The 54515-nt window shown below is 66.4% G+C and carries 58 protein-coding genes, 2 tRNA genes and 1 riboswitch (2 of these 61 only partly in view); of the genes, 31 read left to right on the top strand and 29 right to left on the bottom strand.

Going from position 1 to position 54515, the window contains the following annotated elements; all coding sequences use genetic code 11:
- A protein-coding gene (locus BA899_RS08845) for a pitrilysin family protein (protein WP_235012732.1) crosses the window boundary here: on the bottom strand, positions 1-1254 show its 5' portion. 84 nt of this gene lie to the left of the window's left edge; the window shows 1254 of its 1338 coding nt (coding positions 1-1254); the start codon lies at positions 1252-1254; its stop codon lies off the left edge, out of view.
- 91 nt (positions 1255-1345) lie between these two features.
- Here BA899_RS08845 and ftsY point away from each other — a divergent pair, with 91 nt between their 5' ends.
- From ftsY to rpoH, 4 genes are all read left to right on the top strand, one after another.
- On the top strand, positions 1346-2353 hold the full coding sequence (gene ftsY / locus BA899_RS08840; protein ID WP_148121551.1) for a signal recognition particle-docking protein FtsY: 1008 nt from the start codon (positions 1346-1348) through the stop codon (positions 2351-2353).
- Complete coding sequence (ftsE, locus tag BA899_RS08835; protein WP_069133900.1) at positions 2350-3000, top strand: cell division ATP-binding protein FtsE; 651 nt, start codon at positions 2350-2352, stop codon at positions 2998-3000. Before ftsY ends, ftsE begins: the two co-directional genes overlap by 4 nt.
- A gap of 11 nt (positions 3001-3011) precedes the next feature.
- Positions 3012-3926 (top strand): permease-like cell division protein FtsX, encoded by a 915-nt coding sequence (ftsX, locus tag BA899_RS08830; RefSeq protein ID WP_235012733.1) that lies wholly within the window; start codon positions 3012-3014, stop codon positions 3924-3926.
- 76 nt (positions 3927-4002) lie between these two features.
- Positions 4003-4890: an RNA polymerase sigma factor RpoH gene (gene rpoH, locus BA899_RS08825; RefSeq protein WP_069133898.1), complete on the top strand. Its 888-nt coding sequence runs from the start codon at positions 4003-4005 to the stop codon at positions 4888-4890.
- 9 nt (positions 4891-4899) lie between these two features.
- Here rpoH and radC read toward each other — a convergent pair whose 3' ends face one another.
- Positions 4900-5574: a DNA repair protein RadC gene (gene radC, locus BA899_RS08820; RefSeq protein WP_069133897.1), complete on the bottom strand. Its 675-nt coding sequence runs from the start codon at positions 5572-5574 to the stop codon at positions 4900-4902.
- An 83-nt stretch (positions 5575-5657) separates the two neighbouring features.
- On the opposite strand from radC, the gene coaBC reads away from it, so the two are divergent.
- From coaBC to BA899_RS08790, 6 genes are all read left to right on the top strand, one after another.
- The gene (coaBC, locus tag BA899_RS08815; RefSeq protein ID WP_069133896.1) at positions 5658-6845 is read left to right on the top strand and encodes a bifunctional phosphopantothenoylcysteine decarboxylase/phosphopantothenate--cysteine ligase CoaBC; all 1188 of its coding nucleotides are present in this window, start codon (positions 5658-5660) and stop codon (positions 6843-6845) included.
- The gene (gene dut / locus BA899_RS08810; RefSeq protein WP_148121549.1) at positions 6832-7287 is read left to right on the top strand and encodes a dUTP diphosphatase; all 456 of its coding nucleotides are present in this window, start codon (positions 6832-6834) and stop codon (positions 7285-7287) included. Before coaBC ends, dut begins: the two co-directional genes overlap by 14 nt.
- A gap of 17 nt (positions 7288-7304) precedes the next feature.
- Positions 7305-8681 carry a phosphomannomutase/phosphoglucomutase gene (locus tag BA899_RS08805; protein WP_069133894.1) on the top strand — a complete coding sequence of 459 codons (1377 nt, stop codon included), beginning with the start codon at positions 7305-7307 and terminating at the stop codon, positions 8679-8681.
- 90 nt (positions 8682-8771) lie between these two features.
- Positions 8772-9851, top strand: coding sequence for a cytochrome-c peroxidase (locus BA899_RS08800; protein ID WP_159300370.1), 1080 nt, complete (start codon positions 8772-8774; stop codon positions 9849-9851).
- A 95-nt stretch (positions 9852-9946) separates the two neighbouring features.
- Complete coding sequence (gene argB / locus BA899_RS08795; RefSeq protein WP_069133892.1) at positions 9947-10852, top strand: acetylglutamate kinase; 906 nt, start codon at positions 9947-9949, stop codon at positions 10850-10852.
- Positions 10849-11943 carry an acyltransferase family protein gene (locus tag BA899_RS08790; protein WP_159300369.1) on the top strand — a complete coding sequence of 365 codons (1095 nt, stop codon included), beginning with the start codon at positions 10849-10851 and terminating at the stop codon, positions 11941-11943. The genes argB and BA899_RS08790 overlap by 4 nt, the downstream gene beginning before the upstream one ends.
- Here BA899_RS08790 and pyrE read toward each other — a convergent pair.
- Positions 11931-12572: an orotate phosphoribosyltransferase gene (pyrE, locus tag BA899_RS08785; RefSeq protein WP_159300368.1), complete on the bottom strand. Its 642-nt coding sequence runs from the start codon at positions 12570-12572 to the stop codon at positions 11931-11933. The two genes, BA899_RS08790 and pyrE, sit on opposite strands and share 13 nt — an antisense overlap.
- Before the next feature lie 3 nt (positions 12573-12575).
- Entirely contained in the window at positions 12576-15218 is a 2643-nt protein-coding gene (ppc, locus tag BA899_RS08780) for a phosphoenolpyruvate carboxylase (RefSeq protein ID WP_159300367.1), read from the bottom strand.
- A 141-nt stretch (positions 15219-15359) separates the two neighbouring features.
- Between ppc and BA899_RS08775 the strand changes: the two genes are divergently transcribed.
- Genes BA899_RS08775 through BA899_RS08765 form a run of 3 tightly spaced genes read left to right on the top strand, consistent with a single transcriptional unit; the run spans position 15360 to position 18017 of the window.
- Positions 15360-16739: an MFS transporter gene (locus tag BA899_RS08775; protein ID WP_148121544.1), complete on the top strand. Its 1380-nt coding sequence runs from the start codon at positions 15360-15362 to the stop codon at positions 16737-16739.
- Positions 16740-16764: 25 nt separating this feature from the next.
- Positions 16765-17727 carry a thioredoxin-disulfide reductase gene (gene trxB / locus BA899_RS08770; protein ID WP_148121543.1) on the top strand — a complete coding sequence of 321 codons (963 nt, stop codon included), beginning with the start codon at positions 16765-16767 and terminating at the stop codon, positions 17725-17727.
- Positions 17728-17735: 8 nt separating this feature from the next.
- Positions 17736-18017, top strand: coding sequence for a glutathione S-transferase N-terminal domain-containing protein (locus BA899_RS08765; protein ID WP_144347031.1), 282 nt, complete (start codon positions 17736-17738; stop codon positions 18015-18017).
- On the opposite strand, the gene BA899_RS08760 is transcribed toward BA899_RS08765, so the two are convergent.
- Entirely contained in the window at positions 17972-18778 is an 807-nt protein-coding gene (locus BA899_RS08760) for an exodeoxyribonuclease III (RefSeq protein ID WP_159300366.1), read from the bottom strand. The two genes, BA899_RS08765 and BA899_RS08760, sit on opposite strands and share 46 nt — an antisense overlap.
- 35 nt (positions 18779-18813) lie before the next feature.
- On the opposite strand from BA899_RS08760, the gene BA899_RS08755 reads away from it, so the two are divergent.
- Complete coding sequence (locus BA899_RS08755) at positions 18814-19356, top strand: ATP--cob(I)alamin adenosyltransferase (protein ID WP_159300365.1); 543 nt, start codon at positions 18814-18816, stop codon at positions 19354-19356.
- Here the strand turns inward: BA899_RS08755 and BA899_RS08750 are convergent.
- The 5 genes from BA899_RS08750 to BA899_RS08730 all read right to left on the bottom strand — a co-directional run bounded on the left by BA899_RS08750 (position 19329) and on the right by BA899_RS08730 (position 25322).
- Complete coding sequence (locus BA899_RS08750) at positions 19329-20090, bottom strand: ABC transporter ATP-binding protein (protein ID WP_159300364.1); 762 nt, start codon at positions 20088-20090, stop codon at positions 19329-19331. The two genes, BA899_RS08755 and BA899_RS08750, sit on opposite strands and share 28 nt — an antisense overlap.
- Positions 20087-21070, bottom strand: coding sequence for an iron ABC transporter permease (locus BA899_RS08745; protein ID WP_144347028.1), 984 nt, complete (start codon positions 21068-21070; stop codon positions 20087-20089). The genes BA899_RS08750 and BA899_RS08745 overlap by 4 nt, the downstream gene beginning before the upstream one ends.
- Complete coding sequence (locus BA899_RS08740) at positions 21067-21936, bottom strand: ABC transporter substrate-binding protein (RefSeq protein ID WP_159300363.1); 870 nt, start codon at positions 21934-21936, stop codon at positions 21067-21069. Before BA899_RS08740 ends, BA899_RS08745 begins: the two co-directional genes overlap by 4 nt.
- Complete coding sequence (locus BA899_RS08735; protein ID WP_159300362.1) at positions 21930-23789, bottom strand: TonB-dependent siderophore receptor; 1860 nt, start codon at positions 23787-23789, stop codon at positions 21930-21932. Before BA899_RS08735 ends, BA899_RS08740 begins: the two co-directional genes overlap by 7 nt.
- A 144-nt stretch (positions 23790-23933) precedes the next feature.
- A riboswitch (cobalamin riboswitch) is annotated at positions 23934-24126 on the bottom strand.
- 32 nt (positions 24127-24158) lie between these two features.
- Positions 24159-25322 carry a Fic family protein gene (locus BA899_RS08730; protein WP_159300361.1) on the bottom strand — a complete coding sequence of 388 codons (1164 nt, stop codon included), beginning with the start codon at positions 25320-25322 and terminating at the stop codon, positions 24159-24161.
- A gap of 176 nt (positions 25323-25498) precedes the next feature.
- Between BA899_RS08730 and BA899_RS08725 the strand changes: the two genes are divergently transcribed.
- Positions 25499-25738 carry an antitoxin gene (locus BA899_RS08725; RefSeq protein WP_159300360.1) on the top strand — a complete coding sequence of 80 codons (240 nt, stop codon included), beginning with the start codon at positions 25499-25501 and terminating at the stop codon, positions 25736-25738.
- Positions 25739-25740: 2 nt separating this feature from the next.
- The gene (locus BA899_RS08720; RefSeq protein ID WP_159300359.1) at positions 25741-26145 is read left to right on the top strand and encodes a type II toxin-antitoxin system VapC family toxin; all 405 of its coding nucleotides are present in this window, start codon (positions 25741-25743) and stop codon (positions 26143-26145) included.
- Here BA899_RS08720 and trmB read toward each other — a convergent pair whose 3' ends face one another.
- From trmB to thiS, 3 genes are read right to left on the bottom strand one after another with little or no spacing between them, the layout of a single operon-like run.
- The gene (trmB, locus tag BA899_RS08715; protein ID WP_159300358.1) at positions 26146-26829 is read right to left on the bottom strand and encodes a tRNA (guanosine(46)-N7)-methyltransferase TrmB; all 684 of its coding nucleotides are present in this window, start codon (positions 26827-26829) and stop codon (positions 26146-26148) included. It abuts the gene before it with no gap.
- A complete protein-coding gene (locus BA899_RS08710) occupies positions 26826-27623 on the bottom strand; it encodes a thiazole synthase (protein ID WP_069133877.1) in 798 nt (265 codons plus the stop codon). The genes trmB and BA899_RS08710 overlap by 4 nt, the downstream gene beginning before the upstream one ends.
- 17 nt (positions 27624-27640) lie before the next feature.
- The gene (gene thiS / locus BA899_RS08705; RefSeq protein ID WP_144347024.1) at positions 27641-27862 is read right to left on the bottom strand and encodes a sulfur carrier protein ThiS; all 222 of its coding nucleotides are present in this window, start codon (positions 27860-27862) and stop codon (positions 27641-27643) included.
- A 46-nt stretch (positions 27863-27908) separates the two neighbouring features.
- Here thiS and BA899_RS08700 point away from each other — a divergent pair.
- A tRNA-Gly gene (locus BA899_RS08700) sits at positions 27909-27982 on the top strand.
- Here the strand turns inward: BA899_RS08700 and BA899_RS08695 are convergent.
- From BA899_RS08695 to BA899_RS08650, 10 genes are all read right to left on the bottom strand, one after another.
- Entirely contained in the window at positions 27971-28240 is a 270-nt protein-coding gene (locus BA899_RS08695; RefSeq protein ID WP_198515225.1) for a 2Fe-2S iron-sulfur cluster-binding protein, read from the bottom strand. The two genes, BA899_RS08700 and BA899_RS08695, sit on opposite strands and share 12 nt — an antisense overlap.
- Positions 28237-29379: an FAD-binding oxidoreductase gene (locus tag BA899_RS08690; RefSeq protein ID WP_159300357.1), complete on the bottom strand. Its 1143-nt coding sequence runs from the start codon at positions 29377-29379 to the stop codon at positions 28237-28239. The genes BA899_RS08695 and BA899_RS08690 overlap by 4 nt, the downstream gene beginning before the upstream one ends.
- Positions 29366-30640, bottom strand: coding sequence for an FAD/NAD(P)-binding oxidoreductase (locus BA899_RS08685; protein ID WP_159300356.1), 1275 nt, complete (start codon positions 30638-30640; stop codon positions 29366-29368). The genes BA899_RS08690 and BA899_RS08685 overlap by 14 nt, the downstream gene beginning before the upstream one ends.
- The gene (locus BA899_RS08680; protein WP_069133872.1) at positions 30640-31356 is read right to left on the bottom strand and encodes an ABC transporter ATP-binding protein; all 717 of its coding nucleotides are present in this window, start codon (positions 31354-31356) and stop codon (positions 30640-30642) included. The genes BA899_RS08685 and BA899_RS08680 overlap by 1 nt, the downstream gene beginning before the upstream one ends.
- Entirely contained in the window at positions 31353-32129 is a 777-nt protein-coding gene (locus tag BA899_RS08675; protein WP_069133871.1) for an ABC transporter ATP-binding protein, read from the bottom strand. Before BA899_RS08675 ends, BA899_RS08680 begins: the two co-directional genes overlap by 4 nt.
- A gap of 16 nt (positions 32130-32145) precedes the next feature.
- Positions 32146-33117, bottom strand: a complete 972-nt coding sequence (locus BA899_RS08670) for a branched-chain amino acid ABC transporter permease (RefSeq protein WP_069133870.1) — start codon at positions 33115-33117, stop codon at positions 32146-32148.
- Positions 33118-33119: 2 nt separating this feature from the next.
- Positions 33120-34034: a branched-chain amino acid ABC transporter permease gene (locus BA899_RS08665; RefSeq protein ID WP_144347020.1), complete on the bottom strand. Its 915-nt coding sequence runs from the start codon at positions 34032-34034 to the stop codon at positions 33120-33122.
- Positions 34035-34108: 74 nt separating this feature from the next.
- On the bottom strand, positions 34109-35227 hold the full coding sequence (locus BA899_RS08660; RefSeq protein ID WP_159300355.1) for a branched-chain amino acid ABC transporter substrate-binding protein: 1119 nt from the start codon (positions 35225-35227) through the stop codon (positions 34109-34111).
- 69 nt (positions 35228-35296) lie between these two features.
- Positions 35297-36403, bottom strand: a complete 1107-nt coding sequence (locus tag BA899_RS08655; RefSeq protein ID WP_148121531.1) for a cis-3-hydroxy-L-proline dehydratase — start codon at positions 36401-36403, stop codon at positions 35297-35299.
- Between the two features lie 10 nt (positions 36404-36413).
- A complete protein-coding gene (locus BA899_RS08650; RefSeq protein WP_069133866.1) occupies positions 36414-37094 on the bottom strand; it encodes a GntR family transcriptional regulator in 681 nt (226 codons plus the stop codon).
- 92 nt (positions 37095-37186) lie between these two features.
- Between BA899_RS08650 and BA899_RS08645 the strand changes: the two genes are divergently transcribed.
- Genes BA899_RS08645 through BA899_RS08625 form a run of 5 tightly spaced genes read left to right on the top strand, consistent with a single transcriptional unit; the run spans position 37187 to position 42632 of the window.
- The gene (locus BA899_RS08645) at positions 37187-38083 is read left to right on the top strand and encodes a dihydrodipicolinate synthase family protein (RefSeq protein ID WP_148121530.1); all 897 of its coding nucleotides are present in this window, start codon (positions 37187-37189) and stop codon (positions 38081-38083) included.
- 3 nt (positions 38084-38086) lie between these two features.
- The gene (locus BA899_RS08640; protein WP_159300354.1) at positions 38087-39088 is read left to right on the top strand and encodes a 4-hydroxyproline epimerase; all 1002 of its coding nucleotides are present in this window, start codon (positions 38087-38089) and stop codon (positions 39086-39088) included.
- Between the two features lie 2 nt (positions 39089-39090).
- Entirely contained in the window at positions 39091-40038 is a 948-nt protein-coding gene (locus BA899_RS08635) for a delta(1)-pyrroline-2-carboxylate reductase family protein (RefSeq protein ID WP_159300353.1), read from the top strand.
- Positions 40039-40044: 6 nt separating this feature from the next.
- A complete protein-coding gene (locus BA899_RS08630) occupies positions 40045-41604 on the top strand; it encodes an aldehyde dehydrogenase (NADP(+)) (RefSeq protein ID WP_159300352.1) in 1560 nt (519 codons plus the stop codon).
- On the top strand, positions 41601-42632 hold the full coding sequence (locus tag BA899_RS08625; protein WP_198515223.1) for a proline racemase family protein: 1032 nt from the start codon (positions 41601-41603) through the stop codon (positions 42630-42632). Before BA899_RS08630 ends, BA899_RS08625 begins: the two co-directional genes overlap by 4 nt.
- On the opposite strand, the gene BA899_RS08620 is transcribed toward BA899_RS08625, so the two are convergent.
- The 4 genes from BA899_RS08620 to modA all read right to left on the bottom strand — a co-directional run bounded on the left by BA899_RS08620 (position 42633) and on the right by modA (position 45456).
- Complete coding sequence (locus tag BA899_RS08620) at positions 42633-42815, bottom strand: hypothetical protein (RefSeq protein WP_069133861.1); 183 nt, start codon at positions 42813-42815, stop codon at positions 42633-42635. It abuts the gene before it with no gap.
- A gap of 90 nt (positions 42816-42905) precedes the next feature.
- Positions 42906-43985, bottom strand: coding sequence for a molybdenum ABC transporter ATP-binding protein (gene modC / locus BA899_RS08615; RefSeq protein WP_148121526.1), 1080 nt, complete (start codon positions 43983-43985; stop codon positions 42906-42908).
- Positions 43982-44653, bottom strand: a complete 672-nt coding sequence (modB, locus tag BA899_RS08610; protein ID WP_148121525.1) for a molybdate ABC transporter permease subunit — start codon at positions 44651-44653, stop codon at positions 43982-43984. Before modB ends, modC begins: the two co-directional genes overlap by 4 nt.
- Entirely contained in the window at positions 44650-45456 is an 807-nt protein-coding gene (modA, locus tag BA899_RS08605; RefSeq protein WP_148121524.1) for a molybdate ABC transporter substrate-binding protein, read from the bottom strand. The genes modB and modA overlap by 4 nt, the downstream gene beginning before the upstream one ends.
- A gap of 54 nt (positions 45457-45510) precedes the next feature.
- Here modA and BA899_RS08600 point away from each other — a divergent pair, with 54 nt between their 5' ends.
- From BA899_RS08600 to BA899_RS08590, 3 genes are read left to right on the top strand one after another with little or no spacing between them, the layout of a single operon-like run.
- A complete protein-coding gene (locus tag BA899_RS08600; RefSeq protein WP_148121523.1) occupies positions 45511-46995 on the top strand; it encodes an AsmA family protein in 1485 nt (494 codons plus the stop codon).
- Positions 46995-48059, top strand: a complete 1065-nt coding sequence (gene mutY / locus BA899_RS08595) for an A/G-specific adenine glycosylase (protein WP_148121522.1) — start codon at positions 46995-46997, stop codon at positions 48057-48059. Before BA899_RS08600 ends, mutY begins: the two co-directional genes overlap by 1 nt.
- Entirely contained in the window at positions 48049-48321 is a 273-nt protein-coding gene (locus BA899_RS08590; protein ID WP_110882341.1) for an oxidative damage protection protein, read from the top strand. Before mutY ends, BA899_RS08590 begins: the two co-directional genes overlap by 11 nt.
- 37 nt (positions 48322-48358) lie before the next feature.
- Here BA899_RS08590 and BA899_RS08585 read toward each other — a convergent pair whose 3' ends face one another.
- The gene (locus BA899_RS08585) at positions 48359-49783 is read right to left on the bottom strand and encodes an NCS1 family nucleobase:cation symporter-1 (RefSeq protein WP_148121521.1); all 1425 of its coding nucleotides are present in this window, start codon (positions 49781-49783) and stop codon (positions 48359-48361) included.
- Positions 49784-49940: 157 nt separating this feature from the next.
- On the opposite strand from BA899_RS08585, the gene BA899_RS08580 reads away from it, so the two are divergent.
- Genes BA899_RS08580 through BA899_RS08565 form a run of 4 tightly spaced genes read left to right on the top strand, consistent with a single transcriptional unit; the run spans position 49941 to position 52928 of the window.
- Positions 49941-50639: a GntR family transcriptional regulator gene (locus BA899_RS08580; RefSeq protein ID WP_198515221.1), complete on the top strand. Its 699-nt coding sequence runs from the start codon at positions 49941-49943 to the stop codon at positions 50637-50639.
- Positions 50636-51571, top strand: coding sequence for an allantoinase PuuE (gene puuE, locus BA899_RS08575; RefSeq protein WP_148121520.1), 936 nt, complete (start codon positions 50636-50638; stop codon positions 51569-51571). Before BA899_RS08580 ends, puuE begins: the two co-directional genes overlap by 4 nt.
- Entirely contained in the window at positions 51568-52098 is a 531-nt protein-coding gene (locus BA899_RS08570) for an ureidoglycolate lyase (RefSeq protein WP_148122689.1), read from the top strand. The genes puuE and BA899_RS08570 overlap by 4 nt, the downstream gene beginning before the upstream one ends.
- A gap of 2 nt (positions 52099-52100) precedes the next feature.
- Positions 52101-52928 carry a bifunctional allantoicase/(S)-ureidoglycine aminohydrolase gene (locus tag BA899_RS08565; RefSeq protein ID WP_148122688.1) on the top strand — a complete coding sequence of 276 codons (828 nt, stop codon included), beginning with the start codon at positions 52101-52103 and terminating at the stop codon, positions 52926-52928.
- Here the strand turns inward: BA899_RS08565 and BA899_RS08560 are convergent.
- Positions 52873-53982, bottom strand: coding sequence for a DUF3524 domain-containing protein (locus BA899_RS08560; protein WP_159300351.1), 1110 nt, complete (start codon positions 53980-53982; stop codon positions 52873-52875). The two genes, BA899_RS08565 and BA899_RS08560, sit on opposite strands and share 56 nt — an antisense overlap.
- Before the next feature lie 66 nt (positions 53983-54048).
- Here BA899_RS08560 and BA899_RS08555 point away from each other — a divergent pair.
- A tRNA-Phe gene (locus BA899_RS08555) sits at positions 54049-54124 on the top strand.
- Between the two features lie 15 nt (positions 54125-54139).
- Positions 54140-54515 carry the 5' portion of a LysE family translocator gene (locus tag BA899_RS08550; protein WP_198515219.1) on the top strand. 260 nt of this gene lie beyond the right edge of the window, so 376 of the gene's 636 nt are visible here — the first part of the coding sequence; the start codon lies at positions 54140-54142; the stop codon falls past the right edge of the window.

Below are 54515 nucleotides of genomic sequence, written 5' to 3'. Positions count from 1 at the left end.
CAGATCCTCCGCGGTCAGGGCGCGCACGTTTTCCTCGAACTCATTGAGGGTCTGCCACCCGGCACCGGTGGTCTCGAGCATGCCGAGCTGCATGGCCTGATAGAACACCGAGTCCATTTCGAACAGGTGATCGGCCAGCATCTGGCTGCGGGCCCGCTCCAGCGTCTCGTCCGATACCAGGGTTTCCTGCAGACGGCGGATCTGCTCGCGCAGTGCCGTTTCCACCGCGTCGACATCACCGTCGGCCGGCACGCCAAACAGCGAGAACTCGGCATCCAGCCTGACCATGGGGTTGTAGCCCGCGCCGGCCGCAGCGGCCACGCCCGAGCCGCGCACCAGGTCCTCGGCCAGCCGGGCGCCGTCACCGCCATCGAGGATGGTGGCGAGCATCTGCAGTGCGTAGGGGTCACGGCCTGACTCGGCCGTGGCGAAGGACGGCACTTCGTAACCCATACGCAGCTGCGTCACCCGCGCCTGGGGATCGCGATGGATGACGCGCCGCTCGCCGGGTGGCTGGAGGTTGTCGGGATCGTGCACCGCCGGCACATCCCGGCCTTCAATGCCGCCGAAGTATTCCTGCGCCATTGAATGAACCGCCTCGGGCTCGACGTCACCGGCCACCACCAGGGTGGCGTTGGTGGGCGTGTACCACTGGTCGTACCAGTCACGCAGATCCGCGACCTCGAACGCGGCCACATCGTCGGCCCAGCCGATGATGGGATGCGCATAACCCGTGCCGGGGTGGGCGATGGCGGCATAACGCTCGGCAAAGCGGCCCTCCGGCCGGTCATCGGTGCGCAGCCGGCGCTCTTCAAGCACCACCTCGCGCTCGGTGGACAGCGCCTCGGCGTTGATCTGCAGATTGGCCATGCGATCGGCCTCAAGCTCGAGCGCCACCGGCAGCCGGTCGGCGGCCATGATCTCGAAGTAGGCACTGAAATCCCGCCCGGTAAAGGCGTTCAGCCGCCCACCCTCGCGGGAGATGATTTCGGAGAACTCGCCCTCGGCATGACGCTCGGTGCCCTTGAACATCATGTGTTCAAACAGATGCGAGAGGCCGGTCTCGCCGCGGGTCTCGTAGGATGAGCCCACGCGGTACCAGACCTGCGAGACCACCACCGGGGCGCGGTGGTCCTCGCGCACCAGGATCTGCATGCCATTGTCGAGGGTGAACTCGGTGACGCCCGCGCCGGACTGCGCGGCGACCGGCGTCGCCATCAGGGCGGGGATCAGGGCGAAGAGCGCGTTTCGCATCGTCAATGAAGCCTCTGGTTTGACACATCGAACCATCGATGCGGTGTTAGCATACTGGATCATTCGTTCACGCCCGAGCCCCGAGAGTTCCATGCTGCCGTTCCGTCGCAAGAAAAAGGCCCCACCCGCCGAGTCCGACGACACGCCCGCCACCGCGGCGCCATCGCGCCCCGGGCTGCTGGCCCGTCTGCGCAGTGGGCTCAGCCGCACGGGCAGCGGTCTCGGTCAGCTGTTTCTGGGTCGCAAGCGCATCGATGCCGACCTGCTCGAAGAGCTTGAAACCCATCTGCTGATGGCCGACGTGGGCATGGAGGCGACCACCCGCATCATCACCGATCTGACCGACCGGCTGAAGCGCAACGAACTCGACGACACCGACGCGCTGCAGCGCGCCCTGCGCGAGGACATGCTCGAGATCCTCGAGCCGGTGGCCCAGCCCCTGGAGATCAGCGCCCACGACAAGCCCATGGTCATCCTGACGGTGGGCATCAACGGCGCCGGCAAGACCACCACCATCGGCAAGCTCGCCGAACAGTACCGCCAGCAGGGACGGCGGGTGATCCTCGCCGCCGGGGACACCTTTCGGGCCGCCGCGGTGGAACAGCTCCAGACCTGGGGCGAGCGCACCGGCACGCCGGTCATCAGCCAGCCCACCGGCGCCGACTCCGCCTCGGTGGTGTACGACGCCCATCAAGCGGCCATCGCCCGCGGTGCCGACGTGCTCATCGCCGATACCGCCGGTCGTCTGCATACCCAGGGCAACCTGATGGAAGAGCTGCGCAAGATCCGGCGAGTGCTTGGCAAACAGGACGACAACGCGCCCCACGAGGTGCTCCTGGTGCTGGATGCGGGCACCGGACAGAACGCCCTGGCACAGGCCGAGCAGTTCGGCGCGGCGGTCAATGTCACCGGGCTTGCCCTGACCAAGCTCGACGGCACCGCGAAAGGCGGCGTCATCTTTGCCATGGCGCAGCGTTTTGGCATTCCAGTGCGCTTTATCGGGATCGGCGAGGGCGTCGATGACCTGCGGCCATTCGATGCCGAGGCCTTCGTCGACGCCCTGCTCGACGCGGCGGTCGCGGGAACCGATGACACATGATCCGCCTGGAGGGGGTGGGCAAGCGCTACCCGGGCGGTAACGAGCCGCTGCGCGGGCTCGACCTGCACGTCGAGCGCGGCGAGCTGGTTTTCATCACCGGCGCCAGCGGCGCGGGCAAGAGCACACTGCTGCGACTGATCCCCCGCCTTGAGCGCCCCTCCCGCGGTCAGGTGCTTATCGACGGCGCCAACCTAGCCCGGCTGCCGCGCCGCCGAATCCCCTACCTGCGCCGGCGCATCGGCATGACCTTCCAGGACCATCGCCTCCTCCATGACCGCACCCTGTTCGACAATGTCGCACTGCCGCTGGTCATCGAGGGCCGCCCCCACGCCGATATCCGCCGCCGGGTGCAGGCGGCGCTGGACAAGGTCGGACTGCTGGCGCAGAGCCGCGCCTATCCGGTCACCCTGTCCGGCGGCGAACAGCAGCGCGTGGGCATCGCCCGCGCCATTGTCAGCCGACCGCCGATCCTGCTGGCCGACGAGCCCACCGGCAACCTCGACCCGGCGCTCTCACTGGAGATCATGCAGCTGTTCGGGCAGTTCAATCAGGTGGGTGTCACCACCGTCATCGCCAGTCATGACCAGCCGCTGATCGACGCGCTGGGGCACCGCCAGATCCATCTCAGCGAGGGCCGCGCAACATGAGGATCGGCGCCATGCCCGGGCGCTGGGCCAAGCTCCACGCCCATGCCGCGATCAGCTCGCTGGGACGCCTGCGGCGGCAGTGGCTCGGCAGCGTCATGACCGCCGCGGCCATCGGCATCGCCCTGGCCCTGCCCGCCGCGTTCGTGGTGGCCATGGACAACCTGGAATCGGCCATGGACGGCTGGCAGGGCGCGCCACGGGCATCGGTGTTTCTGGACACGGAGACCGCGGCGGATCAGTACGCCGCGATCGCCACGCGGATTGACGGGCTGGACGGCATCCGCGGGGTACGCCTGATCACGCCCGACGAGGCGCTCACCGAATACCGGCAGAGCAGCGGTGTCAGCGACCCGCTGGCAATGCTCGACGCCAACCCACTGCCGGCGGTGGTGGTGGCGGAACTGGCCGCGCGCCTCGGGCCGGAGTCGGTCGACCGGCTCGTCGATCGCCTGCGGGCGTTGCCGGCGGTGGCCGATCTGCGCGTTGACCGCGACTGGATGGCGCGCCTTGCCGCCATCATCGATCTGGGCAACCGCATCACCGCACTGGTCGCGCTGCTGCTGGGGCTGACCGTCATCCTGGTGCTGTTCAACACGCTGCGCCTGGACATCGAAAACCATCGCCGCGAGATCGAGATCACGCGCCTGATCGGCGGCACCAATGCATTCATCCGCCGCCCGTTCCTCTATACCGGCGTCTGGTACGGGATGGCCGGCGGGTTGATCGCAGGCCTGCTGCTGGCCATTGCGGTTACATCGGTCGCCGACCCCGTCCAGCGGCTCGCGAGCCTCTACGGCAGCGGCTTCCGGCCCAGCGGTCCGGGTCTGACCGGGACCCTGACACTCGTCGGCGCCGGCGCGCTGCTCGGCCTGAGCGGTGCCTGGCTGGCCGTGGGCCGTCATCTGTCGGCCATCGAACCGCCATGACGGAACTTGCCGGCTGCCCCGCCCTTCAAATATTGGTATTATAATTGCATCATCGAAACGACTCGGGAGGGTTGTTATGGACACAGGCGCGGCACTGGTCAGCACCGACTACAACAAACTGCCACTCCGTGCGGGCAGCGAGAACCATTACATCCAGGCGGTCAACGCGATTCCCGCTCTGGGGGCCGAGGAAGAGCGCTCGCTCGCCGGCCGCTACCGCGACCACGAAGATCTGGAAGCCGCGCGCTGGCTGGTGCTGTCGAACCTGCGCTTTGTCGTTCATATCGCCCGCGGCTACACCGGCTACGGCCTGCCACTGGCGGACATCATCCAGGAAGGCAACATCGGCCTGATGAAGGCGGTCAAGCGCTTCGACCCCGAGGTCGGGGTGCGGCTGGTGTCATTCGCCGTGCACTGGATCCGGGCCGAGATCCACGAATACATCCTGCGCAACTGGCGGATGGTCAAAGTGGCCACCACCAAGGCCCAGCGCAAGCTGTTCTTCAATCTGCGCGGCTCCAAGAAACGTCTGGGATGGTTCAATCGACAGGAGGTCAATGCCGTGGCCGAGGATCTGGGCGTCAAGCCCGAAACGGTCCTCGAGATGGAGTCACGGCTGTCCGGTCAGGATGTCGGATTTGACCCGGCGCCTGAGAGTGACGACGAGGACAGCGTCGCCCGCGCGCCGGCGGCGTATCTGACCGATCAGTCCATGGATCCGGCACAGACGGTCGAAAGCGAAGACTGGGCCGACTGGCAGGATCATGCCCTGGGTGACGCGCTGGCGGCGCTCGATGCCCGCAGCCGCGACATCCTGCGGCGGCGCTGGCTGAGCGAACACAAGGACACCCTGCACACGCTGGCCGATGAGTACGGGGTTTCCGCCGAGCGGATCCGCCAGCTCGAGAAGAACGCCCTGCGCAAGCTGCGCGAGGGGCTGGGCCCCCAGGTGCTCGAGGCCTGAGCGGCCATTTCAGATCAGGCCGCGTTCAGCAAAGCTGACCGGCCGCCCCTCCCCCACGACAAAGTGATCCAGGACGCGGATGTCCACCGTGGCCAGGGCCTCGCGCAGCCGGTCGGTCATGCGCTCGTCCGCCAGACTGGGCTCGGTGACGCCGGAGGGATGGTTGTGGGCGAGGATCACTGCGGCGGCGTTCAGGCGCAGCGCCCGGCTGACCACCTCGCGCGGATAGACGCTCGCCGCGTCGATGGTGCCGCGGAACAGCTCCTCGAAGCCGATCACCTGATGCCGGTTGTCGAGGAACAGACAGGCGAAGATCTCATGAGGCAGATGCCGCAGCCGGGCGACCAGATACTGCCGGGTGTCCTCCGGACCGGTCATGGGTTCGCCGCGCTCGAGGCGGGCCTGCAGGTGGCGCCGTCCCATTTCCAGCACGGCCTGCAGCTGCACGTACTTGGCCGGACCCAGGCCATGATGGCCGGCGAATGTCGCGGCATCGGCCTCCAGCAGCGGTCGCAGCCCGCCAAACGCCGCCAGCAGGTGTCGGGCCAGATCCACCGCCGTGTGCCCGCGCACGCCAGTGCGCAGGAAGATCGCCAGCAGCTCGGCATCCGAGAGTGCCGATGCGCCACGATCGAGGAGCTTCTCGCGGGGCCGTTCCGCCGCCGGCCAGTCGGAAATCGCCATACTCACCTCATGCCTGGCGTTTTCATGCAACGGGCAACAGTGTAGTTTCCTGTGATCCACTCAAGCTGCGAACACGTTCCGCCATGAGCCTTTCCGGTCAAAACATCCTGCTGGGGGTGACCGGCGGCATCGCCGCCTACAAGGCGCCCGACCTGGTCCGGCGACTGCGCCAGGCCGGCGCCGCCGTGCGGGTCGTCCTCACCACCGGGGCCCAGGCGTTCGTAACGCCGCTGACCTTTCAGGCGGTTTCCCATCAGCCGGTACACACCGATCTGCTCGACCCCGAGGCCGAGGCCGGCATGGGCCATCTGGAGCTGGCGCGCTGGGCCGACCGGGTGATCATCGCGCCGGCCAGCGCCGACGCCATGGCCCGCCTGGCGCACGGACTGGCCGGGGATCTGCTGACCACGCTGTGTCTGGCAACCCGTGCCCCCCTGTGCATCTGCCCGGCGATGAATCACGTGATGTGGCAGTCCGCCGCTACCCGGGCCAACGCCGAGACATTGCAGCAGCGCGGCATGCAGCTGCTCGGGCCGGTGGAAGGCCCGCTCGCCGAGGGCGAATCAGGCCCCGGCCGACTCATGGAACCGGCGGACATCGTCGCCGCCCTTGATACGCCCGGGTCCCTGCAGGGCCGCTCGGTGCTGGTCACCGCCGGTCCCACCCGCGAGCCCATCGATGCCGTTCGCTTCATCGCCAACCGCAGCAGTGGACGCATGGGGTTTGCGGTGGCTGGCGCGGCGGCCGCGGCGGGTGCCACGGTCACCCTGATCGCCGGGCCGAGCGAGCAGCCGACTCCCCCCGGCGTCGAGCGCATCGATGTCGAGACCGCCACCGAAATGCACGCCGCCACGCTCGAGCGGGCGGGTGATGTCGAGCTTTTCATTGCCGCCGCCGCCGTCGCGGATTACCGCGTGGCACAGCCCGCCGATCACAAGGTGCGCAAATCCGATGCGCCACCGACCCTCAGCCTGGTGCGCAATCCGGATATCGTCGGTGACGTGGCGGCCCTGCCGACGGCGCCATTCACGGTCGGCTTTGCCGCGGAAACCCACGACGTGATCGATCATGCCCGCGCCAAACTCACCGCCAAGGGGCTCGACATGATCGCCGCCAACCGGGTCGGCGAGGGCCTGGGGTTCGAGGTCAGCGACAACGCCCTCGACGTGCTCTGGGCCGGGGGCCATCAGCGCCTGGGCCCCATGGCCAAGGATCGGCTGGCGGCGGCGCTGATTGAACTCATTGGAGCCCATTGCCATGCAGAGCGTTGAACTGCGCATCCTCGACCCGCGCCTCGGCAGCGAATTCCCGCTGCCCGACTACGCCACCCAGGGCGCCGCCGGCATCGACCTGCGGGCCTGCGTCGAGACCACCCGGGTCCTCGCCCCCGGCGACACCCAGCTGATCCCCTCGGGCATCGCCGTGCACATCGCCGATGCCGGTCACGCCGCCGTGGTGCTGCCCCGCTCTGGCCTTGGCCACAAGCACGGCATCATCCTCGGCAATGCCGTGGGGCTGATCGACTCCGACTACCAGGGCGAGATCTTCATCTCGTGCTGGAACCGCAGCCAAGCCGCGTTCACCATCGAGCCCGGTCACCGCATCGCGCAGCTGGTCTTTCTGCCGGTCAGCCGGCCGCGCTTTACCCCCGTCGAGGCGTTCACCGACAGCGAGCGCGGCACGGGCGGTTTCGGACATACCGGCCAGCAATAGACAAGGGAGCCTGTCGCATGCCCATTGATGCCTCCATTCTGCGCGCCTACGACATCCGTGGCCGCGTCGACCGCGAGCTGACCGAGACCACGGTGGAGTGGCTGGGTCAGGCCATCGGCTCGGCGGCCGCCGACGCCGGCCAGTCAGGCATCGTGGTGGGTTATGACGGCCGCGAGTCGAGCCCGCGCCTGGCCGCAGCGCTGCGCCGGGGGCTGATGGCGGCCGGGCGTCGGGTGATCGATATCGGTCAGGTGCCCACCCCGGTGATGTACTTCGCCACTCACTGGCTGGACACCCAGGCCGGCGTGGTGGTGACCGGCAGCCACAATCCCGCCGAGTACAACGGCCTGAAGACCATCATCAACGGCCGGCCGCTGTGGGGCGAGGGCATCACCGCACTGGGCGAGCGCATCCGCCGGGGCGACCTGGTGACCGGCACCGGTGAGACCCGCTCGGTGGAGGTGATCGACGCCTATCAGCAGCGCATCACCCGCGAGATCCGGCTCCCGCGCCCCATCAAGGCGGTGGTCGACTGCGGCAACGGCGTCCCCGGCGCAGTGGCTCCGTCCGTGCTCGCGGCCATTGGCGCCGAAGTGGTGCCGCTTTTCTGCGAGGTGGACGGGCAGTTCCCCCATCACCACCCCGACCCCACCGTCCCGGAAAACCTGACCGATCTGATCCAGGCCGTGGCCGATCATCAGGCCGATGTGGGGCTGGCGTTTGATGGCGACGGCGATCGTCTGGGCGTCGTGGATGAGACCGGCCATATCATCTGGGCCGATCGCCAGATGATGTGCTACGCCCAGTCGGTGCTCGCCGAGCATCCCGGTGGCGGCATCATCTTTGATGTTAAATGCAGCGCGGCCCTGGCCACGGTGGTCGAAGCCGCCGGCGGCCAGCCCATCATGTGGAAGACCGGCCATTCCCTGATCAAGGAAAAACTCCGCGAGACCAATGCGCCCCTCGCCGGGGAGATGAGCGGGCATCTGTTTTTCAACGACCGCTGGTACGGATTTGACGACGGGATCTACGCCGCTGCCCGGCTGCTGGAGATTCTCGCCGCCGATGACCGCCGGGTCAGCGAGGTATTCGCCGCGCTCCCCGAACCGGTGGCGACGCCCGAGATCCGTCTGGATCTGCAGGAAGGCGAACCGCACCGCCTGATCACCGCCCTGATGGACCGTGCCGAGGGCTTCGATGCCGCCCGCGTGACCACCATCGACGGCCTGCGCGTGGACTTTGCCGATGGCTGGGGACTGGTCCGTGCCTCCAACACCCAGCCCTGCCTGGTCATGCGTTTCGAGGGCAGCGACGCGGCGGCGCTGGCGCGCATTCGCGAGCGCTTTGAGGGCCTGATCCAGCGCGCGGGGGAGGCGGTCGGCATCAGCGTTTGATCCGGATCAAGTATCGCGCAGGTTCAGCTATTCAATCCCCGCAGGCCGGCCTACGCTTGGCTCCAACAGTTCGAGTCAAGGAGCAAAGTCATGAAGGCCGTCCATTCCATCCCCGTCGCCGTTGCGCTCGGGCTCGCCAGCAGCGCCACGCTGGCCAACGATGCGCTTCTGGAACGCGCCCAGATGCTGTTCGAGCCGATCCCGGACAGTGCGGCCGGTCACATCGCCGAGCGCAACGAGATGACCCCCGAGAAGGTCGAGCTCGGCAAGCTCCTGTTCTTTGACCCGCGCCTGTCGGCCAGCCAGACGATCAGCTGCAACACCTGCCATAACGTGGGCATGGGTGGCGATGACAACATCCCCAGCTCGGTCGGCCATAACTGGCAGCGCGGGCCGCGCAACTCGCCGACCATCTTCAACGCGGTGTTCAACGTCGCGCAGTTCTGGGATGGCCGCGCCGAGGATATGACCGAGCAGGCCAAAGGCCCGATCCAGGCCGGCGTCGAGATGAACAACACGCCCGCCAACCTCGAGGCGACGCTGCAGAGCATCGATGCCTACGTGGACGGCTTCGAGAACGCCTTCCCCGAGTCGGAAAAGGCGGTGAGCTTTGACAACACGGCGAAGGCCCTCGAGGTCTACCAGGCCACGCTGATCACGCCGGATGCGCCGTTTGACCAGTACCTCAAGGGGGACAAGGACGCGCTGACCGACCAGCAGATCGCCGGCCTCGACGCGTTCATGAACAAGGGCTGCGTCGCCTGCCATAACGGCGTCAATGTGGGCGGTCAGGGGTACTATCCCTTCGGCGTGATCAACCGCCCCGGCGCCGATGTCATGCCTGAGGGTGACACGGGCCGCGCCCAGGTCACGGAGACGGCCGCTGACAAGTATGTGTTCCGCTCCCCGTCACTGCGCAACGTCGAGCTGACGGCGCCCTACTTCCACTCGGGCAACGTGTGGAGCCTGCAGGAAGCGGTGTCGATCATGAACGACGCGCAGCTCAACAGCCTGCTCACGGAAGAAGACGTGGTGAACGTCACGGCCTTCCTGCGCTCGCTGACGGGTGACCAGCCGAGGGTGGTCTACCCCGAGCTGCCGCTCAGCTCGGACGACACGCCGATGCCCGATATCCCGGACTACCCGCGGGCGACGAGCGCCGAGGGCTGAGCCGCCCCCACGCTTGCGTCCCGCCCCCCGGGGGGCGACCATTGGACCGCACCCCAGGGTGCGGTCTTTTTGTGTGAACCGGAAAAACATCGCCCATGAATACTGATGCCACGCCGCCCAGTCAGGTCGCCCACGTCCTCACCGAGGCCCTGCCCTACATCCGGCGGTTCCACGGCCGCACCGTGGTGGTCAAATACGGCGGCAACGCCATGGTCGACGATGACCTGAAAAAGAGCTTCGCCCGGGACGTGGTGCTCATGAAGCTGGTGGGCATCAATCCGGTCATCGTCCATGGCGGCGGCCCGCAGATCGGCAATGTCCTCTCGCAGATCGGCAAGCAGACCGAATTTGTCCAGGGCATGCGCGTCACCGATGCCGAGACCATGGACGTGGTTGAAATGGTCCTCGGCGGACTGGTCAACAAAGACATCGTCAACCTGATCAATACCCATGGCGGCCGCGCGGTGGGGCTGAGCGGCAAGGACGGCGGGCTCATCCGGGCGCGGCGGCTCACCCTCACCGGCACCGGGCCGGCGGAACAGGCCCCGGAGATCATCGACATCGGCCATGTCGGCGAGGTCACCGGCATCGACCCCGCCCTGATGACGCTGCTCGATGGGGCCGACTTCATCCCGGTGATCGCGCCGATCGGTGTCGACGACCAGGGCACCTCGTACAACATCAACGCCGATCTGGTCGCCGGTCACCTGGCGCGCACCCTCAAGGCGGAAAAGCTCATCCTCATGACCAACACCGCCGGCATCCTCGACGGCGACGGGCGCCTGCTGACCGGTCTGAACGCCGCCCGGGTGCAGCAGTTGATCAACGACGGGACCATCCAGGGCGGCATGCTGCCCAAAGTCGACTGCGCGCTGGAAGCGGTGCACGACGGCGTCGGCGCCGCCACCATCATTGATGGGCGGGTTGAGCATGCCGTGCTGCTGGAGCTGCTGACCGACAGCGGCGTCGGCACACTGATCCACGGCGCGGACGCCGCATGAGCCCGAGCCCGCGCATCGGCAGCATCGACACGGCGCGGTTTCTGGCCATCGCGCTGGTGTTCTACGGTCATCTGGTCGAGCAGGTCATGTACCTGGACAGCGCCGCGGCGGCCGCCCAGTACAAGTGGGTCTACAGCTTTCACATGCCGCTTTTCTATGTGCTCTCGGGGATCGTCCACAACGAGCGCCGGCTGACGCAGGGTTGGGGGGCGCTGCTCAAGCGCATTGCCCGCGGGCGTCTGGTGCCCTACGCGGTGTTTGCCCTGCTGCCGGCCGGCGTGGCGCTGGCGGGCGTGCCGGGCTGGTTTCCCACGGTGGATCTGAGCGGTGCCGACGGCTATATCGCCGGGCTGATCAGCACCGCCCGGGGCCTGCCCGCCTTCAGCATCCCGCTGTGGTTTCTGGCGAGTCTGGTCGTCCTCGAGCTGCTCCACGGCGCCATCGGCCGTCTGTGGCGCAGCAACACCGCGCTTGTCGCGGCGATCATCGGTTTTTACGTCATCGGGTATGTCTTCAACCGCGAGGTCGATGTGCTGAGCGCGGGCCTGATCATGTGGATGGCCCATGTGGTGCCGCTGGGCTACGCGTTCTACCTGACCGGCATTCTGGTCCGCCGCACCGGCGTGCTAGAGGGCTCGTTCCCGCCCTATGGCGTGGCACTGGCGGCTGTCGCGGGCCTTGCCATCATCACCCTCACCTACAACCTCAATCAGGGACCGTTCCGGCTGCTCGACGTGGTGGTGATGATGTTCGGCACGGTCGGGCACCCGCTGCTGTTCCCGCTGACCGCGCTGGTCGGTACCGCCACCATCATCCTGATCGCGCGGCTGGTACCGGCATGGACCGGGCTACAGCGTCTGGGTGAGGTCACCCTGATCATCTACTGCCTGCATGGGTTTTTCTACCACTTCGCCAACCCGCCGATCGCCGCGTGGATGCAGGCCAACCTGCCCACTTCGTCACACTGGATGCTGGCGGCCGGCAGCGCTCTCGCCGTGGCGCTCAGCCTGGCGATCGCCGCGGCGCTGGCGCTGCTGCTCGAGCGTCATCTGCCGGCCATCACCGGCGGGCGCCGGCGTCAGGCGCCGTAGCGGGCGCGGTACTCGCGCATCGCCGCCAGGTCGCCGCCCCGATCCGGCTGGCGCGCCAGGTATTCCATGAGGGTATCGACGGTGAGGATGGCGATGACCGGCACACCGTGCCGCGCGGCGACCTCCTGGGTGGCGGATAGCGCTTCCTGACCGCGCTCCTGGCGGTCCAGCGCCACCAGCACGCCGGCCAGCTGCGCCCCTGCCGCCTCGATCAGCGCGACGCTCTCGGCCACCGAGGTCCCTGCCGATATCACGTCATCGACGATCAGCACGCGGCCCGACAGCGGCGCCCCCACCACGGACCCGCCTTCGCCGTGGTCCTTTTCCTCTTTGCGGTTGAACGACCACGGGCAGTCGATCCCATGCTCAGTGGCCAGCGCCATGGACAGGGCCGAGACCAGCGGGATGCCCTTGTAGGCGGGCCCGAACACGCCGTCAAAGGCCAGCCCCGCATCCACCGCCCGCCGGGCGTAGGCGGCCCCGAGCCGGCGCAGCGCCTCGCCCGAGCTGAACAGCCCGGTATTGAAAAAGTATGGGCTCTCGCGCCCCGACTTGAGCGTGAAGGTGCCAAAGCGCAGCACCTGACGCTCGAGGGCGAAGTCGATGAGATCGTGCTGATACGGCTGCATGGGCTATCCGGTGTTGCGCATGCCGGCGGCAATGCCGTTGATGCAGATCATCAGGGCATCGCGCAGGTCTTCCTCGTGGCCGTGGCGTACCCGATCAAGCAGCTCGACCTGCAGCAGGTTGAGGGGATCGACGTAGGGGTTGCGCAGGCCCACCGAGCGCTGCACCACCGGCGCATCATCCAGCGGCTGGGCATGCTGACTGACTTCGAGCACGGTCCGCCGGGTTTCGTCATGGCGCTCGCGCAGCCCCTCACCCAGCCCATGCAGCGATTCGGGCACCAGCCGGGCGTCGTACCAGGCGGCCACCGCGGGGTCACTCTTGGCCAGCACCATTTCCAGCATGTCGATGAACGCCCGGAAAAACGGCCACGCCTCGTACATATGGTGCAGTGTGTCGCGCCGACCCGCCTCAAGGCTTTCCGCCAGGGCGCTGCCGGCCCCCAGCCAGGCCGGCAGCAGCAGCCGGGTCTGTGTCCAGGCGAAGATCCAGGGGATGGCACGCAGGCTTTCCACGCCCTGGGTCGGTTTGCGCCGGGCCGGCCGGCTGCCGATGGCCAGATGGCTGATTTCGTGCTCGGGCGTCGCGTGGCGGAAGTATTCGATGAACTCCGGCGTCTCCCGGACCATGTCGCGGTAGACCTCGCAGGAGCGTCCCGCGAGCTGATCCATGACCTCACGCCAGCCCTTTTCGGGCGGATTCGGCGGCACCAGCGTCGCCTCGGCCACCGCGGTGATATAAAGCTCGAGGTTGCGCTCGGCAATGCCCGGCAGGCCGAACTTGGCCTGGATCACCTCGCCCTGCTCGGTGACCCGCAGACGACCGTCCACCGAGCCCGGTGGCTGCGAGAGGATGGCGGCGTGCGTGGGGCCGCCGCCACGACCAATGGAACCGCCCCGGCCGTGGAACAGCTTGAGGCTGATGCCATGGCGGCGGGCACTCTCCACCAGCTGCTCCTGGGTCTGGTAGAGCGCCCAGGCCGCGGTCAGATGACTGGCGTCCTTGCCCGAGTCGGAATAGCCGATCATGACTTCCTGGACGCCGTCGATGTGCTCGCGGTACCAGTCGATGCCGATCAGCTGATCGAGACAGGCCTGAGCGCCCTGCAGGTCGGAGAGCGTTTCAAAAAGCGGCACCACGCGCAGCGGCGAGCGCACGCCGGCCTCTTTCTGGAGCAGCTTGACGGCGAGGATGTCCGAGGGCTTCGAGGCCATGGAGATCACATAGGCACCCAGCGAATCGGCGCCCATCTCGGCGATGACGCGACAGGTATCGAGCACCTCGGTGACGTCTTCATCGGCCTCGAAGTCGCGGGGGATCAGCGGCCGGCGGCTGTCCAGCTCGCGCACCAGAAAGCGCTGGCGCTCGTCCTCGTCCCAATCGGCGTAGCTGCCGATGCCAAGCGCCTCGGTCAGGGCGTTGAGCGCATCGGTATGGCGGGTCGATTCCTGGCGGATGTCGACGCGCATCAAGGTCAGACCAAATACCGACAGCCGGCGCAGCAGATCCTTGAGCCGCCCCTCGGCGATCATGCCGGCGCCGCTTTCATGCAGCGAGCGGTAACAGATCATCAGCGGCTCGCGCAGTTCCTCGGTGCGCCAGTAGATCAGCCCGTCGGTGGGCTGCCGCCCCGCCAGACGCGCCTCAAGCCAGTGCCGCGTGGCCAGCAGCCGGTCGCGGACCGCCTTGAGGGCGGTTCGATAGGGCTCCCAGGCATCACCCACCCAGCCGCGCAGCTCGTCGCTGGCGCACTGCAGAGACAGGTCCTCGATCAGGGCGTTGATCTGCTGCTCGTAGAGCTCCACCGCCTTCCAGCGATTGAGCAGGCAGACCTCGCGGGTCACGGTCGCGGTCACCCGCGGGTTGCCGTCGCGGTCGCCGCCCATCCAGGAGCCGAAATGGATGGGCGCGGAGTCCAGCGCCAGCGGCGTGCCGGTCTGGCGTTTGAGGTTGCGGTCCAGACGCCGCAGAAAATGCGGCACCACATCCCACAGGGTCTGCTCGATGACCGCGAGCCCCCAGCGTGCCTCGTCCTGGGGCGCCGGACGTCGACGGCGGATCTCGTCGGTTTCCCAGGCGGCGGTGATCTCGCGCTTGAGTGCCTGGTGGACCTCTTCGATCTCCTCCGGCGTGGGATCGAGCCGATCCCCCTGTCCCAGCAACTCGGCGATGTGGTTGTACTTCTGCAGCAGCGACCGGCGCATGACCTCGGTGGGGTGCGCGGTCAGCACCAGCTCGATATCCAGGTTGGCGATGGTCTCGTGCAACTCGCCGGTGTTGCCGGCGGCGTCCATGCGCTTGAAAAACTCCTCGAGCGAGCCGCGCAGCGGCCCGGTCTGGGTGTCACGGACCCACGCCCGACTACGGCGGATGCGGTGATGCTGCTCGGCGATGTTGGCCAGATTGAGGAACTGCGAGAACGCCCGCACCACGGGGACGATCAGCTCATCGGGCAGCTCACCCAGACGCTTTTCCAGCGCCCGGGCCGCCGCCTCGTCCCCCGCCCGGGCGCTTTTCGCCAGGCCGCGGATCTCCTCAACGGTTTCGTAGACATGCGCGCCCGACTGCTCGTGGATGGTACTGCCAAGGAGGCCCCCCAACTGGCGGATATCCTCGCGCAATGGCGCGTCGCTGCGGTTTTCACTCATTCGTGCGGCCCTCCCGGCCAACAAAAAGTCCGGACGGCAAAAGCGCCGACCGGACTCCCCCTGAACGATTCATTCTGACCAAACGGCCATGGGTGATCAAGAAAGCTTGCTCCGCCCCGCGCCTTCCCCGACGATGCGTGCATGGAGCAAACAACCCGGATCGGGCGCTGGCGCGAGGCGATCACCATATATCGCCGTCCCACCGTCCTTGCCATGCTGTTTCTGGGCTTTTCGGCGGGACTGCCGTTCATGCTCGTGTTTGCCACGCTCAGTGCCTGGCTGCGCGAGATGGAGGTGAGCCGCAGTGCCATCGGCTTTTTCAGCTGGGTGGGCATCACCTATTCGATCAAGTTCATCTGGTCGCCGGTGGTCGACCGGCTGCCGGTGCCGGGGCTGACACGGGCGCTGGGCCGGCGCCGGTCGTGGATCCTGCTCGGGCAGATCGGCATCGCCGCGGGGCTGGCGGGCATGGCCTTCGCCGATCCGCAGGCGGCGCTGTTGCCGGTGGCGCTGCTGGCGCTGCTGGTGGCGTTCTCATCCGCCACCCAGGATGTCGCCATCGACGCCTTTCGCATCGAGTGCGACATCGATCGCCACCAGGCGGCCCTGGCCGCCGCCTATCAGCTGGGCTACCGCATCGCCATCCTCGCCTCGTACACCGGCGCCCTGTATCTCGCCGATCTGCTCAGCTGGCGGGCGGCTTATCTGAGCATGGCCGGGCTGATGGGCATTGGCATGCTGACCGTGCTGCTGCGGCCCGAGCCGGTCGCCGAGCAGGATCGTCTGGCGCGCGGGGCAGACGCCCGGGCCCAAGCCTTCGTCGCCCGGCACCCGGACATGCCGGTCTGGCTGCGCGCCACGCTGGCCTGGCTGCTGAGCGCGGTCGTCGCCCCCGTGCGCGATTTCTTCAGCCGCTTCGGGCGCTTTGCGCTGGTGATGCTGGCGCTGGTGGCGAGTTTTCGGGTGACCGACATCGCCATGGCCAGCATGGCCAATCCGCTGTACATCGATCTGGGCTACAGCAAGGCGATGATCGCCAACATCAGCGGGGCCTGGGGGCTGGGCATGACCATTCTGGGTGCACTGCTGGGCGGTTCGCTGGCGACCCGCTTCGGTATCCTGCGGCCGCTGCTCGCCGCCGCCTTTCTGGCGGCGGTCACCAACCTGCTGTTCGCCTGGATGGCCGGTCAGGACGGCGCGACCCATGCCCTGGTGCTGACCATCAGCGCCGACAACCTGTCAGGCGGTCTGGCCGGGTCGGTGTTCATCGCCTGGCTATCAAGCCTGACCAACGTCCGCTACACCGCCACCCAATACGCGCTGTTCAGTTCGCTGATGACGCTGCCGGGCAAATTCCTCAGCGGATTCGGCGGGATCGTGGTGGATGCGATGGACTATCCCACCTTCTTCACCCTCTCGGCGCTGCTCGGCCTGCCCGCCGTGGGGCTGGTCCTGATCATCATGAAATACCAACCCGCGCCCGCAACGGTAGACGCCCCGACGCGGGGCGATGGAAAATAGGGTTTTAACGCACAGGGAGTCCGTCATGTCCGAAGCGCGTCATTGCCGCCTGTTGATCCTCGGTTCGGGGCCGGCGGGCTACACCGCCGCGGTCTATGCCGCCCGCGCCAACCTCGAGCCGGTGCTGGTCACCGGCATGGAGATGGGCGGGCAGCTGACCACCACCACCGATGTGGACAACTGGCCCGGCGATGTTTCAGGCCTGCAGGGTCCTGATCTGATGGAGCGGATGCGCCAGCACGCCGAGCGCTTCGGGACCGACATCCGTTTCGATCATATCCACACCGCCGAGCTGGGCGAAAAGCCCGTGCGCCTGATCGGCGACAGCGGCGAGTACACCGCGGATGCGCTGGTGATCTCCACCGGTGCCTCGGCCATGTATCTGGGCCTCGACTCCGAGAGCCGGTTCATGGGCAAGGGCGTGTCGGCCTGCGCCACCTGCGACGGGTTTTTCTACCGCAATCAGGAGGTGGCCGTGGTGGGCGGAGGCAACACCGCGCTCGAAGAGGCGCTGTACCTGTCCAACATCGCCCGGCATGTCACCATCATTCATCGCCGCGACCGGTTCCGCGGCGAGAAAATCCTCCAGGACAAGGTCCAGCAGCGCGTCGACGCCGGGCAGATCAGCATCCGCTGGAACAGCACCCTGGACGAGGTCCTGGGCGACGACAGCGGCGTCACCGGCGCCCGCCTGCGCAGCCGTGTTGACGACTCCACCGACGATCTCGCACTGACGGGTGTGTTCATCGCCATCGGCCATCGCCCCAACACTGAGCTGTTTCAGGGCCAGCTGGACATGAGCGGGGGATATATCCGGGTCAAAAGCGGTCTTGAAGGCAACGCCACCGCCACCAGCGTGCCCGGGGTGTTCGCCGCCGGCGACGTCATGGATCATGTCTACCGGCAGGCCATTACCTCGGCGGGCAGTGGCTGCATGGCCGCGCTGGACGCAGAGCGTTATCTGGACACCCTTGAATCCGGTCAGTGAGGATCAGAATGGAAAAACCGAACCATCTCGCACTCTACGAACACGAACTCTGCGGCTTCTGCCAGAGCGTCCGCCGCTCGACCAGCGACCTGGGCGTCGAGTTCGAGTCGCGCAACATCCTGCGCGAGCCCGGTCGGCGTCAGGAACTGATCGAGGGCGGCGGCAAGGGCATGGTGCCGTGCCTGCGCATCGAGTATCCGGACGGCCGCGTCGAGTGGATGTATGAATCCTCGGATATCGTCGACTATCTCAAGCGGCTGGATGCCGAGGACGGATCCGGCCAGTCGTAATCAACGGTCAGCGGGGCGTGGTCCGAGAACCGGTCGGCACGGTGCACCCGGGCGTTCTGGACCCGCGCCCCGATCCCCGGGGTGGTGATCTTATAGTCGATGCGCCAACCGGTGTTGTTGGCCCACGCCTGACCGCGGAATGACCACCAGGTGTATTCATCGTCGCGGTCGTTGACCTGCCGGAACGCGTCCACGAACCCGGCCCCGCCCAGCAGGCGGTCCATCCACTCGCGCTCGTGGGGCAGAAAGCCCGAGTTCTTGCGGTTGGAGCGCCAGTTCTTCAGATCGCGCCAGGTGTGGGCGATGTTCCAGTCGCCGCCGATGATGTATTCGCGGCCATCCGCCGCCATCGTTTTCAGGCGCTCGAGCAGCGGCTCCATGAACGCATCCTTGATGCCCTGGCGATGCTCACCGGAGCTGCCCGAAGGCATGTAGAACGAGACGACGCTCAGATCGCCGAACCGGGCCTCCAGCCATCGGCCTTCGCGATCGATCTCGTCAATGCCGATGCCCCGATGGTAGGCGTCCGGCTCGCGCAGGCTATACACCGCCACGCCGCTGTAGCCCTTGCGCTCGGCATCGGCAAAGGCGGCGTGATAGCCGTCGGGGAAATACGGCCCGCCTTCGAGCTGAGCCTGCTGGGCCTTGGTCTCCTGAATGCACAGGACATCCGGGCGCTCAGCGTCGAGCCACTCAAAGAACCCCTTACGCTGGGCCGCGCGTATGCCATTGAGATTGGCGGTCATAATGCTCAGTGTCATGGGCTGAAGAATAACTGATGAGCAGGACATAACCCATGCAACGAAGCGCCGATCTTGACGAAGTCTGCTACCCGTTCATCCACGAAACCTCGCCACTGTGCGATTTCGAGGTCATCACCGACGAGCTCTGCGGCAATATCGGCGCGGCGCTCTCGAGCCTGCCCGCGGAAATGACCGACCTGCACGCCGATCTGGACACCCTCCAGCCCCTCGCCTTTCACCTGAATGGCTCGATCCGTGGCCGGCTGGCCATCCAGGAGGCGGACCTGACCTGGGCCAAGGCCCGGCTCGACCATTATCGCAACGAGGCCGACGGCCGCGCCGACGGCTTCGTACTGCCCCGCGGCGACGTGCCTGTCCCATTCCTCAACCTGGCCCGCTCCGGCGCCAAGAAGGCGATCCGGCAGATGGTGCGCATCGAGGAGGCCGGGATCGAGGTGCCCGATGTCCTGCCGCGGTTCTGCAACATCCTCTGCAATCTGTTTTTTGCTATGATTCTGGTGATCAACCAGCGGCGGGGCGACACCGAGGTGGCGTTCGTCTCGAAAAGCTACGGGCCGAGGACGCGCAACGACTGAAAGACCGGGCCGTGATCGGTGGAGCGCAGAAACGCTTCAATATGAAAGATCCGGGCCAGGTGATCGGCGGTCAGCACCTGATGGGGCGTACCGTCGGCCACCACGCGCCCCTCTCCCACCAGGATCAACCGCGTGCAGTGACGGGCCGCCAGCCCCAGATCGTGCATCGACACGAGCACTGAACGGCCACTGGCCGCAATCCCGGAAAACGTCTCCATGGTGGTGATCTGATGCGCCGGGTCGAGTCCCGCGATCGGCTCATCGGCCATGACCAGGGGAGTCTGCTGCGCCAGGGCGCGCGCAATCAGTGCTCGGGTGCGCTCACCGGCTGAAAGCCGCGTCACCGCCCGCTGCTCGAAACCGGCCAGGCCCACCTGCCGGATCGCCGCGGCCACCTGCTCATGATCCTGGGCACTCGGGCGCTGACCCGGCATCCGGTGCGGCATCCGACCCAGCATCACGAGCGCCGCGACGCTGATCGGCCAGGCGACGCTGCGGTCCTGGGGCATCCAGGCCACAGTCCGGGCGCGGCTGCGATCATCCAGACCCGCCAGCGAACAGTGCCCGGTGGCCGGGATCAGCCCCAGCGCCGCGCGCATCAGGCTGGTCTTGCCCGCCCCGTTGGGGCCGATCAACCCGACCAGCTCGCCGGGATGGATATGGAGATTGACGTGCTCAAGGACCGGTCCGTCCCCCAGCGATACCGAAAAATCGCGGATGGTCAGGGCATTCATGCCAGCGTCCGTCGCGTCTGGTAGATCAAGTGCAGAAACAGTGGCGCGCCGATCAGGGCCGTCACCACACCCAGCTTGAGGTCTGAGGCCGGCAGTATCACCCGCACCAGCACATCGGCCAGCAGCACCATGGCGGCCCCGCCCAGCGCGCTGCTGACCAACAGCCGACCGGGCATTGCGCCCACCCAGGGCCGGATCAGATGCGGAACGACCAGGCCGACAAAACCAATGGTGCCGGCCACGGCGGTGCTGGCCCCCACCACCAGTGCTGATCCGATGATCAGCCGCCAGCGCACCCGGCGCACCCGCATGCCCATCGCCTCAGCGGTGTCCTCGCCCAGCGTCATCGCATCCAGTGGCCGGCCCAGGGTCAGCAGCAAGAGGGCGCCCAGCAGCACGAACGGCAGCGCCAGCAGGACATGGTGCATGGAGCGGTCAGCGAGTGATCCCATCATCCAGAACACGATCTCGCTGGTGGCGAACGGGTTGGGGGAGAGGTTGAGGACCAGTGACACCAGGGCACTCGCAAGCGCCGAAATCGCGATCCCCGCCAGAATCAGGCTGAGCGTGCCGCCCTGCCGACCCGCCAGGAGGGTGATCAGCAGCACACCGATCAACGCGCCGGCGAGGGCCGCCAGCGGCAGCGCCAGGGCAAAACCTGCTGCCAGCCCGGTCTGGATGGCCAGCACCGCCCCCAGCGCCGCGCTGCCGGAAATCCCCAACAATCCCGGTTCCGCCAGCGGGTTACGCAGGTAGCCCTGCATCGCCGCCCCCGACAGGCCAAGACTGGCCCCCACCATGACCGCCAGAATGGCGCGCGGCAGACGGATCTCACGCATCACCAGTGACAGCGGCGTCTGCCCACCGTCGAACAGCGCCTCAAGACTGCTCAGCGGACCAATCGGAGCCGGGCCAACCACCAGCGACGCCCCGAACAGCCCCACCAGCAAAACCCCGAGGACCGCCAGCAATCGGGTCATGGAGATGGCTCACCAGCCGGGCGCTGGAGCAGGGATGCCATCCGCTCGACGGCGTCGAGGACATGCGGCGTCCCGCAGACCCAGTCAGCATTACCCAGCCCCCGATGGACGCCGAACGGTGCGATATCCTCGAGGACCGGATGCTGCATGATCGCCTCCGAGCGCGAATAACCCGGCCCCCGACTGGCCGTGATCACCCGATCCGGGCCTGCCATCACCAGCCGCTCCAGCGGCAGCATTGCCCCCCGTGCCACGCCCAGATCACTCGCCACATTGTCGAAACCCGCCGTCTCGACGATGTCACCGATGAGGGTCTCTTCACCGCGGGTGTAGCCGTTGGGAAAGAACAGCGCCGCATCCGCCCCGTCCGCCGGCGTTCTGGCAGCGCGGGTGGCGTTCAGGCGCCGATCAAACTGCCCGACCAGCGCCTCGGCCCGCTGGGATCGCCCCAGCACTTTTCCCATCCGCCGCAGGTTATCGCGCACATCATCCAGTGAGGTCGCCGGCTCAAACACCGCGACGGGGATGTCCAGCCGCCGCAGCATCGACACGGTGGTCGTGGCACTGAAACGTCCGGCGATCACCTGGTCAGGCTCGAGGACATGGATCTCCTCGGCCCGCCCATGGTTGACGGGATACTGCCGGGCACGATCCGCCATCGCCGAGTTGGCAGGGTCCTGAGACAGGGACGACACCGAGATCAACTGCTCAGGTCCCGCCACCAGCATGGCGAGCTGATCAGTGCACAGGTTCATGGAGACGACGCGCTGGGGCGTGTCCGCCGCCGCCAGCACCGGCGTGGCGAGGGAGAGCGCGGCCGGGAGCAGCAGCCCGGATAATCTATCGCGCCATCTCCGAATCACCATGATGTGCGGATACCCACAAACGCGGCACGATCACGGGTCGCGAACCCTAAGACCTCTTGATAGTCCTCATCGAGTGCGTTGGTGATGCGCGCAGTCAGATCCACATGATCCGTTAAAGAATGAGTAGCCGCCAGGTTAACAACAGTGAAGTCAGGCAGTCTCGCCTGCGGTGCTCCTTCTTTCCAGTTTTCGTTGTCGTAAAGACCATTGACGTACCGCAGGTTGCCGGACACCGAACTGGCAATCGCAGGCAGTTCCCACAAGGCATTGATGCCCACCTCATTACGAGGGCGCCTATTTTCCGTTTTTCCATCGGGCGTCTCGGATTCGACATGCGTGACGGCAAAGCCAACAGTAAGCGTGGAAGTGAGAGAAAAATCTCCCTGTAATTCTACTCCTTGGCGGTCAGTATCCCCATCCAAGTTCTGCGCTGTAAAGCTGTATGGGTTAGGGTAGACGATTTTGTCGACCAAAACTTCCTTGAAGTAGGTGATGTCAAGCACTCCACGGCCAGAGAGCACTGGCTTTTCGAAGCCTATATCAAATCCGCGATTCTTCTCTATATCAACATCAGCGAATTCCGACTCAAGGGAAACGGGATAAACAGTAGACTGCCCCGCAGAAAAGTGGAGTCGGGAGTCATCTTCCAGGTAATAACTTGTCGCAGCACTCCAACCAAAGGAGTTTGAAAACTTATTGCTATTATTATAGCGAACACCTAACTGAAGACTGATGTCCTCAGTTGCCCATCCTGAGTACTCTAATGCTAGCGAATCATTAGTCCGACGGTCTTCAGCGTAGTTGGTCTCATCTGTGCGACTCTCGACAAGAAAGCTCAATCGAGAACTGGAGGAATCCAATGAGTGGCCATCAATAGCCGCCTGGAAGCGATAACTGAAAACATCGGTCTCTGTGTCACCACTCAATGAGTTATCTGTAAGATTAGAGGTTTGATCAGCACGAAGTTTATGGCTGTACGTTTCGTCAGGTGACATGACCTCGATGTAACTGCTAGCAGCCCTTTCGGTTAGGTTTCGCTCTTTGTTGGGATCGTCTTCAACATAACCCTTGATATCATCAGCGCTTGTGTCCGGGCTATTAAAAGGACTGTAATCCTTAGTTTCATCGAAGTCGTACTTAGCGTCTGCGATACGGAAACTAAACCCTGCCGTTACGCTAGGAGATAGATCTACTGCACCTTTCGCAATCGCTGATTCCCAGCGGGTGCCGTCCTTCTCACCACCGCTCCCGCTGAAGTCATAGCCTTCGTCGTTCAGGTTGGATAGCGATAGCGACAGCTTGCTGTTCTCAGTGCCGCGGGTGACATAGGCACTCTGACGATCACCTTCACCAAACTCGGCTGACGCGCCGAAGCCGACTCCTTCACCCGCTTCGCGTGTGATGATATTGACGACACCCGTTGCGGCATCCGTGCCATAGGGAACCGACTGCGGGCCCCGCAGGATTTCAATCCGCTGGATGTAACTCGTGTCCAGCCCGCGCAGGACAAATTCGTTATCGCCTGAAGCGGCGCGGACGCCGTCGATCAGCACGAGCGTGTGGTTACCCTCACCGCCGCGAATGCGAATCTGCCGATCATTCGGCCCCGTCCCGTTGATCGAAACCCCCGGCTGCGCTTCAAGCGCCTGCTGGACGGTGGCGTAGCCGCTGTCTTCGATATCGCGCCGGGTGATGACGGTGTTCGAGCGGCCGAATTCATCCGCGGCCACCGGCGATATGCCGCCGGAGACGATGATCGGTTCAAGCTCGGTGGTCTGGCTGGTTTGCCCGTAGACGTTCGTCGACACACCGGCGGCCAGCGCCAGTGCGGTCAGAGGGATCGCTTTGTTCATTTGATTGAGGCCCTTGGCGTTCGGGCGGGATGGCTCCCGCCGACAGACACACGTGGTCTGCGAAGGCCCTCATCGGACAGCCCACCGCAGACCGGCGACTGTCACCGCTGCGGTAGTGCCGCTTCCCTGGCGCGCCCCGCACCGGAAATGGGTGATCGCTCTGGCAGGTCTCCTGGCTCGCGGGTCAACGCTTGGCCCCACCTTCCCATCGCCGTGGCGACAGTGGCATATCAGGGCTTCGCTCTCCGCTCACAGTTGCGGGGGCAGCCGCAGTCTTGCACTGCGTTCCCTTTTAATCGGATGCCGTGGCACCCAAACCAAAGTAGTTATTAGTCTGCAGCAAACGGATCAAGCCTTCAATGCGGCCCTTCACAGCGGCTCGGCCCCCTCGTTGAGGATATTCAGGTAGCGGCGATAGACATAGACACGATCACGCTGACGGCCCGTGATCTCGTCGACAACGCCCATCTCTTCGAGGGCATCAACCGCCCGGCCAACCGTTGGCGCACTGAGATCGCTACGCCGCCGGAGGTCTTTTATGGATGCCACCGGACGCGAACGAAGTGCGTCGAAGACCCGGAGGGTATTGGCGGATGCCCGCCCAAGATTCTGAATCTGTTGCGCATCCTCCCGGAACAGCGTCACCAGCCGATCCGCCGTGTCGACAGCGCCGGTGGCGGTGACCTGCACCCCCTCCAGGAAGAAATCCAGCCATGCCTCCCAGTCCCCGTCGTAGCGCACGCCATCGAGGAGCTCGTAATAGGTCATCCGGTGCTGCTTGAGGTACAAGCTCAGATATAGCAGCGGCTCGCGCAACACCCCGTCCTGATGAAGCGTTAACGCAATCAGTAGTCGACCGATGCGGCCATTGCCGTCGAGAAATGGATGGATCGTCTCAAACTGTACATGCGCGAGCGCAGCCTTGATCAACGCCGAAAAAGGCAGCTCCTCCTCATGCAGAAACGCCTCCAGCGAGGCCATCACGTCCTGCACATACTCAGGCGGCGCAGGGACGAAACGGGCGTTTCCGGGCCGCGTCCCGCCAATCCAGTTCTGTGATCGGCGGAATGCTCCGGGCTGCATCCGGGCGCCGCGACCGCGGGCGAGCAACCGCGCATGCATCTCGCACAGGAGCCGGTTGGATAAGGGGAATCCACCTCTCAGCCGTTCGAGCCCATGATTCATCGCCGCAATGTAGTTGGAGACCTCAACGACATCATCAAACGGAACACCCGGGACCTCGTCCAGCTCAAAGAGCAGCAGATCAGACAACGAAGACTGGGTCCCCTCGATCTGACTGGAGACAAGCGCTTCGCGGCGGATATACGCATAGAGAAACAGGTCGGGCTCCGGGAGGAGCTGGGTGATTGAATCCAGTCGACCGCAAGCCAGTAGTGCCTGCTCATGGCGTCGTGCGCGCGCCCCCCTGATCTCCGGTGCGGGACACGGGGGTAACGGCTGCGGGACGAACGCGTTCACCGTCTCTCCGCCGAGCTGCCTCGTGCTGTACTCGCCCGAAAACCCTCGTCGCATGGCCTTGCTCCGTTTTCCAGAGTCTCCACTATTAACACTAAACGGCGTTTTCGTTAATAGCCCACGCCACTAATAACGCGCTCGTTAACAGCGGCTCACTCGGTTGCACCTGTCGGCCGATTGACATGGCGCTCCTCCAGACATATGCTGGAACATATGTTATGAGGAGTAAACTGATGACTATTGAAAGACATGTCCGACTCTTCCGAAATGGCGCTAACCAGGCGATAAGAATCCCCAAGGAGTTCGAATTAGAGGGCCGGGAAGCCATTCTCCGCAAGGAAGGAGATCATCTGATCATTGAGCCGGTGACGAAAAAAGGGCTCATTGATGTACTCACTGAGCTTGAAGACCTCGAAATGGAGTTTCCCGATGTGGATGAGCGGCTTCCCGCTGCCGAAGATGTGACGCTCTAGCGGTGGCTCGATCGTATCTGCTCGACACGAACATCATTTCTGCGCTTGTCCGTCATCCCCACGGCTCCACGGCACAAAAGATTATCGATGTGGGCGGACATGCTGTCTGCACCAGCATTGTGGTCAGCAGCGAGCTTCAGTTTGGCGCTCGCAAGGCCGGCTCTGAACGCCTCCAGAAGCAGGTTGATGCAGTCCTCTCGGCGATCGAGATTCTGCCGCTCGATCAACCTGTTGATGTCGAATATGCCAAGGTTCGACATCACCTTGAATCCAACGGCAGCGTCATCGGCCCGAACGATATGCTGATCGGGGCTCACGCGCGCTCGCTGGGAATGACGGTTGTAACCGCCAATGAACGCGAGTTTCGGCGAATTCCCGGGCTTATGGTGGAGAACTGGTTGGGTTGATCACACATCCACCCGCTGCAGGATAAGGTCGTACACCTCATGCCCCTTGCGTCGGCCGCGGCGCTCGAAGCGGGTCTCGGGCCGATCACCGGCATCGGGCGCATAGCCGCCATAGGGGTTTTCGAGGCGCGGCTCGGCGTCGCTCAGCGACAGCATCCATTCGGCATAGTCCGCCCAGTCGGTGGCCATATGCAGAAAGCCGCCGGGCTGCAGGCGGTCCGCCACCCGCGCCAGCCATTCGGCCTGCACGATCCGGCGCTTGTGATGGCGTTTTTTGGTCCACGGATCGGGGAAGAACAGCTGCACCCCCGCGAGCGATACCGGGGCCAGGCCGTCGCGCAGCAGCTCACTGGCATCGGCGAGCAGTACGCGGAGGTTGGTCAGGCCTTCCGATTCAATACGGCGCAGCAGTCGGCCCGTGCCGGTGCGATACACCTCGACGCCAAGGTAATTGCGATCGGGATGGGCGGCAGCAATCTCCGCCAGTGCGTCGCCGTCGCCAAAACCGATGTCCAGCACTAGGGGCGCGGGGCGCTCGAAGCCTGCCGCCACATCGATCCTGCCGCCCGACCAGTCGACGCCGTAGCGCGGATATAACTCATCAAGCGCCCGCTGCTGGCCGGCGGTCAGGCGACCCTCGCGCCGGACAAAACTGCGGATCGGTCGGTAACCGGTCGTGCTCACTGGCGGCCTTGCCAGAAGGTGCCCTCCAGCGGCGAGCTGGCGGATGCAAACCGGCGCATCGGCATGCGCCCGGCCAGGTAGGCTTCACGGCCCGCCTCGATCCCCTTGCGCATGGCCGAGGCCATCAGCACCGGTTCCTGCGCCGCGGCAACGGCGGTGTTGAGCAGCACGCCATCGGCGCCCAGCTCCATGGCCACCGCCGCATCCGAGGCGGTTCCCACGCCGGCGTCGACGATGATCGGCACCGAGGCATTCTCGAGGATGGTCAGCAGGTTGTAGCGGTTCTGGATGCCCAGCCCGGAGCCGATCGGCGAGGCCAGTGGCATCACCGCCACGCAGCCCATCTCCTCGAGCCGCCGGGCGATGATCGGGTCGTCACTGGTATACACCATCACCTTGAAGCCATCGGCCACCAGACGCTCGGCGGCCTCGAGCGTGGCGGGGATGTCGGGATAGAGGGTCTGGGGATCACCCAGCACCTCGAGCTTGACCAGGTCGTGCCCATCCAGCAGCTCGCGGGCCAGCCGGCAGACGCGCACGGCATCATCGGCGGTATAACAGCCCGCGGTGTTGGGCAAGATGGTGAACTCGCTGGGCGGGACGACATCAAGCAGGTTTTCCTCGTCGGCATTCTGGCCGATGTTGGTGCGCCGGATCGCGACGGTCACGATCTCGGCCCCGCTGGCGCGAATGGCTTCGCCGGCCTGGGCCATGTCCCGGTATTTGCCGGTACCGATCAGCAGGCGGGACTGGTAGCTGTGCCCCGCGATGGTCAGTGGTTGCTGCTGCGTCATGCTTGCCTCTTGGTCATTCACCCGCCGCCGATGGCGCGGATGATTTCAATACGGTCCTGGTCGTTGAGGGATCGGCTGGCGTGCTCGCTGCGCGGGACGACCTCGCCATTCAGCTCGATGGCGATCCGCCGCTGGCCGAGCTCAAGGGACTCCACCAACCGGGCAACGGTAGTCTCGGCCGGCACCGATCGGGCCTCGCCGTTCACATACAGGGTGATCTGGGGGTCGTTTGCGTTCATACCGCCATTGTACCGCAGCCATCCAGCGATATAATGATCCCGCAGCGCGGCTGTAGCTCAATGGTAGAGCGCTGCCCTCCCAAGGCAGTGATGCCGGTTCGATCCCGGTCAGCCGCTCCATCCCTTTGGTGTCTCGATGCGATCACCGGGTGCCGGATAAGCCTGGCAGGCCGTCGTCTCGTGGCCATTGACCCGCACCCGACAGCGCTGACACTGGCCGATGGCGCAGAACCAGTCCGGCCGCTGACCCTGATCCGCCTGCAACAGCAGCGCACCCAGCACGCTCACCCCACGGGGTATCTCGACCGACCGGCCGTCAATCTCGACATGCATCCCTTCGCCCGCCGCCTCCAGACAACGAAACCCCGGCCCCGTCATTGAAACCGCTCCGGGTGCAGGCGGCCCTCATAGGGGTGGGTATCGCCGTCGGCCACGCAGGCGGCCACCAGATCGCCGGTCACCGCCGCCAGCCCATGGCCGGCCCCTTCGTGGCCGGTCGCCACGATGAGTCGGTCCGCGCCGGGCACCGGACCGATCAGCGGATGGCCGTCGGGCGAAAACGGTCGCAGACCGGCATAGCCGCGGATCACCCGCAGGCGGGCCAGGTCGGGGACGATGCGCACGCAGTCGGCCAGCAGCTGCTGGACGGTCTGCATATTGACCGCCATGTCGAAACCGGCAAATTCGCGCGAGCTGCCGCAGAGGATGGTGCCGCTGCGCGTGGCCTCGATGATGGCGGCAGTCTGGACCGCGGTCTCGTCCACCTCGGTGCTCTCGGCGGCGGCCTGGTAGCCAAAATCGGCGATCTTCGAGTTGACCACCACATCACCCCGCTCGAGCACGGCGATATGCCCTTTGCGCGGCTGTACCGGCACGGACAGACCCAGCGGCGCGAGGATCTCGGGCGTCCAGACCCCCGTGCATAGCGCGACGTGGCCGGCCTCGATGCGATCACCCCCGTCCAGGGTGACGGTCACGCCATCGTCGCGCGGTTCAAGCCGGTCGATGCCCTCATAGAACCGATAGGTCACCCCTTGATCACGCAGGATCCGCGCGATCTGGTAGCAGGCCAGCATGGGCTGCACCTGGGCGTCGTTCGGCCAGTTGCCGACGGCCACGGTTTCCGGGCCAAGGTGCGGCTCAAGGGCGTGCCAGCCGCTGTCGAGAAACCGGCAGTCGATGCCGCGGGCCTGATGCTCGGCCACCAGCGCCTTCAGGCCCCGGGCCTCATCCGCCGAGCGTGCCACCACCGTCGCCCCCTTGGGATCGAATTCGCAGTCATTGCCATAGCGCTCGGCGAAGCGGTGCCATGCGTCCAGGCTGCGGCGCGAGAGATCCAGCATCAGCCCGGGGGATTTATCCGAGCACAGAAGGTTGCCGTCACTGCTGCGCGATGTCCCCGGCGCAAGTCCCCCGCGATCGACGACCATCACCTCGAGGCCCCGCTCGCGCAACGCCAGGGCGACGAAACTGCCGATGATCCCGCTGCCGACCACCAGCGCATCAACCCGTTCCATCGATCACCTCCCCCACACGGACCGGTCGCGAGAAAGCACGCTGATTGAGCGCTCCCCGGGGCGTGGCACCGGCGGCACGGATGCGCGCCGTCACCTGCGGCTCGCAGTAGCGGCCCTGACAGGGGCCCATGCCGCAACGCGTCACCACCTTGATCGATGACAGGTCGGCCAGACCCAGCGAGACGGCCTCGTCAACGGCGCCCACCCGGGTCCCTTCACAGGGGCAGATGACCGCCTCGGCGGCGGGTCGGGTGGCGGCCCGCCGCGACTGCCGGTATTCAAGCGCGCGGCCGAACCCGATCAGAAAGCGCCGCCGCAGGCCATTGTCGCGGGCCTTGAGGGGCTGACCCGCCAGATCCGCGGCCACCGCCGGGGCCACCCGCTCACCGGATAGTCGGGCATGCCGCCAGCCGCGCACGCCCTGGCCTTCGCCGATCACGTAAATACCCGGGCGATCGGTGCGCCCGCGGGCATCGGTCACCACCCGCCAGTAACCGCCCACGGGATCGTACTCAAGGCCGCAGCCGGCGGTCCGCGCCAGCTGGGTCTGGGGGATGAAGCGCTCGGTGAGGCCCAGATGACCAAAGCCGATGGTCTCGCCCTGATCGGTGGTCAACTGATTGTCGCCCACAGCGGTCACCGCCACACCATGCCGCATCGCGACCCCGGCCCGGGCCAGCTGCCAGCGGGTCTGCAGAAACTCCAGGCTGTTGCCGGGGATGCCGGCGCCCCAGGGGGCCAGGCGAAAATAGTCGCTCAGACGCAGCCGATCCAGCACCTGCGTGACCGGCACACCGGCACGCACCAAGCCGGCGGCGACCACTCCCAGAAACGGTCCGCTGCCGGCGATGACCACCGGCCCCTCGGGGACCAGGCCCTGACCCTTGAGCAGGGCCTGCAGGGCGCCGGCGCTACTGACCCTCGGCGCGGGCAGCCCGGGGATGGGGTCGTGGACATCATAGGCCCCGCAGGCGAGCACGACGGCGTCAAAGTCCCGCGCCTCGGCGCCGTCACCGGCATCAAACCAGACCCGGCCGCCGGCCTCGGTGGACAGCACCCGCGTGGCGGTATGCAGCTCCACTTCCGCTGAGGCGCGGGCGAGGGTCTCGAGGGGCGTGGCGGCTTCCGTTGCCCGGATCCGGCTGATATTGCCGCCGCTGCGGGGCTGCTCATCAAACAGCGTCACCGCCACGCCGCGGCCGATCAGCCCCCGGGCCGCCGCCGCGCCGGCCGGGCCAGTACCCACGATCGCCACCCGCATCAGGCCCCCAGATAGGCCTGGACGATGCTCTCGTCCTCGGCAAGCGCCGAAGCCTTCCCCTGGTTGTGGATTTCGCCGTTCTCGAGGACATACGCATAGTGCGCGATCTTGAGCGCGAGGCGCACATTCTGCTCGACGAGCAGGATGGTGGTGCCCGCCTCGTTGAGTTGTTTGACGATGCGCATGGTCTGGGTGACCAGCTTGGGCGCGAGCCCCATCGACGGCTCATCAAGCAGCAGCACCCGCGGGCCATGCATCAGCGCCCGTCCCAGGGCCAGCATCTGCTGCTCGCCACCGGAGAGCAGCGAGCCGTCCTGGTGACGCCGCTCGGAGAGGATCGGGAAGCGCTCGAACACATCCGCCATGCGCTCACGCCGCACCGCGGGGTCGCGGACCGTGAAGCTGCCGAGCTCGAGGTTTTCCTGCACGCTCAGGCCCTTGAGGATATGCCGGCCCTCGGGCACATGCACCACGCCCTTGCGGGCGATCTCATGCGGGGGCAGACGGGTGATGTCCTCACCGTCAAAGTGGATCCGGCCGACCTGGGCACGCACCAGTCCCGAGATGGTCTTGAGCGTCGTGGTCTTGCCGGCGCCGTTGCTGCCCAGCACGGCGATGATCTGGCCGGGGGCCACCTCGATGTCGATACCGCGGAGCGCCTGGATCTTGCCGTAGAACGACTCGACCTGCTCCACACGAAGGACCGGCTCTGTCACAGCACCATCTCCTCGTCTTCCTGCCCCAGATAGGCTTCGATGACCCGGGGGTTGTTCTTGATCTCCTCGGCGTTGCCATTGGCGATGATACGGCCGTAATCGAGCACATTGATGCGCTCCGAGACCTGCATCACTAACCCCATGTCATGCTCGATGAGCAGCACCGCGATGCCGCGCTCGTCACGGATACGCCGGATCAGTTCGATCAGCGAGGCCTTCTCGGTGGCATTCAGCCCGGCCGCGGGCTCATCCAGCAGGATCAGCCGCGGCTGCGTCGCCAGCGCCCGGGCGATTTCCACCAGGCGCTGATAGCCATAGGCCAGGTTGGTGGCAAGGCGGTCGGCGTATTCATCGACGCCCACAAAACGCATGCAGTCGTGGGCCACTTCGGCGATATAGCGCTCCTCGGCGCGCTGGCCGGGGGTGCGCAACACGGCGCCAAAGGCCCCCGCGCGGGTGCGGCAGTGCATGCCCGCCATGACGTTTTCCATCACCGACATCTCGCGGAACAGGCGCACATTCTGAAAGGTGCGGGCGATGCCGAGCTGGGTGACCTTGTGGGGCTTGCGCCGCAGCACGCGCTCGCCGGCGAACTCGATACGCCCCTCCTGGGGCCGGTAGAAGCCGGTGATGGAGTTGAACAGCGAGGTCTTACCCGCGCCGTTGGGCCCGATCAGGCTGGCCAGCGTATTCGCCTCGACGCCGAAGTCGACCTTATCGAGCACGGTGTTGCCGGCAAAGCGCAGCGTGACTTGTTCAAGATTGAGCAGCATCCGTCACTCCTTCGCTTTAATGACGCCGTTCGGGCCAGATGCCGCTGGGCCGCAGCAGCATGATCAGCAGCATGACCACCGCGAACAGCAACAGCCGCAGCTCGCCGAGCTCGCGCAGCAGCTCGGGGCCGAGGATGATGATGAACGCGCCCAGGATCACCCCAGGGATCTTGCCCATGCCGCCCAGGATCACCGCCATGAGGATCAGCACCGACTGCTCGAAACTGAAGCTCTCCGGGGAAATGGCGCCCAGGTTGACCGAGAAGAAGATCCCGCCAACGGCCCCGAACACCGATCCGGTGACGTAGGCGGCCAGCTTGACCCGCACCCGATTGATACCCATGGCCTCGGCCGCGTCCTCGTCATGCCGCACGTACAGCCATGCCCGTCCCAGCCGCGAGTGATAGAGCCGATGGCTGGCGATGACCGCGATCACGGCCAGCAGCAGGAATACATAGTAGAAATCGACGTAGCTGTTGATCACATAGCCGAAGAAATTCGGCTCGGGGATGTTCGACAGGCCACTGGCACGGCCGGTGATTTCGAGGTTGCGCGCGCTGAAGCGCACGATCTCGCCGAACCCCAGGGTCACGATGGCCAGGTAGTCACTGCGCAGTCGCAGGGTCGGCCCGCCGATGATCACTCCGGCCATGCAGGCCGCGACCAGTGCCGGCGGAATGGCCAGCCAGAAATTCCAGTCGAACTGCACGGTGAGGATGCCGATGCTATACGCACCCACCGCAAAGAAGGCGGCATAGCCGAGATCCAGCAGCCCGGCATAGCCCACCACGATGTTGAGCCCCAGCGCGAGCACCACATACAGCAGCGCGTTGGTCATGATGGTGGTCGCATAACGCCCCATCAGCATTGGCAGCACGGCCATCACCACCACGATGGCCACCATCAGCAGCATCTGCCGCCGAGGGCTGTCGAAGGCGGCGTAGAGGCGGTCGACCAGACCGGTCGTTGTGCCCGTTGCGGTACTCATCGCTACATCCGCTCCACTTCTGATTTGCCCAGCAGGCCCGTGGGTTTGAACACGAGCACGAGAATGAGGATCGAGAAGGTAAATACATCCTTCCACTCGCTACCAATCCACGGCACCAGGGTGCCGAAGGATTCGAGCAGGCCCAGGATGAGACCGCCCAGCATGGCCCCGGTAATGCTGCCGATACCGCCGATCACCGCGGCGGTGAACGCCTTGAGGCCGATGAGAAAGCCCATGAAATACCAGATGCTGCCGTAGTAGGCGCCCGCCATGGTGCCGGCGGCGGCCGCGAGCCCCGAGCCGATCAGAAAGGTGATGGCGACGACCCGCGAGACGTTGATCCCCAACAGCCGGCACATGTCCTTGTCGATGGATACTGCGCGCATGGCGCGGCCATACATTGTCCGGCTCACGAACAGCTCGAGCGCGATCATGAGCAGTCCGGCGATGGCCACCAGCACCACGGCCTGGTGGCTGATGAAAAGGCGTCCGAATTCAAACCCGCCAAAGCCGAGGTCGGTGCGGAACGCCGTGTACTTGCCGTCGGTCAGGCTGAGGGCGCTGTTCTGCAGCACCAGCGAGACCGCCAGCGCGGTAATCAGGATCGAGAGCCGCGGCGCCGAGAGCATCGGCTGATAGGCGACCCGCTGAATGATCACGCCGAGACAGCCGACCGCGATCATGGAAACCAGAATGGCAATGCCAAGGCCGAACCAGCCCGCCCCGACAACGCCCGAGATCAGTGAGAGCACGCCGAAGCCGACGAACGCGCCCACCATATAGACATCGCCATGGGCGAAGTTCAGGAGCTTGATCACACCGAAAATCATGGTGTAGCCAAGCGCGATCAGCGCGTAAAAGGATCCCAGCACCAGGCCGTTGACGATGGCCTGGAGGAATGTCTCAAAGGCCGGCATGCCAAGCCCCCCGTTGACTCTGCCTGAATGAAGCGGCGCGGGCCCGCGCCGGGCCCGCGCCGCGATTCAGCCCGTTAGTTTTCGAAGAACGTCCAGGCGCCGTTTTCGCCCTCGAGGATGATGAAGTTGCTGCGGGCCAGCGTGTTCTCGTCGGTGAAGCGGATCGGGCCGGTCAGCCACGACTGCCCGTCCGTCGACTCGAGCACGTCGATCACGGCCGCCGAATCGGTCGTCCCGGCGGTCTCCATGGCCCAGGCGAGCAGCTTGAGGCCGTCGTAGTTGAGCGGGGCGTAGGGACCCGGGCTCTGGCCGTACTCGGCCTCGTAGTCGTCGATGAAGTCCGCCGCGGCGGGCAGGAACTCGGCGGTGGGGTTGGAGAAGGCGAACACGCCCTCGGCCGCGCCACCGGCGATCTCGAAGAGCTGCGGCGAGTTGGAGCCATCACCCACGGCGATCATGCCGCGGAAACCGCCCTGACGGAGCTGGCGGATCATCAGGCCGCCATCGGCGTAGTAGGCCGTCCAGAACACCGCCTCGGCACCGCTCGAGCGCACGTTGCTGACCACGGCCGAAAAGTCCTGCTCGCCCTTGTTGACCGTCTCGCGGGTGACCACCTCGTGGCCCATCGCCTCCCAGCGCTCAACGGTCAGGTCGGCCAGGTCCTGCGAGTACGAATCGCCCTGATCGATCACGGCCAGGCGCTCAATGCCCTGTGACTCGAAGAACTCGGCCGCCTTTTTCGACTGATCCGCCCCGGTGGAGTTGATCATGAAGGCATTGCCGGGGTTGGCGGGGATGAGCTGGGTGGAGTTCGACGCGGTGATCACGAACGGCAGGCCCTCGTCGCCGTAGGTCTTGAGGGTCGGCATCGTGGCGCCCGAGCAATACCCCCCGACGATGCCCAGGACATCGCGCGAGACCAGGTTGCCGGCGGCGTTGACGGACTGCTGGGGATCGCAGGCCGAGTCGCCGTTGATCAACTCGATCTGCCGGCCCAGCAGGCCGCCGTCGGCGTTGATCTCTTCGGCCGCCAGTTCAGCGGCGTTGTACATGTCCTGACCGTAGGTCGCCTCGGAGCCCGTGGTGGGCACCTGCACGCCGATGACAATGGCATCGTCCTGGGCCTGCGCGGCCCCGCCCAGACCCACGCCCAGGGCGACGGTCGTGGCGATTGCGGTGATTGTGATTTTCATCGGATGAGCCTCCAAAAATTGTATACAGTTTACGGTTTAGACGATCGTGACCCTTCGCGCAAGCATTACCTACGCTGCGGTGCGCCATATCGGGGCACCGAGCACCGAGTAATCCAGGCTCACGCCCAACCCGGGGGCAGTGGATGCGGCCATCTCGCCCCCGCGACGCTGCGGGGCCCCCAGGGCGAACGCCCGGGTGACGTAGCTGTTGAAATCGGTGACGGAAAAGCGCGCCGCCTCGGGCGTCGAATGGGCCAGATGGGCAATGGCCGCGGTGGCCACATCGCCGCCCCAGGTGTCCTCCAGGGTCATCACGATCCCCGATTCCATACACACATCGCGCATCCGATGGGCCCGGGTGAGTCCTCCCACCTTGGCAATCTTGATGTTGACCGCGTCCATTGCTCCATCGTTGATCGCTTGCAATAACCACGCCATCCCGTCCACCGACTCATCCAGCACGAACGGCCGGGCCGTCGCCCGCCGCACCTGCAGACAGCTGCGATAGTCGGCGCAGGGCTGCTCGATGGCGACATCGAGATCGGCCACCGCCGCGGCCACACGCAGCGCGGCGTACTGGCTCCAGCCGGTGTTGGCATCGGCCACCAGTGTGTCCCCCCGGCGCATGACCGCCGCGCAGGCGTGAATGCGGTCGATGTCGGTATCCGGATCGCCGCCCACCTTGAGCTGGAAGCGGCGATAGCCCTGGGCCTGGTACTCGCGGCAGCGCTCGGCCATCTGCTCGGGGCTTTGCTGGGAAATGGCGCGATAGAGGCTGATGGTCTCGCCATATCGGCCCCCCAGAAGGTGGCAGACCGGCTGACCGGTGGCCTTGCCCAACAGGTCCCAGCAGGCCATGTCGATGGGCGATTTGACGTAGGGATGCCCGCGCAGGGCGGCATCCAGATGATGGCTGATCTGCATCGGGCGGGTCGGGTCCATGCCCAGCAGCCCGGGGGCCAGCTGCTGCAACCCGGCGCGGGCGCCGGCGGCGTAGGCCGGCAGATAGGCCGGGCCCAGCGGGCAGACCTCGCCAACGCCGGTCAGGCCGGCATCGGTCTCGATCTCCACCACGGTGCTGTCGAACACGTCGACGCTGTTGCCGCCGGACCAGGCATAGCGGCCTTCGTGCAGCGGCAGATCGACCTGGTAGACATTGATCGCGGTTATCTTCATCGCACTCCCCTCAGTCATTGGCCCGGCGCACCGACAGGAAGTCGAGCAGATCGTCGCGCGCGGCGAGGATGTGCTCGTTCAGCAGGCGGCTGGCCTCGGCGTTATCGCGCTCCTCGCAGAGGGTGACCAGGCGGTCGTGCTCTTCGCGGGCACGGGCATTGTTGTGATCCGAGAGATTGAGCTGCAGACGCAGGTAACGGTCGGCATTGCGGTGCAGCTTGCGCAGGATGTCGAGGCTGCGGTGACGGCCCGCCGGCGCGCAGAGCGTGGCATGCAGGCGCCAGTTGAAGTGGCCCCACTGGCGCTCGGCCGAAGGCGCGGCCAGGTTCTCGTCGAACTGGGCGAGCACCTGACGGGCTTCGGCGATGACCTCGGAGGTGATGTGCGGCAGGGCGCGCTGGAGCAGGTCCACCTCGATCAGGGCGCGCAGATCAAAGATCTCGCGGATCTCCTCAAGCGATAGCACGCTGACCGCGTAGCCCTTATGGGCGGTCTGTGTGACCAGCCCCTCGCCTTCAAGCTGCAGAAGCGCCTCGCGCAGCGGGATCCGGCTGACCCCGAATTCGGCGGCAAGGGTGTCCTGGCGCAGGGGGGCTCCCTCGGGAAACTCCAGGGTGAGGATGCGCTCGCGCATCTCGCTGACCAGCATCCCGGCCACTGTCTGCCGGCCGCTACTACTCTGCAGATTCATTGTCGTTGACCATCCCTATCCCGAAGGATAACTTTATACAATATACAATGGCCGACCGAAAGGCGGTCATCACCCACAGGAGGAGCAGACCCATGATTCCCGATTGGCGCGGCATCTACCCAGCAGTCACCACGCAGTTCCATCCCGATCACAGCCTCGATGTCGCGGCGACGGAACAGGTCGTCGACAACCTCATCCGCGATGGTGTGCATGGCCTGGTCATGCTGGGCACCTGTGGCGAGAACACCTCGCTGTCCGACGAGGAAAAACGCGAGGTCATCCGCGCGGCCTGCCGGGTCAGTGCCGGCCGGGTGCCGGTGATCTGCGGCGTGGCCGAGTTCACCACCGAGGCGGCCTGCCGCTATGCGCGCGATGTTGAGGCCATTGGCGCCGATGGCATCATGATCCTGCCGGCGATGGTGTACAAGGCGGACCGGGGCGAAATCGTCCACCACATCAGCACGGTCGCCAATGCCTGTTCGCTGCCGGCGATGATCTACAACAACCCGGCCTCGTACGGCATCGACATCGACCCGGAAACCCTCGTCGAGCTGTCCCGGACACCGGGCATCGTCGCCGTCAAGGAGTCCTCCGAAGACCCGCGCCGGATCAACGACCTCATCAACCGGGCGCCGGATGCGCTGGCGATCATGGCGGGCGTGGACGATGTCGCGCTGGAGTGCATGGTGGTGGGCGCGATTGGCTGGGTATCCGGCTTCGCCAACGTCTATCCGCGCGAAAGCGTGGCGATCTACGACCATCTTCAGGCCGGGCGGATCGAGCCGGCGGTGCACCTGTACCGCTGGATGATGGACTCGCTGCATATGGACACCGACCCCAAGCTGGTGCAGATGATCAAGCTCGCCGAGCAGATCGCCGGTCGCGGCAGCGAGACCGTGCGCCTGCCCCGCCTGCCCCTGGTCGGCGATGAGCGCGCTCGGGTGACGGCGGTCATCGAGCAGGCCCTGGCGACACGGCCGTCCGTCTGAGCCATGGCACGGCATACGTTTTTCTGCATTGACGGCCACACCTGCGGCAACCCGGTGCGGGTGGTGGCCGGCGGCGGGCCGCGGCTGCGCGGCGACAGCCTGAGCGGGTACCGCCAGGACTTTCTGGCCCACTACGACTGGATCCGCCAGGGGCTGATGTTCGAGCCCCGCGGCCACGACATGATGTCGGGCTCGATCCTCTACGCCCCCACGCGGCCCGACTGTGACCTGGGGGTGCTGTTCATCGAGACCTCGGGCTGCCTGCCGATGTGCGGGCACGGCACCATCGGCACCGTCACCACCGCCATTGAGGAAGGACTGGTCACGCCGACCCAGGCCGGACGGCTGGCGCTGGAAACGCCCGCTGGCAAGGTCGAGGTCAGCTACGAGCAGCCGGGGCGGTTCGTCGAATCGGTGAGTCTGCGCAATGTGCCGGCCTGGCTTGAAGCGCGTGATGTCGAAGTGGATGTCCCCGACCTGGGGCGGCTGCGTTGCGACATCGCCTATGGTGGCAACTTCTACGCCATCTTCGATCCCCAGCCGGGCTTTGAGGGTCTGGATCAGCTGAGCGTGGACGATATTCTGCGCCTGTCACCGCAGGTACGCCGGCGCCTCAACGCCCTGATTGATCCGGTCCATCCGGACGACGCGACGATCCGCGGGGTCTCGCACGTGATGTGGACCGGGCCGGCACGCGATCCGGCGGCCGATGCCCGCAACGCGGTGTTCTATGGCGACCGGGCCATCGATCGCTCGCCCTGCGGCACGGGCACCTCGGCGCGCATGGCGCAGCTCCACGGCCGCGAGCGCCTGGCGGTGGGCCAGCGGTTTGTCCATGAAAGCGTGATCGGCAGCCTGTTCACCGGCGAGGTTCTGGGCACTGAGATCATCGGCCCGCATACCGGCATCCGCCCGCAGATCACTGGCTGGGCCCGGGTCACCGGCTACAACACGATCTTCATTGATGATCGCGACCCCTTCGCCCTCGGCTTTTCGGTGAACTGACCATGCGCACACTCGACCGCCAGCAGACCCTCGAGCGACTCGACTATCCGGCCCTTGCCGACGCCTGCGCCCGGGTGCTGGCGAGCGCCCGGGCCGGACACACCGAGTGCCCCGCCCGCGGCGCCATGGGGCTTGCCGAGGGGGGTACGCTGCTGCTCATGCCTGCCACCGATGGCCGCCTCGCAATCACCAAACTGGTCACGGTCCACCCGCACAACAGCCGCCATGGCCGCCCGACCATACAGGGCGAGATGGTGGTCCTGGACGCCGCCACCGGCGAGCGTCAGCTGCTGGTGGACGGGGGCGCCGTCTCGGCCCGGCGGACGGCGGCGGTGTCGCTGCTCGCCGCCCGGCAACTGGCACCCCGCACCGATACCCCGATGCTGGTCTATGGGGCCGGCACCCAGGCCCGCACCCACCTCGAGGCGTTCCGTGATGGCCTGGGTCTGCGCGAGGCCTATCTGTACTCGCGCACCCGCTCCCGGGCCGAGGCCCTCGCCGCCGAGATGAACCAGGCCGGCATGCGCGTCAGCGTGATCGATGATCCGGCCACGGTTCTGGATACGGTCCGCGTCATCGTGACGGCCACCACTTCGACACGACCGATCCTGCCCACCGCGCTGCCCGCCGACACCTTTGTGGCCGCAGTGGGCGCGTTCCGTGCCCATATGGCGGAAGTGCCGCCGGCGCTGCTGGCCCATGGCCGGGTGGTCATCGACACGGCCGAAGGCGCCCGCGAAGAGGCGGGCGACCTCATCCAGGCCCATGAATCCGGGCATTTCGACTGGCGGCAGGCCACTTCCCTCGAGGCCGTGGTGCTGGACCAGGCCCAGCCGGTGGGCGGCGGCCCGATCATTTTCAAAAGCGTTGGTCAGTCTCTCTGGGACCTCGCCGCCGGCCAGGTCCTCTTAGAGTCTCTGGACCGACACCACACTTCATCGACGCAGTAGGGCTTTATGACGATCACAGCCGATCAATTCATTGCCGGGACCCGGACCGCGGCCGGCCGCAACCCGTTCAACGCCCGCGACGCCGCCAGTGGCGAACCGCTGGACCCGGCCTTTGCCGAGGCCACGCCGCAGGAGGTCGACCGGGCATGCCGGGCGGCGGCCGATGCGGCCGATACCCTGGCGGCCGCCGGACTCGAACAGCGCGCGGCGCTGCTGGAATCCATTGCCAGCGGGCTCGATGAACGGGCCGATGCCTTTGTCGAGCGCGCCGGCGCCGAGACCGGACTGCCCGAGGCACGCATTCGCGGCGAGCTGGCCCGCACCACCGGACAGCTGCGGCTGTTTGCCGGCGTCGTCCGCGAGGGGGCGTTTCTGGGCGTTCGCATCGAGCACGGCGATTTCGATCTGCGCCAGCGCAATATCCCCCTGGGGCCAGTGGCCGTATTCGGGGCCAGCAACTTCCCACTGGCCTTTTCGGTGTGTGGCGGTGATACCGCCTCGGCGCTGGCGGCCGGATGCCCGGTGGTGGTCAAGGCCCATCCGGCGCACCCTGGCACGTCAGCCCTCGCCGCCGAGGCGGTGGAAGCGGCGGTCGCCGAGCACCGGCTACCCGGCGGCGTGTTCTCGATGCTGCAGGGCGCCGAACATGCCCTGGGCGCCGCACTGGTGCAGCATCCCGCCATCCAGGCGGTGGGCTTTACCGGCTCGCAGCGCGGCGGCCTCGCCCTGCAGCGCCTCGCCGCCGAGCGCCACCGGCCGATCCCGGTGTATGCCGAAATGGGCAGCGTCAACCCGCTGTTCATCCTCCCCGAAGCCCTCGCCCAGCGCGGCGGCGATATCGCCTCGGGACTCGCCGGTTCAGTGGCCATGGGCTGCGGGCAGTTCTGCACCAAACCCGGCGTCGTGTTTCTGCGCCATGACGCGGGGTTCGAGGCGTTCCGCGACCAGCTCGCCGGCGCCATCGCCGCCATTCCACCGGCGGTCATGCTGCATGAGGGGATCCTGTCGGCCTATGAATCGGGCTGCGCGCGGCTCGATGCCGCCGACGGGGTGAGCCGGCTGGCAACGGGCGAAGCGGCCGATGGACGCGCCCGGGCCATGGCATTCATCACTGACCTCGAGCACCTGCGCCAACAGCCGGAACTGGCCGACGAGGTGTTCGGCCCGGCGGTGCTGATTGTGGTGGTGGACGCCGCCACGCCCTTCACCACGGTGGCCGCTGATCTCGACGGCCAGCTGACCGCCGGTATCCACGCCAGCGATGCCGAACTGAGCGGGCATGCCGCGCTCATCCACCAGCTCGAACAGCGCGCCGGGCGGGTGCTGTTCAACGGCTTTCCCACCGGCGTACAGGTCGGCGAGGCCATGGTCCATGGCGGGCCCTATCCCGCCACCACCGACAGCCGCAGCACCTCGGTGGGCACCCGGGCCATGGAGCGCTTCCTGCGCCCGGTGGCGGTGCAGGACATGCCCGCGGCGGCTCTGCCACCGGCGCTGCGGGATGACAACCCGCTGGGCCTGCCGCGGCGGGTGGACGGCATCGACCAGCCCGGGACGCGGCAGTGACGCCGACCGCTCACCATTACCGCTACACCGATCTGCATGCGGCCGGTGAGCCGGTGCGCATCGTCACCGACGGGGCCCCGCCGCTTGCCGGTGACACCCTGCTCGAGAAACGCCGCGACGCCATGACCCGGCACGACCGGGTGCGCCGGCACCTGATGCTCGAACCCCGCGGCCACGCCGACATGTACGGCGTCTGGCCGGCCGCGGCCGATCACCCGGACTGTGCACTGGCGGTGCTGTTCATGCACAACGAGGGCTACAGCACCATGTGCGGCCACGCCACCGTCGCCCTGGGGCGCTGGGTGATCGACACCGGCCTTGTCACGCCGACGCCCCCGGTCACGCACTTCAACCTGCAGTGCCCCTGCGGCCCCGTGGCCGTGCGCGTGGAAACACCGGCCGACGGCCCCATCGGGGCGGTCAGCTTTGACAGCGTGCCGGTCTTTGCTGGTCCGCTGGCGCAGACCCTGACACTGCCCGGCCATGGCGCGGTCAGCGTCGATATCGCCTACGGCGGTGCTTACTACGCGGTCGTTCGGGCGCGTCGACTGGGCCTTGATCTGGCCGACAGCCCGACGGAGTCCCTGGTGCAGGCGGGTCGCGGGATCATCCAGGCGGGACGCGCGCAGCTGACGATCCGCCATCCCGATGCCGCCGATCTGGGCTTTCTGTATGGCTGCATCATCACCGACGGGCGACTGCCCGGCGAGTCGCCGGCGTCACGCAACCTGTGCATCTTTGGTGGCGGCCAGGTCGATCGCAGTGCCACTGGATCCGGGATTGCCGCGCGGCTGGCGCTTGGCCATCGCCAGGGGCTGATCGGTCCGGGTCAGGCCTGGGATGTGGCGGGGCTGAGCGGCGTCGCCTTCCGTGGCGTGATCCGCGAGGTGGATGCCGATGGGCATCTGATCGTGACAGTCACCGGGACCGGGCATTACAGCGGCAGCGGCCGGTTCGAGGTGGAGGCCGACGACCCCCTGCCCGATGGCTTCGAGGTGCCGGCGCGGCTTGCCGACCCTGGCGGCTAGTCAGGCCGGCTTGAGGATGACCTGGTCGGTGCCCGTGCTGGCCAGCCGGTAGGGCACGGCGCTGCAGGCAAAGCGGCGGATGATGCGTTGCGCCTGGGCGTGGGCCTCGCGCGAGGGGCCACTGATGACGATGTCACAGCCGCGGTATTCAACGTGACAACTCTGCTGCGCGACGCCTGCCATGAAACCATCTCCGCGTATTTTGGTGCACTGCAAAGGCGCGGAGTCTGACGCTGGGGCGGGCGGGAGTAAAGGCTCTGTCATTCGCCTTTATCAATGATTGACGCCAAGCACTTCGGGTCGGATCAATGCATGCAGACGCCGGCCCGGCTCAAGCCGCAGGGCAGCCACTGACTGGCGGGTGACATGCGTCCACAACGCCGCGCGATGGCCCACCGCCAGGCGCACGCGCACCACGCCGTCGCGCTCGTTCTCGAGGGCCTCGACCCGCACCGGCAGGCTGTTGAGCATGCTGGTGGCCATGGGCGGCTCGAGGCTCAGCACCACGTCGCGGGCGCTGACCCGCAGCATCACCGGCGCGCCCGAGCCGGGGTTGATACCGCTCACCCGAAGCCGCCCGGCGTCGGTGGCCAGTGTGGTCAAGCCCCAGTCGTTGTCCCGGGCCACCACCCGGCCCGGCCAGACCACGGCCGGCTCGGTGAGCCCCAGGATGGGCCAGTAGTCCGGCGCCGAAAACAGATCGCTCACCGGCGCCTGGGTGATCAGCCGCCCGGCCTGCATGAGGATCATGCGATCCGCCAGCGAGAGCACCTCGTGGCAGGCGTGGGTGACCACCAGCAGCTGCACGCCGAAACGCTCGGGAATGGCCCGCAGCAGCGGCATGATCTCGCGCTGGCGCGCGGCGTCCAGCCCGCTCAGGGGTTCATCGAGCAACAGCAGCCGCGGCCCGGCGAGCAGCGCCCGACCCAGCGCCACGCGTTGCGACTCGCCGCCGGAGAGCGCCGCGGGACTCTGATCAAGCAACGCGCGCAGGCCAAGACCCTCAATCACCTCGGCACGGCCAGGGCCGTCGCCCCGCCGTCGGCGTTCGGCAAAGTCCAGGTTTCCGCGCGCGCTCAGATGCGGGAACAGCCGGGTGTCCTGGAACACCAGCCCAACGGCACGGCGATGCGGCGGCAGGCGCACCTCCCGGCCCTGCCAGGGCTGATCGCCATGCCGGATCCGGCCCCGGCACGCCGGCTCGAGCCCCGCCAGGCAGCGCAGCAGGCTGGTCTTGCCACAGCCCGATGGACCGAACAGCGCGGTAATCCCCGACTCGATCCGGTCCGCCGCCCGCAGCTGGAAGCCCGGGCGCTCGAGCGTCACGTCAAAATCCAGCGGCCGCGCCGTCACAGCCCCACCCCCGTGCGCCGCCGGCCGTTGAGCGTGTAGATGATGAGCAGCGCCACGAACGAGAACACCAGCAGCCCGGCGGACAGGGCATGGGCGGCCGCGTAGTCGAGGGTCTCGACATTTTCGTAGATCGCGATGGCGACGGTGCGCGTCTCGCCCGGCAGGCTGCCGCCAACCATCAGGATCGCCCCGAACTCCCCGAGTGTGTGGGCGAAGCCGAGCACGATGGCGGTGACAAAACCCCGCCCCGCCAGCGGACAGGCCACCGTCACGAACGCATCCAGCCGGCCCGCGCCCAGCATCGCCGCGGTCTCCAGCGGCCGCGGGCCGATCCCGCGGAAGGCATCGCGCAGTGGCTGGACGACAAACGGCAGCGAATAGAGCACCGAGGTGATCACCAGACCGGTAAAGCTGAAGGTAAGGGTCTGACCGGTCACTGCCAGCCACGGCCCTCCGACCGGTCCCTGCGGGGCGAGCAGGATCAGCATGTAGAAGCCAAGCACCGTGGGGGGCAGCACCAGCGGCAGGGCCACCACCGCATCCACCGCCACCCGCCAGCGGCTGCGCCCCGTGGCGAGCCACCAGGCCAGCGGAGTGCCCAACACCAGCAACACCACGACGGTCACCGCGGCAAGCTGGAGGCTGATCCACACCGGCGTGAGGTTCATCGCGACCCACCCGCCGGGCGATAGCCGAACGACGCCAGCACGTCGGCCGCCGCCGGCCCGCGCAGAAACGCGAGGAAAGCCCGGGCCTGATCGGCGGATGCCGTCCCGGACAGAATGACCGCGTCCTGGCGGATCGGAGCATACAGCTGCGCTTCCACCGGCTGGTGGTCGCCGGCCGGACCCTCATCGAGGCGGGTGTAGGACGCCGCGACCAGCGCATGGCTGACATTGCCGGTCGCCAGATACTGCAGGGCCTGGCCGACGTTCTGCCCCTGAACGATCCGCTCACTCAGCACCGACCACTGTCCGCTTGCCTGCAGCGCCTCACGGGCGGCCCGACCGTAGGGGGCAAGGGCCGGATTGGCGATGGCGAGCCGTGTCACTGACGAGCGCTGCAGCCCGGCCAGGCCATTGACGGGCAGCTCGACACCGGGCCGGGCCCAGAGCACCAGCCGGCCACGGGCATAAGTCATGCGCGAGTCGGCAAGCGCCGCGCCCTCGGCCACCAGCCGTTGCGGCCGGGCCTGATCCGCGGCCAGAAAGACATCATAGGGCGCACCCTGTGTGATCTGGGCGTAAAGCTGGCCGGTGGCGCCGGCACTGATCTGCAGCGCGGGGCCACCCTGCCGGTGGTAGACGTCGGCCAGGGCCTCGAGCGGTGCCAGAAAGTTCGAGGCCACCGCCACTTTCAGCGGTGCGGCCCATGCCGGCGCGACCAGCCCCAGCAACAGCCCGGCGAGCAGCCACTTGAGCAGCGCGGAGCCACGCCCCGCGCCGGGCGCCAATGCGGCCTGATCGCTCATGTTTCCCTTTCGGCGTTATGATCCCAGTCGTCATCCTAACAAGAGAGCCATCGCATGAGGGTGCTGTTCATCCTGCTCGGCGGTATCGCCACACTGATTGTGGCGGGCATTGCCGCGCTGTTCCTGCTGTTCGATCCGAACGACTACCGCGACTCGCTGACCGCCGCGGTCGAGGATCAGCTGGGGCGCTCGTTCGTCATCGAAGACGAAATCGGCTGGAGCCTGTTCCCGCGGCTCAGCCTTGATCTGGGTGGCATTCGGCTGGGCAGCGGGGACGGGTTTGACGACACCCCGCTACTCAGCGCCGAAGGCGTCAGTGCTGGCATGGCCGTCATGCCGCTGCTATCGGGCCAGATCCAGCTGGAGACCCTGACCATCGATCAGCCCACCGTCCGGCTCATTCGCAATGGCTCCGGACAGGCCAACTGGCAGATCGGCACCGCCCGTGACGGCGCCGGCAAGGGCGGCGATGCGGGTGGTGCCACCGGCGGCCTGCCGGACTGGCTGGTCGGCCTGAGCCTGGGAGGAATCGATCTGTCCGGCGGGCGGCTGCTCTACACAGACGAGACCACCGGCGAGCGCCTCCGCGCCGATCCGGTCACCCTGGACCTGGGAGCCATTGCGCTGGGTGAGACCGCTCCCATCACCTTTGAAGCCGCCATCGAGCGGGGCGACGAACAGTGGCAGACGCGCATTGACGGCGATCTGATCATCCGCCGCGATCACACCCTGTCACTGCGCGACACCACGGTCAGCGCCAACGATCTGACACTGACCGCGCTGAACGCCGATGTCGTCCAGACCGGCGAGGGCTGGCGTATCCATCCGCTGGGCGCGGATTTCTACGAGGGCGCGTACACCGGTGACATCCGCCTGGCTAGCCAGCAAAGCCGTCTGCCGGTCACATTTGACGAGGGGCTCAACGGCGTCGCCATGGGGCCGCTGCTCGAGGCGCTCACCGGCATCGACCGCCTGACCGGCACCGCCGGGATCAACGCCGACGGCGAAATGGCCCTGTCGAGCGGGGCCGCGCCGCTGTCCACGCTCAACGCCCGTGGCGATTTCAGCATCCGCGACGGCGCGGTGAAGGGGGTCAACATCGCCCGCCTGATCCGCGAGGCGCTGGCCCGCCTTCAGGGTGAGACACCGCCCGCCGCCGATGCCAACCCGAGCACCGATTTCACCAGCCTGACCGCCAGTGTGGTCGTGCGCGATGGCGTGGCCCGCAGCGATGACATCGCCATGGACTCGCCGGTGCTGCGGCTGCGCGGTGAGGGTCAGACCGACCTGGCCGCGCAGCGCCTGGACCTGTCGCTGGATGTCAGCGTGGTGGGCAGTCTCGAGGGACAGGGGGGTGAGCCGCCGGAGTCGCTGCGGGGCGTGTCGATCCCGCTGCAGATCGAGGGCAGCTGGAGTGATCCGTCCATCCGGCTGAACATCGCCCGCGTGCTGCAGGAAAGCCAGGGCACGCAGATCCGCGAGCGGGTCGAGGAAGAGGTCGACAGACTGCGCGACCGGCTGGAGGGGCTGCTCAACTGATGGCCGTGGCGCAGCCTCCGACCCGGGACGGATTTGCCCCGGCGGTACTCGAGTGGTTTGACCGCGCGGGCCGCCATGATCTGCCCTGGCAGCATCCGGCGACGCCCTACCGGGTGTGGATCTCGGAGGTGATGCTGCAGCAGACCCAGGTCACCACCGTCATCGCCTACTTCGAACGCTTCATGGCCCGGTTTCCCGACGTCGAGACGCTGGCGGCGGCAAGCCTGGACGAAGTACTCAGGTATTGGGCGGGACTGGGGTACTACGCCCGCGCCCGCAACCTGCATCGCTGCGCGCAACGGCTGGTGGACGAATATGCCGGCGTCTTCCCCGACGACCCAGCCGCGGTGGCCGACCTGCCCGGGATCGGTCGCTCCACCGCCGCCGCCATCCTGTCGCTGTCCCGGGGCACGCCTGCGGCGATCCTGGATGGCAACGTCAAGCGGGTCCTGGCGCGCTACTTCGCGGTGCCCGGCTGGCCGGGCCGAAGCGCCGTGGCCCGCGAACTGTGGGCATACAGCGAGGCGGTGACGCCCACCCAGCGGACCGGCGACTTCAACCAGGCCATGATGGATCTGGGCGCCACGCTCTGCACCCGCCAGCCCCAGTGCCCGCGCTGTCCGCTGCAGTCGGGCTGCCAGGCGTTCGCCCAGGGCAATCCAGGCGCCTATCCCGGCCGCCGGCCGAAGCGGGAGAAACCGCTGCGAACCACCACCATGATCATCATTGACGGGCCCGAAGGGATTCTGCTCGAGCGCCGGCCGCCCACGGGAATCTGGGCCGGCCTCTGGTCACTGCCCGAGGCAACGGCGCCGACCGAGGACTGGGCCCGGACTGAGCGCGGGCTGGAGATCGAGCTGATGGACGATACACTGCCGCCGCTGCGCCACGAGTTCACCCACTACAGCCTGACGATCCAGCCGGTTCGCGCCCGGTTACTGAGCGATCATGGCATCGAGGATGCCGACCGGCTCTGGTATAAACCGCATACCGACAACCCACCCGGGCTGCCGGCCCCGGTGCAACGCCTGATTCACCAACAGGAGCTCGATCATGAGCGATGATACCGTCCACTGCATCAAACTCGGCCGTGAGGGCCAGAAGATGAAACGCCAGCCCTACCCCGGTGAACTGGGCGAGCGGATCATGGCGAACGTCAGCCAGGAAGGCTGGAAGATGTGGCTGGGCCACCAGACGATGCTGATCAACGAGTATCGACTCTCGCCGATGGACCCGAAGGCACGCACATTTCTTGAGCAGGAGATGGAGAAGTTCTTCTTTGGCGAGGGCTCGGCGCCGCCGCCGGATTTTCAGCCCGAGGACTGACCCGGGACGGCGGTGCCGCCCCGGGCCGCCGTCAACCTCAGCGCTTGACGATCACGTAGTAGATCGTGGCGCCGAGCAGCGCGCCGATCACCCACGAAAACCCGGACAGGCTCTCGAGCGCCGGCACCCAGACCGTGCAGATCGAGAAGATCCCGGCGATGGCGAAGGCCATCATCGCGCGGCGATTCCAGCCATTGTCGTAGTAGTACTGCCCTGTCTCGTCGCTCGAGAACAGTGCATTCAGATCAATGCTCTGCGACTTCACCAGGTAGTAGTCGGCGATCATGATGCCGTAGACCGGGGCCAGGATGGCTCCGAGGGTGTTCACGAAACCGAAGATGCCGATCTGCGAAATCGTCGAGACCCACAGCGCACCGATGATGAAGCCGCATACCGAGGTGATGGCGCCACCGACCCGGAAATCGATCTTTGACGGGGCCAGGTTCGCCAGGTCATAGGCCGGCGGAATGAAGTTGGCCACCAGATTGATGCCCACGGTGGCGGCGAAGAACATGAGCGCCGCGATGATCGTGAGCGGCAGCGAATCGACCCGCTCGACCATCTCGGTGGGATTGGTGACGGTCTCGCCGAATACCACCGCCGTACCGGCGGTGACGATCAACGCAATGAGCGAGAAGAACGCGATGTTCAGTGGCAGGCCGAAGAAGTTGCCCTTTTTCATCTGCCGCTCGCTGGCGACGAAACGCGAGAAGTCGCCATAGTTGATCACGACGGCGGCGAAGTAGGCGATCATCGTGCCCACAACGGCGAAGAACGCCGCCACGGAGCTGCCCTCGTAGTCGCCCATGCCCTGGAAGATCGTGCCCAGCTGCGGGAGCAGATCGGAACCCGCCTCAAGCCAGATCAGCCCGGCCAGAATCAGCATGACGATGTAGACGAATGGCCCGGCAAAGTTCAGGAAACGACTGATCCAGTCGATCCCCCGCCAGAACAGCACCACCTGAAAACCCCAGACGATGATGAAGGCGACCCAGGACAGGGTGTTCATGCCCAGCAGCATCCCGCCGCTGTCCGCCGAGCCGCCAAACAGCGAGAACAGCAGCATCGCGACCGCCGTCGAGGCAAAATAGGTCTGGGCGCCGTACCAGAAGATCGCCACGATGCCGCGCACCATCGCTGGAAAATTGGCGCCGCGGACGCCCATGCTGACCCGGGCCATCACCGGAAAGGGGATGCCATGCTCAACGCTGGGCCGACCCATGAGGTTGACCAGCCACATGACGAAAAAACCGGCGACCAGGATCGCCAGAAACACACTCCAGCCGTTGAGCCCGTAGCTGATGAACAGCGATGCGGCCAGGGTGTAGCCGAACAACGACTGTACGTCGTTCGCCCAGACGTTGAAGATCTCGAAGGCGCCCCATTTTCGGGCAGACTTTGGAATCGGCGCCAGATCCTCGTTATAGAGCGACGGATCGTGGTTTTCGAGGCGGTCAGTCATCACGGGACTCCCTGCGTTTGCACCTGCATGGTGCATTTTTGTTTAAAATCAGACGGTTAACAGGACACGAGCCTGCAATCATTGCGCATACGGATTTCGTATGCAATCCGTCGGTCTGTTGGATACGATGTTGTGTACAAAATTGGAGGCGAGAGAGTTGAGCGAGCAACGGGACAGAACAAGCGACGAAGCGATCTATCAGGCCGTGCGCACGGCGATCGTCGACCACCGGCTGAGGCCCGGCGATCGGCTGCCGGAGGACACCCTGGGGCAGACCTTCGGGGTCAGCCGGACCAGCATCCGCAAGGTCCTGCAGCGACTGTCCATCGATCGGCTGGTGGTGCAGCGGCCGCGCCGCGGCGCGGAGGTCAACCGACCTACCGCCAGGCAGGCGGCGGATGTGTTCGCCAACCGGCGCCTGCTGGAGTGCGGCAGCATCCCTGCGGTGGTCAGGCATTTCACGCCCGAGCATCACCGTGACCTGCATGCGCTTGTCCAGCGTGAGCAGGCCGCCCGACGCGCCGGCGATCGCAGCGCGGCCATCAAGCACTCGGCGGATTTTCATACCCAGCTGATGGCAGTCACCGACAACGAACTGACCCGCGCCTTCGTCGAGCAGCTGAGCTCTCTGTCCTCATTGATCATCGCGGTCTATGGCACGCATCAAAGCATTGGCTGCGACTGTGGCGAGCATGACGAACTGCTGCGGCTGCTCGAAGCCGGCGCGGTGGAGCAGGCCGAGCGCTGGATGGATCACCACCTGCGCGAGATCGAGGCGAGCCTCGAGTTTGCCGAGGCGCCGCGCGAGGCCCCCGACTTTTCCACCCTTTTCGACGACTCGGAAATCGCTTCATGACCCATCCCAACCCGCGCGACCTGATTGGTTACGGCCGCCATCGTCCTGATCCACAATGGCCCGGTGGTGCCCGGGTTGCCGTGCAGTTCGTGCTCAACTTCGAAGAAGGCGGCGAACGCTGCGTCCTCGAGGGAGACGCCCATGCCGAGACGTTTCTCTCGGAGATCATCAACGCGCCGGCCGTCGCCGATCGCCACATGAGCATGGAATCGATCTATGAATACGGCAGTCGGGTGGGCGTCTGGCGGGTGCTCCGCGAGTTTCAGCGGCGCGGCCTGCCACTGACCGTCTTCGGCGTCGCCCGGGCCCTGCAGCTCAACCCCGAGGTGACCGCAGCGCTGCGCGAGGCGGACCACGAAATCGCCTGCCATGGCTATCGCTGGCTCGACTATCAGGGGATCGATGAGGCCACTGAACGCCAACACATGCAGACCGCCATCGAGATCTTCCGGGCGCTGACGGGACACCCGCCCGAAGGCTGGTACACGGGCCGGGACAGCCCCCGGACCCGGCGCCTGGTGGTCGATCAGGGGAATTTCCTGTACGACTCGGATTACTATGGCGACGAGCTGCCTTTTTGGATGCCGGTCGAGGACACCCATGGCGAGCCCCACCACCAGCTGGTGGTACCTTACACGCTGGATTGCAACGACATGCGCTTCGCCACCCCGCAGGGTTTTAACAGTGGCGATCAGTTTTTTGCCTATCTGCGCGACAGCTTTGATGTCCTCTACGCGGAAGGCGCGGACCAACCGGGCATGATGTCGGTGGGACTCCATCCACGGTTGATCGGGCGTCCGGGGCGGTTCCGCGCCCTGCAGCGGTTTCTCGACCATCTCGAAAGCCACGCGGATGTCTGGGTGACGCGCCGCATCGACATCGCCCGGCACTGGCAGCAGCTCCATCCCGCTCCCGGGGTCACCCGCGCATGACCATCACCCTGACCGCCGAACCCCTCACCGCGAAGCGCTTCGCGGCCTTTGGGTCGGTCATCGACACCCGGAGCACCGATCCCTTTCCGATCAACAATGGCCTGACCGAGCGCTACCACCGCCTGGCCGTCGCGACGGCCGAGCCGGCCCCGGCATCCTCCGCCGATGAGGGCCAGGCCGAAACCATCATCAGCATCTTTCTGGGCCAGCCGTATTCACTGCCCGCGGAGCTGTGGATGCTCGAGCGGCACCCACTCGGCAGTCAGGCGTTCATGCCCCTCGAACAGCGTCCCTGGCTGGTGGTGGTGGCGCCCGCCGGCGAACCACCGGCAGCCACCGCCCTGCGCGCGTTCATCGCCCGCGGCGACCAGGGCGTCAACTATGCCGCCGGCGTCTGGCACCACCCGCTCATCGCCCTGCAGGCTGCTTCGCAGTTTCTGGTGGTGGATCGCGATGGCCCCGGCAACAACTGCGACGAGGCCCCGCTCGAGGAAACAATTGTCGTGACAACCACGGAGCTGCCCTGACCATGACCACCAGCCCCTACGCCCTGCCCCCCGGCGGCGTCCCGGATCAGTCTGGACACATCAGTGGTCGCGCCGTGTTCAGGACCGCCTACGCGGTCATCCCCAACGACGTGCTGCGGGATATCGTCACCAGCCGCCTCCCGCACTGGTCGCAGACCCGGGCATGGATCCTGGCCCGGCCACTATCGGGATTCGCCGAAACCTTTTTTCAGGCCATCCTTGAAGTGCAGCCCGGCGGAGGCAGCGCACGGCCCGAGCCGGATCCCGACGGCGAAGGGGCCTACTTTGTGCTGGCCGGTACGCTTGAAATCGCCTACGCCGACCGCACCGAGCGGCTCGGCCCCGGCGGATTCGCCTGGATGGCGCCCGGCGAGCGTTACACCGTCACCAATCCCGGCACCGGGCCGGTCACCTTTCACTGGATTCGCAAGGCCTACCAACCGGTGGCGGATATCGCCACACCGGCCAGCTTCAGCGCGCCTGCCGACAGCGTCGCCCCCGTCGCCATGGCCAATGCCGAGGGCCGCTGGCGGACCACGCGCCTGATCGATCCCGATGACATCGGCCACGACATGCACGTCAACGTGGTCAGCCTTGACCCCGGCGCCCTGATTCCGTTTGCCGAAACCCATGTCATGGAGCACGGCCTGTACGTGCTTGAAGGAAAGGCCGTCTACCGCCTCAACGAGGACTGGGTCGAGGTCGAGGCCGGTGATTTCATGTGGCTGCGCGCATTCTGCCCCCAGGCCTGTTATGCCGGGGGAACCGGGCCTTTCAGCTATCTCCTGTACAAGGATGTGAACCGCCACCCGAGCTTGCAGCTGCGCTGACCGGTCCGCTCAGCGTCTGCCGCCAGAGCGCTTGCAGCGCCGTGTCGTACCAGCCCGATACATCCGGGGCGCCAGGCCGGGCGCTGTCACCCAGCCACTCCGCCAACCGCCGCGCCAGCGCATCGGCATCACCAGCGGGATAGCGATACTCGGCGGGATATTGCTCGGGATAAACCAGCGCATCGGGCACCAGCGGGGTGGCGCCGGCGGCCGTCGCCTCAAGCATCCCCAGTCCCTGGAATTCATGGATGGCGGTACTCACGACCACCCCTGCGCGGTCCAGCAGGGCATCATACTCGCCGCGCGGCACACGGCCGTTGGCGATGACGCGATCGCCCAGGGCATCCAGGATACGCGACAGGGCGGGTGGCGGCGGATGGGGTCGGGGACCGAGCAGCGCCAGCCGAAACGCATGGCCGGCCTCGGCCAACCGGATGACGGCATCGGCGAACACCTCAGGCGCCTTGTCGTACTCCCAGCGATGATTCCAGAGGATCAATCGTGCATCCCGTGATACGCGACCCGGCGCGGGCGGAACGATTGGCACCGGCACAACCGCGGTTTTCGGGGCCAGACGCTCGACGATGCCCGCTGGCACCGCATCCGGCATGCGCCGCAGCAAGGCCGCGACACCGTCGAGAAAGCTACCGCGGTTCCACTCGGAATTGAACAGCAACCGGTCGGCCGCCAACGCGCCATAGAGCTGCACGATCTGCGGCTCGACCGAGGGCCGCTGCCCGGGCCCGACCGGATAGGCGAACTGGTTTTCGTGGAAGTAATAATCGGTGGGGATCCCCGCGAGGGCCGGATGCAATCCGCGCAGCGTCGCCAGATCGACCATCGAGGTGGCCAGCACCCGATCGACGCCCTGACTGGCCTCGGCGATGTGATCGATCCACGACAGCGGATTGCCGCGAATGCGCCATTTGAAATGCCGCCCGGGGAGCGTCAGGCACCGCCAGTCGATGTCGGCGAAGCGCTGCTCAAGCCATTGCGTCCACCAGGCATGGCTATCCGCCTGATAAGCCGACAGCAGCAGAATGCGTTGTCTCATGCCGCGATTATAGGCGTTGTACCTTGACCCGTCCCGGCGCATCGGTTTGAATATAGCGGTTCCGGCGGCCAGGTAGCTCAGTCGGTAGAGCAGACGACTGAAAATCGTCGTGTCGGGAGTTCGATTCTCTCCCTGGCCACCACTCCTCTTGAATCCCATGATGCAGTCGCTTTTCCCCATCCTTGGCATCTTTGCCGTCTTTTCACCCGCATTGATGCTGCCGGGGCCGGACTTTGTCGCGGTGGTCCGCAACACCGTGGCCCGTGGGACGCGCGCAGGCGTGCTGACCGCGGTCGGCGTAAGCCTGGGGATCACCTTCTATGCCGCATTGAGCGCGCTGGGGCTGTCGGCACTCACCAACCGCATCGAGTGGTTCGAGGTGGTGGTGCGGGCCGGCGGATCGCTGTTTCTGGGCTATCTCGGCATACGTCTGGTGCTGACACGCCTGCCGGTACGCCACATCGAGCAGGAAGCGGTGCGGGTACCCGCCGGTCCCCGCAACCCGATTCTGCTGGGGCTGCTGATCAACCTGA

Source organism: Spiribacter sp. SSL99 (assembly GCF_009805925.1).
Lineage (GTDB): Bacteria > Pseudomonadota > Gammaproteobacteria > Nitrococcales > Nitrococcaceae > Spiribacter > Spiribacter roseus.
The sequence above is the reverse complement of the archived record's forward strand: the minus strand, read 5'-3'. Positions and strand labels throughout refer to the sequence as shown.

Excerpts from the sequence above, each read along its gene's own strand:
- ftsY (WP_148121551.1), top strand. The coding sequence starts at position 1,346 with ATGCTGCCGTTCCGTCGCAAGAAAAAGGCCCCACCCGCCGAGTCCGAC.
- ftsE (WP_069133900.1), top strand. The coding sequence starts at position 2,350 with ATGATCCGCCTGGAGGGGGTGGGCAAGCGCTACCCGGGCGGTAACGAG.
- ftsX (WP_235012733.1), top strand. The coding sequence starts at position 3,012 with ATGCCCGGGCGCTGGGCCAAGCTCCACGCCCATGCCGCGATCAGCTCG.
- rpoH (WP_069133898.1), top strand. The coding sequence starts at position 4,003 with ATGGACACAGGCGCGGCACTGGTCAGCACCGACTACAACAAACTGCCA.
- radC (WP_069133897.1), bottom strand. The coding sequence starts at position 5,574 with ATGGCGATTTCCGACTGGCCGGCGGCGGAACGGCCCCGCGAGAAGCTC.
- coaBC (WP_069133896.1), top strand. The coding sequence starts at position 5,658 with ATGAGCCTTTCCGGTCAAAACATCCTGCTGGGGGTGACCGGCGGCATC.
- dut (WP_148121549.1), top strand. The coding sequence starts at position 6,832 with ATGCAGAGCGTTGAACTGCGCATCCTCGACCCGCGCCTCGGCAGCGAA.
- BA899_RS08805 (WP_069133894.1), top strand. The coding sequence starts at position 7,305 with ATGCCCATTGATGCCTCCATTCTGCGCGCCTACGACATCCGTGGCCGC.
- BA899_RS08800 (WP_159300370.1), top strand. The coding sequence starts at position 8,772 with ATGAAGGCCGTCCATTCCATCCCCGTCGCCGTTGCGCTCGGGCTCGCC.
- argB (WP_069133892.1), top strand. The coding sequence starts at position 9,947 with ATGAATACTGATGCCACGCCGCCCAGTCAGGTCGCCCACGTCCTCACC.
- BA899_RS08790 (WP_159300369.1), top strand. The coding sequence starts at position 10,849 with ATGAGCCCGAGCCCGCGCATCGGCAGCATCGACACGGCGCGGTTTCTG.
- pyrE (WP_159300368.1), bottom strand. The coding sequence starts at position 12,572 with ATGCAGCCGTATCAGCACGATCTCATCGACTTCGCCCTCGAGCGTCAG.
- ppc (WP_159300367.1), bottom strand. The coding sequence starts at position 15,218 with ATGAGTGAAAACCGCAGCGACGCGCCATTGCGCGAGGATATCCGCCAG.
- BA899_RS08775 (WP_148121544.1), top strand. The coding sequence starts at position 15,360 with ATGGAGCAAACAACCCGGATCGGGCGCTGGCGCGAGGCGATCACCATA.
- trxB (WP_148121543.1), top strand. The coding sequence starts at position 16,765 with ATGTCCGAAGCGCGTCATTGCCGCCTGTTGATCCTCGGTTCGGGGCCG.
- BA899_RS08765 (WP_144347031.1), top strand. The coding sequence starts at position 17,736 with ATGGAAAAACCGAACCATCTCGCACTCTACGAACACGAACTCTGCGGC.
- BA899_RS08760 (WP_159300366.1), bottom strand. The coding sequence starts at position 18,778 with ATGACACTGAGCATTATGACCGCCAATCTCAATGGCATACGCGCGGCC.
- BA899_RS08755 (WP_159300365.1), top strand. The coding sequence starts at position 18,814 with ATGCAACGAAGCGCCGATCTTGACGAAGTCTGCTACCCGTTCATCCAC.
- BA899_RS08750 (WP_159300364.1), bottom strand. The coding sequence starts at position 20,090 with ATGAATGCCCTGACCATCCGCGATTTTTCGGTATCGCTGGGGGACGGA.
- BA899_RS08745 (WP_144347028.1), bottom strand. The coding sequence starts at position 21,070 with ATGACCCGATTGCTGGCGGTCCTCGGGGTTTTGCTGGTGGGGCTGTTC.
- BA899_RS08740 (WP_159300363.1), bottom strand. The coding sequence starts at position 21,936 with ATGGTGATTCGGAGATGGCGCGATAGATTATCCGGGCTGCTGCTCCCG.
- BA899_RS08735 (WP_159300362.1), bottom strand. The coding sequence starts at position 23,789 with ATGAACAAAGCGATCCCTCTGACCGCACTGGCGCTGGCCGCCGGTGTG.
- BA899_RS08730 (WP_159300361.1), bottom strand. The coding sequence starts at position 25,322 with ATGCGACGAGGGTTTTCGGGCGAGTACAGCACGAGGCAGCTCGGCGGA.
- BA899_RS08725 (WP_159300360.1), top strand. The coding sequence starts at position 25,499 with ATGACTATTGAAAGACATGTCCGACTCTTCCGAAATGGCGCTAACCAG.
- BA899_RS08710 (WP_069133877.1), bottom strand. The coding sequence starts at position 27,623 with ATGACGCAGCAGCAACCACTGACCATCGCGGGGCACAGCTACCAGTCC.
- thiS (WP_144347024.1), bottom strand. The coding sequence starts at position 27,862 with ATGAACGCAAACGACCCCCAGATCACCCTGTATGTGAACGGCGAGGCC.
- BA899_RS08695 (WP_198515225.1), bottom strand. The coding sequence starts at position 28,240 with ATGACGGGGCCGGGGTTTCGTTGTCTGGAGGCGGCGGGCGAAGGGATG.
- BA899_RS08690 (WP_159300357.1), bottom strand. The coding sequence starts at position 29,379 with ATGGAACGGGTTGATGCGCTGGTGGTCGGCAGCGGGATCATCGGCAGT.
- BA899_RS08685 (WP_159300356.1), bottom strand. The coding sequence starts at position 30,640 with ATGCGGGTGGCGATCGTGGGTACTGGCCCGGCCGGCGCGGCGGCGGCC.
- BA899_RS08675 (WP_069133871.1), bottom strand. The coding sequence starts at position 32,129 with ATGCTGCTCAATCTTGAACAAGTCACGCTGCGCTTTGCCGGCAACACC.
- BA899_RS08670 (WP_069133870.1), bottom strand. The coding sequence starts at position 33,117 with ATGAGTACCGCAACGGGCACAACGACCGGTCTGGTCGACCGCCTCTAC.
- BA899_RS08665 (WP_144347020.1), bottom strand. The coding sequence starts at position 34,034 with ATGCCGGCCTTTGAGACATTCCTCCAGGCCATCGTCAACGGCCTGGTG.
- BA899_RS08660 (WP_159300355.1), bottom strand. The coding sequence starts at position 35,227 with ATGAAAATCACAATCACCGCAATCGCCACGACCGTCGCCCTGGGCGTG.
- BA899_RS08655 (WP_148121531.1), bottom strand. The coding sequence starts at position 36,403 with ATGAAGATAACCGCGATCAATGTCTACCAGGTCGATCTGCCGCTGCAC.
- BA899_RS08650 (WP_069133866.1), bottom strand. The coding sequence starts at position 37,094 with ATGAATCTGCAGAGTAGTAGCGGCCGGCAGACAGTGGCCGGGATGCTG.
- BA899_RS08645 (WP_148121530.1), top strand. The coding sequence starts at position 37,187 with ATGATTCCCGATTGGCGCGGCATCTACCCAGCAGTCACCACGCAGTTC.
- BA899_RS08640 (WP_159300354.1), top strand. The coding sequence starts at position 38,087 with ATGGCACGGCATACGTTTTTCTGCATTGACGGCCACACCTGCGGCAAC.
- BA899_RS08635 (WP_159300353.1), top strand. The coding sequence starts at position 39,091 with ATGCGCACACTCGACCGCCAGCAGACCCTCGAGCGACTCGACTATCCG.
- BA899_RS08630 (WP_159300352.1), top strand. The coding sequence starts at position 40,045 with ATGACGATCACAGCCGATCAATTCATTGCCGGGACCCGGACCGCGGCC.
- BA899_RS08620 (WP_069133861.1), bottom strand. The coding sequence starts at position 42,815 with ATGGCAGGCGTCGCGCAGCAGAGTTGTCACGTTGAATACCGCGGCTGT.
- modB (WP_148121525.1), bottom strand. The coding sequence starts at position 44,653 with ATGAACCTCACGCCGGTGTGGATCAGCCTCCAGCTTGCCGCGGTGACC.
- modA (WP_148121524.1), bottom strand. The coding sequence starts at position 45,456 with ATGAGCGATCAGGCCGCATTGGCGCCCGGCGCGGGGCGTGGCTCCGCG.
- BA899_RS08600 (WP_148121523.1), top strand. The coding sequence starts at position 45,511 with ATGAGGGTGCTGTTCATCCTGCTCGGCGGTATCGCCACACTGATTGTG.
- mutY (WP_148121522.1), top strand. The coding sequence starts at position 46,995 with ATGGCCGTGGCGCAGCCTCCGACCCGGGACGGATTTGCCCCGGCGGTA.
- BA899_RS08590 (WP_110882341.1), top strand. The coding sequence starts at position 48,049 with ATGAGCGATGATACCGTCCACTGCATCAAACTCGGCCGTGAGGGCCAG.
- BA899_RS08585 (WP_148121521.1), bottom strand. The coding sequence starts at position 49,783 with ATGACTGACCGCCTCGAAAACCACGATCCGTCGCTCTATAACGAGGAT.
- puuE (WP_148121520.1), top strand. The coding sequence starts at position 50,636 with ATGACCCATCCCAACCCGCGCGACCTGATTGGTTACGGCCGCCATCGT.
- BA899_RS08570 (WP_148122689.1), top strand. The coding sequence starts at position 51,568 with ATGACCATCACCCTGACCGCCGAACCCCTCACCGCGAAGCGCTTCGCG.
- BA899_RS08565 (WP_148122688.1), top strand. The coding sequence starts at position 52,101 with ATGACCACCAGCCCCTACGCCCTGCCCCCCGGCGGCGTCCCGGATCAG.
- BA899_RS08560 (WP_159300351.1), bottom strand. The coding sequence starts at position 53,982 with ATGAGACAACGCATTCTGCTGCTGTCGGCTTATCAGGCGGATAGCCAT.